46 protein-coding genes are annotated in these 44233 nt (G+C 69.2%); 8 read left to right on the top strand and 38 right to left on the bottom strand.

The features are described from left to right. The first annotated feature begins 135 nt into the window (after positions 1-135). Both nadA and mnmA read left to right on the top strand, forming a co-directional pair. A complete protein-coding gene (gene nadA, locus PLE19_13000) occupies positions 136-1047 on the top strand; it encodes a quinolinate synthase NadA (GenBank protein ID HPD15866.1) in 912 nt (303 codons plus the stop codon). Between the two features lie 89 nt (positions 1048-1136). Further along, the gene (mnmA, locus tag PLE19_12995; GenBank protein HPD15865.1) at positions 1137-2225 is read left to right on the top strand and encodes a tRNA 2-thiouridine(34) synthase MnmA; all 1089 of its coding nucleotides are present in this window, start codon (positions 1137-1139) and stop codon (positions 2223-2225) included. 145 nt (positions 2226-2370) lie between these two features. Here mnmA and PLE19_12990 read toward each other — a convergent pair whose 3' ends face one another. Continuing rightward, on the bottom strand, positions 2371-3618 hold the full coding sequence (locus tag PLE19_12990) for a putative sugar nucleotidyl transferase (protein ID HPD15864.1): 1248 nt from the start codon (positions 3616-3618) through the stop codon (positions 2371-2373). Between the two features lie 17 nt (positions 3619-3635). After that, the gene (locus tag PLE19_12985) at positions 3636-7202 is read right to left on the bottom strand and encodes a hypothetical protein (GenBank protein HPD15863.1); all 3567 of its coding nucleotides are present in this window, start codon (positions 7200-7202) and stop codon (positions 3636-3638) included. Between the two features lie 409 nt (positions 7203-7611). Here PLE19_12985 and PLE19_12980 point away from each other — a divergent pair, with 409 nt between their 5' ends. Continuing rightward, positions 7612-9684, top strand: coding sequence for an acetylxylan esterase (locus PLE19_12980; GenBank protein ID HPD15862.1), 2073 nt, complete (start codon positions 7612-7614; stop codon positions 9682-9684). A 226-nt stretch (positions 9685-9910) separates the two neighbouring features. Here PLE19_12980 and PLE19_12975 read toward each other — a convergent pair whose 3' ends face one another. The 7 genes from PLE19_12975 to PLE19_12945 form a co-directional block, all read right to left on the bottom strand. Next, entirely contained in the window at positions 9911-13525 is a 3615-nt protein-coding gene (locus PLE19_12975) for a hypothetical protein (GenBank protein HPD15861.1), read from the bottom strand. 13 nt (positions 13526-13538) lie between these two features. Continuing rightward, positions 13539-13961: a type II toxin-antitoxin system VapC family toxin gene (locus PLE19_12970; protein HPD15860.1), complete on the bottom strand. Its 423-nt coding sequence runs from the start codon at positions 13959-13961 to the stop codon at positions 13539-13541. Then, a complete protein-coding gene (locus PLE19_12965; protein HPD15859.1) occupies positions 13961-14191 on the bottom strand; it encodes a type II toxin-antitoxin system prevent-host-death family antitoxin in 231 nt (76 codons plus the stop codon). Before PLE19_12965 ends, PLE19_12970 begins: the two co-directional genes overlap by 1 nt. Positions 14192-14808: 617 nt before the next feature. Further along, positions 14809-15585: a DUF72 domain-containing protein gene (locus PLE19_12960; GenBank protein ID HPD15858.1), complete on the bottom strand. Its 777-nt coding sequence runs from the start codon at positions 15583-15585 to the stop codon at positions 14809-14811. Positions 15586-15664: 79 nt separating this feature from the next. Next, positions 15665-16555: an ABC transporter permease gene (locus PLE19_12955; protein ID HPD15857.1), complete on the bottom strand. Its 891-nt coding sequence runs from the start codon at positions 16553-16555 to the stop codon at positions 15665-15667. Continuing rightward, positions 16552-17469 (bottom strand): ABC transporter permease subunit, encoded by a 918-nt coding sequence (locus PLE19_12950; protein HPD15856.1) that lies wholly within the window; start codon positions 17467-17469, stop codon positions 16552-16554. The genes PLE19_12955 and PLE19_12950 overlap by 4 nt, the downstream gene beginning before the upstream one ends. A gap of 4 nt (positions 17470-17473) precedes the next feature. Beyond that, entirely contained in the window at positions 17474-19102 is a 1629-nt protein-coding gene (locus PLE19_12945; protein ID HPD15855.1) for a peptide ABC transporter substrate-binding protein, read from the bottom strand. Positions 19103-19243: 141 nt separating this feature from the next. On the opposite strand from PLE19_12945, the gene rpmH reads away from it, so the two are divergent. Together rpmH and PLE19_12935 are read left to right on the top strand one after the other, a co-directional pair. Next, positions 19244-19390, top strand: a complete 147-nt coding sequence (gene rpmH / locus PLE19_12940; GenBank protein ID HPD15854.1) for a 50S ribosomal protein L34 — start codon at positions 19244-19246, stop codon at positions 19388-19390. 3 nt (positions 19391-19393) lie between these two features. Continuing rightward, complete coding sequence (locus PLE19_12935) at positions 19394-20260, top strand: metallophosphoesterase (GenBank protein HPD15853.1); 867 nt, start codon at positions 19394-19396, stop codon at positions 20258-20260. Positions 20261-20297: 37 nt separating this feature from the next. On the opposite strand, the gene PLE19_12930 is transcribed toward PLE19_12935, so the two are convergent. Continuing rightward, on the bottom strand, positions 20298-21356 hold the full coding sequence (locus PLE19_12930; protein HPD15852.1) for a GYF domain-containing protein: 1059 nt from the start codon (positions 21354-21356) through the stop codon (positions 20298-20300). Positions 21357-21442: 86 nt separating this feature from the next. Next, on the bottom strand, positions 21443-24463 hold the full coding sequence (locus PLE19_12925; protein HPD15851.1) for a polysaccharide lyase family protein: 3021 nt from the start codon (positions 24461-24463) through the stop codon (positions 21443-21445). Positions 24464-24983: 520 nt separating this feature from the next. Between PLE19_12925 and fba the strand changes: the two genes are divergently transcribed. After that, positions 24984-26006 (top strand): fructose-bisphosphate aldolase class II, encoded by a 1023-nt coding sequence (fba, locus tag PLE19_12920; GenBank protein HPD15850.1) that lies wholly within the window; start codon positions 24984-24986, stop codon positions 26004-26006. 105 nt (positions 26007-26111) lie between these two features. Here the strand turns inward: fba and PLE19_12915 are convergent, their stop codons facing one another. From PLE19_12915 to PLE19_12800, 24 genes are all read right to left on the bottom strand, one after another. Continuing rightward, positions 26112-27125, bottom strand: coding sequence for an aldo/keto reductase (locus tag PLE19_12915; GenBank protein HPD15849.1), 1014 nt, complete (start codon positions 27123-27125; stop codon positions 26112-26114). Positions 27126-27259: 134 nt separating this feature from the next. Then, positions 27260-28381: a tyrosine-type recombinase/integrase gene (locus tag PLE19_12910; protein HPD15848.1), complete on the bottom strand. Its 1122-nt coding sequence runs from the start codon at positions 28379-28381 to the stop codon at positions 27260-27262. 2 nt (positions 28382-28383) lie between these two features. Beyond that, complete coding sequence (locus PLE19_12905; protein ID HPD15847.1) at positions 28384-28728, bottom strand: helix-turn-helix domain-containing protein; 345 nt, start codon at positions 28726-28728, stop codon at positions 28384-28386. A 12-nt stretch (positions 28729-28740) separates the two neighbouring features. Then, positions 28741-28971 carry a hypothetical protein gene (locus PLE19_12900; protein HPD15846.1) on the bottom strand — a complete coding sequence of 77 codons (231 nt, stop codon included), beginning with the start codon at positions 28969-28971 and terminating at the stop codon, positions 28741-28743. A gap of 5 nt (positions 28972-28976) precedes the next feature. Next, the gene (locus PLE19_12895) at positions 28977-29276 is read right to left on the bottom strand and encodes a hypothetical protein (GenBank protein ID HPD15845.1); all 300 of its coding nucleotides are present in this window, start codon (positions 29274-29276) and stop codon (positions 28977-28979) included. Further along, the gene (locus PLE19_12890; GenBank protein ID HPD15844.1) at positions 29276-29617 is read right to left on the bottom strand and encodes a hypothetical protein; all 342 of its coding nucleotides are present in this window, start codon (positions 29615-29617) and stop codon (positions 29276-29278) included. Before PLE19_12890 ends, PLE19_12895 begins: the two co-directional genes overlap by 1 nt. Beyond that, positions 29614-29985 (bottom strand): hypothetical protein, encoded by a 372-nt coding sequence (locus PLE19_12885; protein HPD15843.1) that lies wholly within the window; start codon positions 29983-29985, stop codon positions 29614-29616. The genes PLE19_12890 and PLE19_12885 overlap by 4 nt, the downstream gene beginning before the upstream one ends. Then, the gene (locus PLE19_12880) at positions 29982-30113 is read right to left on the bottom strand and encodes a hypothetical protein (protein HPD15842.1); all 132 of its coding nucleotides are present in this window, start codon (positions 30111-30113) and stop codon (positions 29982-29984) included. The genes PLE19_12885 and PLE19_12880 overlap by 4 nt, the downstream gene beginning before the upstream one ends. Continuing rightward, positions 30110-30331, bottom strand: coding sequence for a nicotinamide mononucleotide transporter (locus PLE19_12875; GenBank protein HPD15841.1), 222 nt, complete (start codon positions 30329-30331; stop codon positions 30110-30112). Before PLE19_12875 ends, PLE19_12880 begins: the two co-directional genes overlap by 4 nt. 103 nt (positions 30332-30434) lie before the next feature. Next, complete coding sequence (locus PLE19_12870; GenBank protein ID HPD15840.1) at positions 30435-30797, bottom strand: hypothetical protein; 363 nt, start codon at positions 30795-30797, stop codon at positions 30435-30437. Then, positions 30790-31137, bottom strand: coding sequence for a hypothetical protein (locus PLE19_12865; protein HPD15839.1), 348 nt, complete (start codon positions 31135-31137; stop codon positions 30790-30792). The genes PLE19_12870 and PLE19_12865 overlap by 8 nt, the downstream gene beginning before the upstream one ends. Position 31138: 1 nt before the next feature. Continuing rightward, entirely contained in the window at positions 31139-32035 is an 897-nt protein-coding gene (locus PLE19_12860) for a DUF5131 family protein (protein HPD15838.1), read from the bottom strand. Beyond that, entirely contained in the window at positions 32028-32498 is a 471-nt protein-coding gene (locus tag PLE19_12855; GenBank protein ID HPD15837.1) for a hypothetical protein, read from the bottom strand. Before PLE19_12855 ends, PLE19_12860 begins: the two co-directional genes overlap by 8 nt. Before the next feature lie 229 nt (positions 32499-32727). Beyond that, positions 32728-33483 carry a hypothetical protein gene (locus PLE19_12850; protein HPD15836.1) on the bottom strand — a complete coding sequence of 252 codons (756 nt, stop codon included), beginning with the start codon at positions 33481-33483 and terminating at the stop codon, positions 32728-32730. An 8-nt stretch (positions 33484-33491) separates the two neighbouring features. Then, positions 33492-33869 (bottom strand): hypothetical protein, encoded by a 378-nt coding sequence (locus PLE19_12845; GenBank protein ID HPD15835.1) that lies wholly within the window; start codon positions 33867-33869, stop codon positions 33492-33494. Next, positions 33866-34111, bottom strand: a complete 246-nt coding sequence (locus PLE19_12840) for a hypothetical protein (GenBank protein HPD15834.1) — start codon at positions 34109-34111, stop codon at positions 33866-33868. The genes PLE19_12845 and PLE19_12840 overlap by 4 nt, the downstream gene beginning before the upstream one ends. Before the next feature lies 1 nt (position 34112). Beyond that, the gene (locus PLE19_12835; protein HPD15833.1) at positions 34113-35897 is read right to left on the bottom strand and encodes a ParB/RepB/Spo0J family partition protein; all 1785 of its coding nucleotides are present in this window, start codon (positions 35895-35897) and stop codon (positions 34113-34115) included. Positions 35898-35941: 44 nt separating this feature from the next. Beyond that, complete coding sequence (locus tag PLE19_12830) at positions 35942-36397, bottom strand: hypothetical protein (GenBank protein HPD15832.1); 456 nt, start codon at positions 36395-36397, stop codon at positions 35942-35944. Positions 36398-36519: 122 nt separating this feature from the next. Continuing rightward, positions 36520-36774 (bottom strand): hypothetical protein, encoded by a 255-nt coding sequence (locus tag PLE19_12825; protein HPD15831.1) that lies wholly within the window; start codon positions 36772-36774, stop codon positions 36520-36522. Beyond that, complete coding sequence (locus PLE19_12820; protein ID HPD15830.1) at positions 36771-37250, bottom strand: putative metallopeptidase; 480 nt, start codon at positions 37248-37250, stop codon at positions 36771-36773. The genes PLE19_12825 and PLE19_12820 overlap by 4 nt, the downstream gene beginning before the upstream one ends. Continuing rightward, on the bottom strand, positions 37250-37678 hold the full coding sequence (locus PLE19_12815) for a VRR-NUC domain-containing protein (GenBank protein ID HPD15829.1): 429 nt from the start codon (positions 37676-37678) through the stop codon (positions 37250-37252). The genes PLE19_12820 and PLE19_12815 overlap by 1 nt, the downstream gene beginning before the upstream one ends. After that, a complete protein-coding gene (locus PLE19_12810; GenBank protein HPD15828.1) occupies positions 37675-38619 on the bottom strand; it encodes a ParB N-terminal domain-containing protein in 945 nt (314 codons plus the stop codon). Before PLE19_12810 ends, PLE19_12815 begins: the two co-directional genes overlap by 4 nt. 4 nt (positions 38620-38623) lie before the next feature. Beyond that, entirely contained in the window at positions 38624-38959 is a 336-nt protein-coding gene (locus PLE19_12805) for a hypothetical protein (protein ID HPD15827.1), read from the bottom strand. A gap of 534 nt (positions 38960-39493) precedes the next feature. Beyond that, complete coding sequence (locus PLE19_12800) at positions 39494-39688, bottom strand: hypothetical protein (GenBank protein ID HPD15826.1); 195 nt, start codon at positions 39686-39688, stop codon at positions 39494-39496. Between the two features lie 139 nt (positions 39689-39827). Here PLE19_12800 and PLE19_12795 point away from each other — a divergent pair, with 139 nt between their 5' ends. Together PLE19_12795 and PLE19_12790 are read left to right on the top strand one after the other, a co-directional pair. Next, positions 39828-40268 (top strand): helix-turn-helix transcriptional regulator, encoded by a 441-nt coding sequence (locus tag PLE19_12795; GenBank protein ID HPD15825.1) that lies wholly within the window; start codon positions 39828-39830, stop codon positions 40266-40268. Next, on the top strand, positions 40222-40494 hold the full coding sequence (locus PLE19_12790; GenBank protein HPD15824.1) for a hypothetical protein: 273 nt from the start codon (positions 40222-40224) through the stop codon (positions 40492-40494). Before PLE19_12795 ends, PLE19_12790 begins: the two co-directional genes overlap by 47 nt. A 5-nt stretch (positions 40495-40499) precedes the next feature. Here PLE19_12790 and PLE19_12785 read toward each other — a convergent pair whose 3' ends face one another. From PLE19_12785 to PLE19_12775, 3 genes are all read right to left on the bottom strand, one after another. Beyond that, positions 40500-41435: a hypothetical protein gene (locus PLE19_12785; protein ID HPD15823.1), complete on the bottom strand. Its 936-nt coding sequence runs from the start codon at positions 41433-41435 to the stop codon at positions 40500-40502. A gap of 3 nt (positions 41436-41438) precedes the next feature. Continuing rightward, positions 41439-43538: a hypothetical protein gene (locus PLE19_12780; protein HPD15822.1), complete on the bottom strand. Its 2100-nt coding sequence runs from the start codon at positions 43536-43538 to the stop codon at positions 41439-41441. Beyond that, positions 43538-44233, bottom strand: a 696-nt coding sequence (locus PLE19_12775) for a hypothetical protein (GenBank protein HPD15821.1), incomplete at its 5' end; no start/stop codon positions are given. The genes PLE19_12780 and PLE19_12775, both read right to left, overlap by 1 nt.

Below are 44233 nucleotides of genomic sequence, written 5' to 3'. Positions count from 1 at the left end.
ATTTCGCTCCTTCGGAGCTCCCGCAGCCACCCACGATTCCGGCCCACGCCCGCGGTGTCAGCAGCGGTTGGCCGGGGTGCCGAGCGTCTGGTATAATGCGCCCAGAGAGGGTTCACTCAGGCAAGGAGCGGCGAGATGGCCAACGACAGGCTCTTGGCGCGGCTGGAGGAGCTGAAGCGGCAGCGGAACGCCGTGATCCTGGCGCACAACTACCAGCGGCCCGAGGTGCAGGACGCGGCCGACTATACGGGCGACTCGCTGGGCCTCTCGCAGCAGGCGGCAGCGACATCGGCCGAGGTGATCCTGTTCTGCGGCGTGCACTTCATGGCCGAAACCGCCGCGATCCTCTGCCCCGAGAAGACCGTGCTCATCCCCGACCCCAACGCGGGCTGCCCGATGGCGAACATGGTGACGCCGCGCGAGCTGGCCGCGCTGAAGGCGCAACACCCCGAGGCCGTGGTGGTGACCTACGTGAACTCGTCGGCCGCCATCAAGGCGATGACGGACGTCTGCTGCACGTCGGCCAATGCCGTGAAGGTCGTGGCCTCGATCCCGCGCGAGCGCGAGGTGCTGTTCGTGCCCGACCAGAGCCTGGGCAGCTATGTGGCGAGCCAGCTCCGCCGCCCGATGATCCTGTGGCCGGGCTATTGCCCCACGCACCACCACATCCTGGCGAGGGACGTGCAGGCCCTCAGGGCGGAGCACCCTGACGCCGTCTTCGTCTGCCATCCCGAGTGCACGAGCGACGTGGTGGCCCTGGCCGACAAGGTGGCCAGCACGTCGGGCATGATCGAGTGGTGCAGGAGGACGCCGGCGAAGACGATCCTCGTGGGCACCGAGATCGGCCTCCTTCATCGCCTGCGCAAGGACAGCCCGGAGAAGACCTTCCTGCCCGTGTCGCCGCTGGCCGATTGCCCGAACATGAAGCTGAACACGCTGGAGAAGATGGTCTGGGCGCTCGAGGATATGGAGTACCGCGTCACGGTGGCGCCCGAGGTGGCCGGGCCGGCGAGAAGGGCGATTCAACGGATGTTGGAGATTGCGTGACGCGCGATGCGCGATGCGTGAGGAGAGGGCGGAGCGCACATTTCCCTGCCTCCTCACGCATCACGTATCACGCGTCGCGTCTGTCGCCCATGAAGATTGCGGTGGCGATGAGCGGGGGGGTGGATTCCAGCACCGTGGTCGCGCTGCTGAAGCAGGCGGGCCACGAGGTGATCGGCCTCCACATGCGGCTCGTGTGCGTCGCTCCGTCCGAGGCGGCGCGAGTGGCGGAGGCCCTGGGCGTCCGCCCCGAGGACCTGTGCTGCCCCCAGGGCCACGGCTGCTACGTGACCCACGTGGCGAAGTCGCTCGGCGTGCCGATCGAGATGGTGGACTTCGCCGCGGAGCGCGAGGCGCTCATCGCCTATCTGTGCTCAGAGTACGATGCCGGCCGCACGCCGAACCCGTGCGTGGTGTGCAACCGCTGGAACAAATTCGGCCGGCTCCTCCGCCGCGGCCTGGCGCTGGGCGCGGAGGCGTTCGCCACGGGCCACTACGTGCGCCTCGCCCGCCGCGACGGCCGCCTCGTGGTGCGGCGCGGCGCCGACCCTGCGAAGGAGCAGTCCTACGTGCTCTTCGGCCTCACGCAGGGGCAACTCGCCCGCTGCCTGTTCCCGCTGGGGGACCTCTGCAAGACCGAGGTGCGCCAGATGGCGGCCCAACTCGGCGTCCCCGCCGTGGAACGCGAGGAGAGCCAGGACATCTGCTTCATCCCCAGCCGCGACTACCGTCGGCTGCTGCGCGAGCGGCTGGGCGACCGCATCCAGCCCGGCCCGATCCTCGACACGGCGGGCTGCGTGCTGGGCCGACACCCCGGCTGCCAGCTCTTCACCATCGGCCAGCGGCAGGGCCTCGGCGTGGCGCTCGGCTCGCCCCGCTACGTGGTGCGCATTGACCGCCAGGCGAACGCCGTCGTCATCGGCACACGCGAGGAACTCCAACGCAACACGATGCGCGTGTCGCAGGTGAACTGGATGGCCTTCGCCGAGCCGCCGGCGCGGGTCGAGGGCACGGTGCAGATTCGCTACAACCACCAGCCCGCCCCTGCGACCATCGAGCCGACAGCGGACAGCGGGGCCCGTGTGACGTTTCACACGCCCGAGACCGGCGTGAGCCCGGGCCAGGCCGCCGTCTTCTACGAGGATGACATCGTGCTGGGCGGCGGCTGGATTGATGGATGACATTGCGAGGGAGGAGGCCCTTTCTCGCAGAAAGGGCCTCCTCCCCCGCGTCCCCCTCCTTCCCAAAGAGTCTCGCAGTGTAGAGAGGTCTCTGGAGAGGGGGGCGGGGAGAAGCCTTTCTTTCCAGAAAGGTTCTCCCCGTCTCCTATTGCTCCATGCCCTGGATGTCGCGTTCGGGCTGGGTGAGGTCGTAGAGCGTGTGGAGCAGGGCGGCGTCGGCCTCGGTGACCTGCTTCTTGCGGCGGGCGAGCACGCGGCGGGCCACCTCGACCGCCAGGGCCGGGGAGTAGGGCGAACAGCCCGAGTCGGTGAGCCACGAGAACGAGGCGAGGAACTTCGGCGGAAACCCGCTGGTGAGGACGTTGCAGCAGAAGCCGATGACGCTGCCCGTGAGGAACGTGGAGGCGATGGCCGACTTGGAGTGGTCGCCCATCGCGAGGCCGACGAACATCGAGCCGGTCTCGACCAGCTTGTGCGGCAGTTGCACGCGCACGGTGCCGTAGGTGTTCTTCAGGTCGCTGTTGATCGTGTCGGCGGCCAGGTTCACCCACTGGCCGATGTAGGCGTGGCCGAGAAAGCCGTCGTGCTGCTTGTTCGAGTAGCTGTGGACGATCGAGTTCTCGATCTCGCCGCCCACCTTGCACACCTCGCCGATGTTGGCGCCCTCGCGCAGGCGCGCGGCCATCTGGATGGTGGAGTGCGGGCCGATGTAGGCGGGCCCCTGGATGCACGAATTGGGCATCACCTTCACGCCCTCGGCGATGTAGACGGGGCCCTCCTCGGCGTCAATCACGCAGCAGGGCTTCACCACGGCCCCTTCGCCGATGAAGACGTTCTCCTTGCCGAGCACGTAAACGCCGTCGCAGACCCTGCCGCGAATCTCGCCCGCGGGGGCCAGGTCCCTGAAGTCCCGCTTCAGCTCGGGCTCATTGCGGTTGATGATCTCCCAGTAGTAGCGCAGCAGCGTGGCCCTGTGCTCGACGTGCCGTGTGGTGTGGGGCAGGGCCTTGGCCACGGCCCCGTCGAGGAAGTGACGCGGGGTGAGGGCGGCTGCGGTCCTGGCTCGGAGCCGCGCGTAAGCCAGGCTCCCCTCGCACAGGCCGAGCTCCTCGGGGCCGTCCACCGGGATGGCCTTCTCCATCAGCAGGCGGCCGTTGAGGAACAACACGTCCTGGTCGGCCGGCAAGTCGTTGACGGGCAGGGGCGAACGCTCGCGGAGCGTGGCGGCCAGGTAGTCGCGGACGAAGAGGGCGAACCTGTGCCCCGGATAGGCCCGCTGCATCTTCTCGAGCAGGCTGCTGATGCCGCAGCGCAGCTCGCAGGCGGGGCGGCAGTAGACGAGTGGGAGAAGATCGCTCCAGCGATCGTCCTCGAACACGCAGATCGCAGCCATTCCGCTCTCCTGTGGCGCTACTTGCCCGCGCGCTTGACCTCGAACGCCGCGCGGTTCGACTCGGCCTTGACCGGCTCGAGGACGCGGATCATGGCCCAGCCGGCCATCTCCTGCTCCACCTTCCAGTTGTCCGAAACGTCCTTGTCGTCCGCCTTGTTGAAGCGGATGGAGTACTCCTTCGACACCGTGCCGTCGCTCTGGACGAAGACGTAGGTGAGCCGGCACGGCCCGCTGACGCGGATGTTGCCCTTGAGCTTGATGGTGACCGGGAGCTTGCCGGCGTACTTGGCCGGCTCGGCCGTCAGAGTCGCCTGGACGTTGACCGCCTCGGGCTCCGGCTCGTCCTTGGCCTTGGGCGGCTCCTTGTCCTTTGGCTTCTCCTTCTCCTTCGGCTTGTCGGGCGCCTGGATGTCCACCGCGTAGTCGGCCCTCTTCGACTCTTCGCGCTCGGGCGCGAGCACGCGGAGCTGCACCCAGCCGCGGGCGTCCTGCGTGAATCGAAGGGGCAGCTCGACCGCCTTCTCGCCCGCCTCGTCGAAGCGCAGCATCCTGGGCGGCGTCTGGCCCCCGTCGCTGCGCACGAACGCGTACTGCACCACGCAAGGCTGGTCCACGCGGATCGTGCCCTTGAACTGCACGTCGGCCGGGCCCGGGCCCTGATACTTGGGCGGGTCGGCCTCGAGACTCACTGAGACCTTCACCTTCTCTTTCTCTTTCGGCTTCTCCTTCTCCTTGGGCTTCGGGAACTCGACCTGGAAGTCCGCGCGGTCGGACTCCACGGCCACCGGGGCGAGCACCTTGAGCGTGGCCCAGCCCGCTCCCTCCGTTGCGATGCGGAGGTCCAGAGCCACGTCCTCGGAGCCTGCCTTGTCGAACCGCAGCGTTCTGGGCAGCACGCGCTGGCCGTCGCTGCGCTCGAAGGTGTAGCGGACCTCGCAGGCCTGGTTCACGCGGATGGTGCCCTTGAGGCGGATGGCGGCGGGCGGGTCGCCCTTGTACTTTGTGGGATTCGCTTTGAGGTCGACCCGCACCTCGAGCGCCGGAAGCTCCACAATGCCCACCTCATAGTCGGCCCGGTCGCTCTCGGCCGCAACAGGGGCCAGGATGCGCAGCATCGCCCAGCCGCGCCCGCTGGCCGTGAACTGGCGGGTGTCCTCGACGTCCTGGTTGCCCTCCTTTGCGAAGCGGGCGACGCGGGGCGGGCTCTGCGTGCCGTCGCTGTAGACGAAGGTGTAGCGCACATCGCACGCCTGGTTCGCGTGGAGGGTGCCGAGGAAGCGCAGCTTCGCGGGGGCGAGGCCGCGGTACTTCGGGGGCTCCACCTTCACTTGGGCATGGAGCTTCATCTCATGCTTCACGTTGGCCTCGAACGGCGTCTGCGGCGACGCGACGGCGATCGGGGCCAGCACCTTCAGCACCGCCCAGCCCTTAGCGTCCACGAGGAACTGGCGGGTCTCCTCGACCTGCTGCTCGCCCGGCCGGGCGAAGCGCACCACGCGCGGCGCGCTCTGTGTGCCGTCGCTGTAGACGAAAACGTACCGCACGTCGCACGGCTGCGTCGCCCGGATCGTGCCCCGGAAGGCGATGACGCCGGGGATGGGGCCCTTGTACAAGGGCGGCACGGCTTGCAGCGTGGCCTCGATCGCCAGCGGCGGTGGGCCCTGCGGCTTCACCGCGAACGCGGCCTGTGGCGAGTCGGTCTGGACCGGCGCCAGGATGCGAAGGGCCGCCCAGCCCACATACTCGCGTTGAAGGGTCCAGGAATCCTCGACCTGTCGGGCGCCACGCTGAAGGAACCGGAGAGTCTGAACCGGGCTGGTCTGGCCGTCGCTGCGCACGAAGACGTACGACACATCGCACGGCTGGCCCGCCCAGATCGTGCCGCGGAAGCGCACCGTGGCCGGGAGCGGCCCCGGGTGCACCTCGGGGAAGGCGCTGAGGGTGGCCCGAACGTGGGGCTGCGCGGCCGGGCGCACCTCGAAGGCGGCCTGTTCGGACTCCACCGGCGCCGGCGCCACCACGCGCAACGTCATCCAGCCGGTTCCCTCGCGGCTCACCAGCCAGCGCGTGCTCACCTCGCGGGCGCCAGGCCGATCGAAGCGCAGCCGCTGGACCGGGCTGAACGAGCCGTCGCTGCGCGCGAAAAGATACTGCACCTCGCACGGGTGGCTGACGGCGATCATCCCGCGGAAGTCAATCGGGGCCGGCAGCGGGCCGCCATAGAGGGCGGGATCCGCTGTCAGGCTGACCTGGATGCGTCGGTGCCCGCCCGAGCGCACCTCGAAGGGCGCCACCTCCGAGGTGAAATCCACGGGCGACAGGATGCGGATGGCCGCCCAGCCGACATAGTCGTGGTGGAGCGCCCAGTCGTCGGTGACGTGCTGCACGCCGCGTTGCACGAAGCGGAGCGTCTGCACCGGCCCCATGGCGCCGTTGCTGCGCACGAAGGCGTACTGCACGTCGCAGGGCTGGCCGACGGCGATGCGCCCGAAGAAGCGCACGAGCGCAGGCAGGCGGCCGATGTACACGGGCGGCTGCGCGAGGAGCGACGCCTGCACCAGCGGGCGCGCCGGCGGACGCACCTCGAAGAAGGCCTGCTCCGACTGGGTGACGACCGGCGACAGGATGCGCAGCGCGAGCCAGCCCGTGCACTCCTGCGCCACGGGCAGTTCCGTCGTCACTTCGGCCACGCCCGCCTGCGGGAAGCGGAGCATGCGGGCCGGCCCCACCCCGCCGTCGCTGCGCACGAAGGCGTACTGCACGTCGCACGGCTGCGCGGCCGTGATCCAGCCCCGGAAGCCGATGGTCGCCGGCAACGGGCCCGAGTAACAGGGCGGCTCGGCCACGAGCCGCGCCTGCACGAACGGCAGCAGGGCGCCGGCTCCGCCGGCTCGGAAGTAGACCATCCGGGGCTGCGGCTGGCCGACGAAGCAGATGTGTGTGAAGCCCGAGTTGCGGACGACGGCCAGCGCCGCGCGGGCCTCCATCTCCGCGAGGCCGAAGTCCAGCAGCCACACGTTTCCCTGCACCAGCATCCAGCGGTCGTTCACCTGAGCCACATCGAGGCGGGCCGGGTCGAGGGGCAGCGCCATTTCGCCGGGCATCGGCCCCATCGGGGGCTGGCCGTTGACCAGGTAGTACTGGAGGAGAGGCATCGGCCGCCCGATCGAGCACTGCTGGTTCATCCGGTAGAAGCGGATGACATTGAGCGCCTGACGGGCGCTTGCCTCGTCGTTCTCGAAGGCCAGCAGCGTGACGTCGGGAGTCGCCAGGAACCAGCGCCCGCCTATAGCCTGAAGAGCCACCTGGTTCGGGTCGAAGCTGATGGTATCCACCCACACCGGGCCGGCCTCGGGGGGCTGGATCGGAGGCTGGTCCGCTACAGGGGGCGGAGGCGGCTGCACGACGACCGGCGGCTGGACGACCACCGGGGGCGGCGGCTGCACGACAACGGGCGGCGGAGGCGGCGGTGTAGCGGTCGGGGGCGGGGGCGGCGGCTGCGGCGGCGGCGGGAGGTAGCCCTGGAGCTCATCACAGGCGGTCAGAACGACCAGGGCCATCGGAAGAAGGGCCAGGAGAAGCAACCAATTCGTCCTGCCGCCACGTGTTGTCCTTCCCATCGAAATCTCCATTCCCAGGTGTGCGGCTCGACCTTCGCCAGGGGACACTTCACCCGAACGAAGGAGGGGTTCGCAGTGCGGCCTTCAGGCCGTATCCTGGACGCCAGATACGGGCTGAAGCCCGCACTACGAACCGCCCCGCCATTTGAGGTGCGTGCCTGAGTCCCCGGTTGATTGAGCAGAGGCGTTACTCCGACGACATTATACACTCAGTTGCGGCCAACCGCCAGCCGCCTACAGGCTCTGACGCTCGTGGGCGGGGCTTTGTTCAATGCTTGGGGCGAACCCTCCGCCGAAGTTGGGAGCGGGGGGCGGCTTCGGTATAATGGGAGGGCAGTCGGCCCCAGCCCGAGTCCCTTGGCAGGAACCAGCCGTGGCGGAACCCTCCAGCGTCCTTGGCAGCAGAGACCTCTCTGCGATGGTGTTCGAACACCTTCTGGCTCTTGGCGCGCCGCTCTTCGAGCAGATGCGCGCCCGCAAGCAGAAGGTGCAAACGCCCGACGAGGTGCTCGAGCACCAGCGCTACGTGCGCGACACGTTCACCCAACTGATCGGAGGCTTGCCCGAGCGGACGCCACTGAACCCGCGCCGCCTCGGGCGACTCCTCCGGCGCGGCTACACGATCGAGAAGGTGATCTTCGAGAGCCGCCCCTGCTTCTACGTCACGGCCAACCTTTACCTGCCCGAGCGCCGCCGCGATGCGGCGCCCGCCGTGCTCGTGCCCTGCGGCCACGCGCGGGAGGGCAAGGCGTACCCCGAGTACCAGAGACTCGCCCAGGCGCTCGCGGCCGGCGGCTTCGCGGTGCTCGTCTACGACCCCCTCGGCCAGGGCGAACGGAGCCAGTACTGGGACGCCCTCAAGGGCGACTCGCGCGTGGGCCTCTGCTGCCCCGAGCACGAGTACGCCGGCACCCAGAGCCTGCTGACGGGCGTCAATCTGGCCAGCTACCGCATCTGGGATGGGATCCGCGCCCTCGACTACCTGTGTCTTCGCGACGAGGTGGACGTGACCCGCCTCGGCTGCACCGGCTGCTCGGGCGGCGGCACGCTCACGGCCTACCTCTTCGCCCTGGACGACCGCCTCCGCGCCGCGATGCCCGTCTGCTACATCACCAGCCGCGAAGCCTGGCTCGCCACGGGCATGATCGCCGATGCCGAGCAGGTGCAGGACCACGCCATCGAGCGCGGCATTGACCACAGCGACCTGCTCATCGCAGGGGCGCCGCGCGCCGTGCGCATCGGCGCGGCCAGCCACGACTACTTCCCCATCGAGGGCACGCGGCGCGCCTTCGACGAGGTCAAGCGGATGTACGCCATTCTCGGGGCCGAGGGCATGGCCGACCTCGTCGTGGCCGAAGGCGAGCACGGCTTCAGCCAGCCCCTTCGTGAGGCGGCCTGCCAGTGGCTCCAGCTCTGGCTGGGCGACCCCGGCGCCGACACCCGCGAGCCCGACATGCCGCTCGAACGGGAGGAGGACCTCCGGTGCGCGCCCGACGGGCAGGTGCACAACCTCGGCAGCCGCACGGTGTTCTGCTTCACCCGCGACCGCGCCCTCACGCTGCCGCCCCCGCCGCCCGAGCTGGCGACCCGCGGCGAGGCCGAAGAGTGGCAGACCAGCCTCCGCTCGCGCCTGCGCGAGCTCCTCAACTGCCCCAGCGGCCCGGGGGCGCCGCCCTGCGACCAGGTGGGCGTCTTCTACCGCGGCAAGTGCGGCATCGAGCAGCTCACGTTCCGCAGCGAGCGCGGCATCACGGTTCCCGCGCTGCTCTTCGTGCCCGACAAAGACCCTGAGCGCAGGCCCGGCATCCTCTACGTCCACGAGCAGGGCAAGGACGCCGAAGCCGGCCCCGCCGGCGTCATCGAGATGCTGGCGAACGAGGGGAACGTCGTGCTCGCCATTGACGTGCGCGGCGTCGGCGAGACGCATTCCATCGGCGCTGTCCCGCGCGACTACGCGTTCATGGGCACCGACGGCTATCACTTCTACCAGTACGGCATGCTGGGCCACAGCCTGGTGGGCAGGCGGGTCCACGACGTATTGCGGTCCATCGCCGTGCTGGCCGAGCGGCCCGAGGTGGACCCCGCCCGCCTGAGCATCGTGGGGCAGGGGAGCGGCGCGCTGCTCGCGCTCTTCGCCGCCGCACTGGACGAGCGGATCACCACGACCGTCTGCTGCAATGGCCTTGTCAGCTACCGCGCCCTGGCGACGAACGAGTTCCATTCCTGGCGGCCGCCCGACTTCGTGAGCGGCATCCTGCCCGTGTGCGACCTGCCCGAGGTGGCCGCGTGCGTGGCCCCGCGACGACTGGTCCTGGCGGGTCCGGTGGACCACATGCGGCGCCGTCTGCCCCAGGCTGAAGCCGAGGCCGCCTATGCCTGGGCACAGCGCGTCTATCAGCTCTTCGAGGCCGAGGAGAATCTGGTCGTCTCGACAGTTGCGCTGTAGCTGCGGCGGATTCCGCGATAGCGGCTAGCATGACAACGCTACCTCCCCGGCGCAAGCCCTGTGAAGCGGTCATTCCGAGCGGAGCCTTGCGAAGTCGAGGAGTCTCTCCTGTCGGGCTCTCAGGCAGGAGAGATGCCTCCACACGCCGGGCATGACGCGGTGTTCACCATCGCGGCAGCTCTGCGCCTGACCTCCCGGAGGTATCCGAACCTGCGGGAGGTCAAGGTCAATCCACCGGCCCTGGTCGCACGATGCGCGGGGCGGTCTTGATGCGGGGGCGGATGGCCAGCCAGTCTACGCCCTGGAACTCGGGGTCGTCTATCGCCCGCACCTCCTCGTCGCCGAGGTAAGGGCACATGGCGTCCACCCACAGAATGAGGCGAAGGAGGTCGTCGGGCGGGAGTCTCACGTCGTTGTGCTTGCCGCTGGAGGCGGTGTCAATGAGGCGGCTCTTGTAGGAGAGGCGGGTCATGGGCGGGGGTGTTTCGTAGCCGCGCGGGTCGCGCTGGTCGTAGCCCTCGACCATGAGCATGTCGGCGATGCCGAAGCCGGGCGGCGGGTTCTTCGGGGGCGCGTAGGCCGCGCCCCAGGCGGGGCGGCCAGTGAAGAGCCAGTAGGTCTCGTCGAAGCCCAGGCCGCCGGGGCGAGGCGTCATGTCCACCTTCGCCTTGCCCTTGCCGTCGCCCGTGTGGCACTTCGCGCAATGCTTGTCGAGGATGGGGCGGACGTAGCGGTCCCAGCTCACCGTGTCGCTGCCCCAGGGCGGCGGGGTGATGCTGCTGGGCTGGCGCTGAATCGCGGCGGTCCTGGCATAGGGTTCGGGTGCGACGCTGTGGAGTTCGTGGCAGCCGAGGCAGCCGCGGCGCTCGCCGGGCATGACGTTCACGAAGCTGCGCATGGTCTGGAGCGCCCGCTGTCGCTCGTCGAGCAGTTGGAAGTGCAGCGGAATGCCGCTCGGGGCGTGGAAGCTCACCGAGCCGTCGGCCTCGATGGGCACGGTGCCGAGGACGCGCTTGACGCCTTCCGATTGCACGGCGGAGACGACCGGCCCGGTGGAGAGATAGGGGCGCTTGTGCCAGTAGGTGTAGGTCTTGTGGTCAATGCTCAGGATGCGGAGGAAGCGGGCCTTGCCGCGCAGTTCATCGGGAGCGCCGCTGTAGACGTTGCCGCTGTAGATCACGCCATCCTTCGGCGACAGGCGGTCCTCGCGGGTCGGCCACTCGACGCGATCTTCAATCACCGGGGGCCGGGGACGGGGTTTGAGGGGGATGGCATGGAACACGTTGTTCACGCCCTCGTAGATCAGTTCGCGGTTGCCATCGGTGTCCATCAGGTAGAGCACGAACTTCCCCCCTCGATTGGCCGAGACGAGGAAGTCTCGCTCGCTCAGAGGGTGGGGCGAGTAGTAGGCGCTGTAGGTGCCGCTGCGGTGGTAGTCGGGCGATTCGATGGGGTCAATCGGGCCGTTGCCCGATTCGGGCCAGGCGACGTCGGCGGTCACCTTGGTGAGGCCGGCGGGGAAGTTGAAGCCGTCGCCCGGCGTGATGATGCCCACCGAGCCGCTGAACCAGTTGTGGTGGGCGGAGCCGGTGAACATCACGCGGCGCGAGCCGGGGATGCTGCGGGCGTCCTTCAGCAGGTCGGGCCACACGCTCTGGTTGCCCCAGAGCGTGCTCACGTGGGTGCCGTCGGGGTTCACGGTCCAGAGGCCCTGGGCGCGCCAGAGGGGCTTGTCGGTGTACTCCCAGCGGGTGTAGACGAGGCGGCCGTCGTTCATCACGGAGGGCAGGTAGTCGGGCTCGTTGTTGGCCGAGATGAGGTAGATGTTCCGCCCGTCGCGGTCGCAGCGGGCCAGCACGTAGGCGTTGGTGGGCGGCATGCAACGGACGTAGGTGTGGCCTCGCGTGGTGGAGAAGACGATGTGCTCGCCATCGGGCAGGTAGATCGGGTCGAAGTCGTCGTAGGGGCCGTCCGTCAGTTGCCGCAGGCCCGAGCCGTCTACGCCGATCTCGTAGAGATGGAACGACTTCTCGTTGTGGGGCTTGAAGCAGAAGAGCACCCTCGTGGCATCCCAGGAGAGGTCGGGTCGCCAGAAGGAGCCGTGGAAGGGCGGCTGTGGCATCAGTTGTGTGAGCTTGCCTTCGGGTGAGAGGCCGTCGAGGATGAGCAGCCGGCCGCCGGGCACGGCCATGTAGCCGAGGCGGTGGCGCGTCTCGTGGGGCCATTCGGAGCCCTGCGGGAAGGGCATGTCTACGAAGAGCAGCCTGGTGAAGTCTACGACGGGGTTCTTGAAGGCAATGCGCCGCTTGATCTCGCGCACCTTGAAATAGGCGTCGCGGCTGGGCGCGGCGAGCTGCCTCTCGATTTTCTCAAGTTCACCCAGCTCCACGCTGAAGTCGGCTCGGGCATCTAGTCCCGCCTTCAGGCGGTCTTCTCTCTGTATTCTGTCGGCGAGCGCGCGAGTCCAGGCAATCTCGCTCTCGATGCGTTCGGGCGATGGGTTGTGGTCGGCCTGGTGAAGCCAGTCGCGCTCCAGTGCCTGGCGTGCCTCATCCGGAGTCGGGTTCCGTGTCTCCGGTGTGGAGGGCTTGACGTAGGGGGCGACGGCCTCCTGGACGTATGGGCGAAGCGTCACGCGCTTCGCCGCCTCCAGCATCACCTCGAGCCAGTCGGGCGCGAAGGCGGCGGCATCGCCTTGGGCCTTGAGGGCCTCGAAACGCTGCTCGATGGCCTCGGCCTCCTTCCAGCGGGCGAGATCGGCGGGCGACTGCCTTCTCCACTGGGCTTCGGTGAGGGGCTTGTACTCCACCATCATCTCGACGAGGCGGCCCGCCTCACGGAGGTTGAAGCTGTTGCCCCTGGCCACAACGTAGTCCACGGGACTGAGCCCCGTGGCGGCCACGAAGCGGTCGAAGTCGCCGGGGAAGGCAGCCTTGAGCCGCAGCCGCAGAGCCGCGAGGAGCCTGGGCGTGGCGGGGATGGCGCTGGCGGCGAAGCGGCGGCGCGAGGCGGCGAGCGTTTCGGCGAACGTCTTGCCCGCGGTGAAGAACGCCTGAAGGTCGGCTTCGGCGTCGCGATGGAACTTCTCCTGGGCCTTCAGGCCGTGGCGGTAGAGCGTCGCCACGTCGTCGGCGGTCAGCGCGTCTTTGTAGATGCGAAGGTCGTCCATCGCGCCCTGGTAACACTCGCCGCCGTTGGACGAACCGATGCAGCCGGGGGCCGAGCCGCCCGCGGCCAGGGCGCCCGAGCGTTCCAGCGCGCCGATCTCCTTGCCGTCGAGGTAGACCCGCATCGTCTTGCCGTCGAACGTCGCCGCGCAGTGATGCCACGAGCCGTCGAGCAGTTGGGCGGGGGTGATTGCCGCGTCGCACTCGGCGTAGCCGCCGGCGTTCAGCCCGAATGACAGCACCCGCCCGAACTCCTGGAACGAGAAGAGCACGCGCTGGTCGCCGTCCTCCTTGCGGAAGATCTCGCGGTAGCGTTCCTTGTCGAGGGTCACGGGCAGCACCCAGGCGCTCAGCGAGAGCTTCCGCACCGCCGCAAAGTCAGGCTTGGCGGGCACGCCGAGCATGTGGTGGCCGGAGAAGTTGACGGCAGAGCCATAGACCCCCTCCACACGCGGAAACCTGCCTTGGCCGCCCAGGGATGAAGCATCCTGGCCATTGCCGCTCGCGTCGCGAACGACCGCCTCCGAGTCCTCGTCAAACGTCCAATACGCCAGCAGCGGCCTGGCGATGGCCGGCGGGTCTGAGGATGGGGCCGCTGGGGTGGCCGCCTCAGCGGCTCGGACTGCCCCGAAAGCAGAGGCGGCGAGCACAAAGGCGGAGAGCACACTTGGCACGGGAACGCCCTCGTCAGGAGATGAGGCGGTGCTTGACGCCGAACTGCTGCGCGCAGCGGGCCAGGGGCTTGTCCGTGGTGAGGAGCGTCAGGTCGTTGGCGAAGGCGGCTGCCAGATGCAGCGCGTCGAGCGCGCGGAGCGGCACGGCGAAGCGCCCGATCCACTCGCGTGCCAGGTCATATTCGCGGGCTTCGATGGGTACGATTGCGTAGCGGTGGTCGGTAACGTGAAGCCGGAACAAGGACACAACCTTGTTGGCCGTCGCGCCATCGAACTCCCGCGTTCGCACCTTGAGTGCGACGGCGGAGCAGAACTCGATCTCGACGAGCGGGCTGATCGTTGGGCTCGCTGTCTCGAGGATGGCCTTCTGAACCGCCGTGCTCAGGGGCTCGGGGCAGTAGTAGGCCGCGAGCAGGCTTGTGTCGAGGTAGGCCATCAGTAGCGTTCCTCGTCGCGCAGGCCGACGACCGTGCGAGACAACGGTTGCCCCTTCCGCGCAATCGAGGCCCTGAAGGCTCGGAGGTCGGGCAACGGGGCGCCTCCTGCTTCTGCGGCGGGCGCGATGCGGGCCACGCTCTTGCCGCGACGGGTGAGCACCACCGTCTCACCACGTTCCGCGGCGCGGACAATGTCGCTGAACTGCTTGCGAGCTGCCTTGATGTTCATGGAGGCCACGGCCGCGCTCCTGAAGGTTACACTTTCAGTGTACACGCTCCCCTGGCGATGTCAAGGCGGGGGCTGCGGCGGGTGTGGGCCGGAATTGTAGGTGGCTGCGGGAGCCCCGAAGGAGCGAAATGGGATAGCCCAGGGCAGCGCCCTGGGAACAAGACCGCCCCGGTCGTAGCCCTGAAAGGGCGAAATAGAGAGCTTCCATCTCGCCCTTTCAAGGCTGGACCCGTGGATCCCACTCAACCCAGGGCGTTGCCCTGCTCTTCGCCCACATCTTCCGGGGGGCGGGGTCTAGCCCCCGAAGAGGGCGTTTGAGGGTAGCCCAGGGCGACCGAAGGGAGCCCTGGGGAGAGGCGGCCCCAGGGGGGAGCCCCCGAAGGGGGGCGATTCAAGGCGTGAAACGCCCCCTTCGGGGGCTTGGACGGGCGGGGACGTCCGTCCCAGGGCTCCCTTCGGTCGCCCTGGGCTACGGCCCGGTCGCCCGCGTTCGCGGGCTGCAAGGCCCTCACGTGTGGGAGAAGATGAGGGCGTTGCCCTGGGCTACCCTATGCGAGCCCTTCCGGCGCCAGAGAGAACCACCGTGCCCACAATTCCTGCCCACACCCGCTGCGGCATCACCTGATCACCCCCAGGTCAGCGAGGAGCTTCTTGAACTCTTCGGCGTTGACGGCAGCGTGCCCCGCGTGGCAGTTGTTGAAGAAGATGTAGACGTTCTCGGCTTCGGCGTCGAGCTGCTGGATCTTGGGCAGCCATTCCTCGAGTTCGTCGCGGCGATAGCGGTAGTTGTAGCGCTCCTTGCCGCCGCCCTCGTACCACTTGCTGGCATCGCGGCTGTGGAAGCGGACGTAGGCCGTCGGGGCCGTGGCGACGGCGATGCGCGGCATCAGGCCGGGGAGGGCCGGCTCGTCCACGCAGCAGAACCCCAGCCTGTGGGCCCGCAGGAAGCTGAAGACCGCCTGGTTCGCCCACTGGGCGTTGCGGAACTCCACGACCAGCGGGTCGTGGGGGAAGTCCTCGGCCAGCGCCGCGAGATAGGCGCGGTGGCGCTCGGTGTTGCGGAAGGAGTAGGGAAACTGGCACAGCACGCCCGCCAGGCGGCCCGCCTCGCGCGCCGGCGCCATCGCCTCGTTGAACGCCGCGGCCACGCTACGGTCCTGCTGGTGCGTGGTGGCCTCGTTGGCCTTCACCCAGAAGGTGAAACCGGGCGGCGTCTTCTTCACCATCGCCTCGATGGTGCGGAAGCTGGGCATGCGGTAGTACGTGAAGTTCAGCTCGACCGTGTTGAAATGCTCCGCATAGTACTCCAGCTCGCCGCCCCTCGGCACCGAGTCGGGGTAGAAGGGCCCCTTCCAGTCCGAGTACTGATATCCCGAGGTGCCGACGGCGATCACGGGAGGCATCCTCCAGGGGGAAGCGGGGGACGCGGGCGCCCCAGATTATAGCGCATTGCTCTGGGCGGCACACTCGGCGTCAGCGGCTTTGGGGGTCGAGCGCGTCGCGGAGGCCATCTCCGAGGAAGTTGAGGGCCAGCAGCGTGAGCGAGAAGGTGACGCCCGGAAAGACCATGAGCCAGGGGCAGACCTCCATCGAGCGGGCCCCCTCGGCCATCAGGGTGCCCCAACTGGGCATCGGGTGCTCCACGCCCAGGCCCAGGAAGCTCAGGAACGCCTCTTGGAGCATGACGGCGGGGACGTTCAGTGTGGCGTAAACAATGACGACGCCGAGGAGATTGGGCACGATGTGACGGAAGATCAGGCGGAGCGGTCCCGCGCCCAGCGCGCGGGCCGCCTCGACGAATTCGCGTTCCTTCAGCGACATCACCTGCCCCCGCACGATCCGCGCCGTGGTGAGCCACTGCACCGCGCCCAACGCGATGAAGAGGTTCAGAAGGCTCCGCCCCGCGATCATCACGATGAGAATGACAAGGAACATGAACGGCAGGCCGTACAGCACGTCCACGAACCGCATCATCAGGTTATCGGTGCGCCCGCCCACGTAGCCGGCGATGGCGCCATAGGAGACGCCGATGACCAGGCTGACCACGGTGGCCACAACGCCAACGGCCAGCGACACGCGGGCGCCGTAGAGGAGGCGCGAAAGGAGGTCGCGGCCAAGCGCATCGGTGCCCAGCCAATGGCCAGCCGACGGAGGCTTGAGGGCCTCGGGCAACTCCACGGCGTCGTAGGGGCGCGGCGCCAGCAGCGGCGCGCCGAGGGCGAGCAGCCCGAGCGCGACGAGGAAGAGCGCGCTGGCGGCGGCCAACCGATTGGCCAGCAGGCGCCGCAACGCCAGCCGGCCCGGGGACATCCCCTCGCAGGATGCCGAGCGTTCGTCGTCGTGTGGGGGCGTGCCGGTGCTCATTCGGGGCGGATCCTCGGGTCGAGCAGGGCCTGGACAACATCCACTACGAGGTTCAGGACGACCAGCAGCGTGCTGTAGACGAGCACGGTGCCGAGAGCGAGGGGATAGTCGCGGTCGGTTGCGGCGTTGATGAAGTGGGCGCCCATGCCCGGGATCGCGAAGATCTGCTCGATGACGAACGAGCCCGTGAGGATGCTGGCCGTCGCCGGCCCGAGATAGGAGACCAGCGGCGCAAGCCCCAGCCGCAGCGCGTGGCGGCGCACGACGGCCCCCTCCGAGAGCCCCTTGGCGCGGGCCGTGCGGATGAAGTCCTGCCGCAGCACCTCCAGCATGCCGCCGCGCGTGAGGCGCGCGATGCGGGCCGCGTAGGCGAGGCCGAGAGCCGTCGCGGGCAGCGCCAGGTGGCCGAGCGTGCCCCAGCCCGACGTGGGAAACCAGTGGAGCGTGAGCGCGAACAGGCTCACGAGCAGCGGGGCGAGGACCATGCTCGGAATGGAGACGCCGATCATCACCAGCCCCATGGCCGCGTGATCGCGCATCGTGTTGTGGTGGAGCGCCGCGTAAACGCCCGCCAGGCCGCCCACCAGAAGCGCGATGAGCAGCGCCGTGCCGCCCAGGAGCGCCGACTTCGGGAAGCCCGCGGCCAGAATGCCGTTCACCGAGGCATCGGGCCGCCGCAGCGACGGCCCCAAGTCCCCGCGAAGCAGCCTGCCCACATACCGCAGGCACTGCACTGCGATGGGGTCGTTGAGGCCGTAGCTGGCCTCGAGACGCTCGCGAATCCTGGGGTCGAGCGGCTTCTCCTGGTCGAACGGCCCGCCGGGCACGGCGCGCATCAGCGCGAACGACAGCACCACGATGGCCAGAAGCGTGACGGCGGAGGCAACCAGGCGTCGAAGCACGAAGGCGAGCATGGGGTCAATCCGCCGCAATATGGACGTATTGATAGGGGTGGAAGTTGCGCCAGTTGTCGTAGACGCCCCGCACCCTGGGATGGACGACATAGGCGTTGACGTAGAAGTAGAGAGGCAGGATGGGCATTTCGTCGCAGACCAGAATCCGCTCGGCCTCGCGGAGGATGGCCATCCTGCGGGCCGGGTCCGTCTCGCGCGCGGCGAGAGCCAGCCGCTCGTCGTAGCCCGCGTGGCTCCAGCCCGTGCGGTTGTTGCCGCTGCCCGTCGTGAAGCAGTCGAGGAAGCTGCTCGGGTCGGCATAGTCGGCAACCCAGGACGAGCGGGCGATGTCGTAGTCTCGATTCTGCATGGAGGCCTGGTAGACGCCCCACTCCTGATTGGTCAGGGCGATGCGGATGCCGAGTTCGGCCTTCCACATGTGCTGGATGGCCTCGGCGATCTGCTGGTGCGAGCCGCTGGAGTTGTAGAGGAGCGCGAGACGCGGGAAGCCGCGCCCGCCCGGAAAGCCCGCGTCGGCGAGCAGGCGACGGGCCTGTTCGGGGTCGTACGCGGGGCCTTCCGCCGGCGTGTAGCCCGGCAGGATGGGCGGCACGAAGCTGCGGGCGGGCCGCTGGCCGGCCCGCAGGAGGTAACGGGCGATGCTCTCTTTGTCCACCGCGAGATTAAGCGCCTGCCGCACGCGGCGGTCGTCGAGCGGCGGGCGGCCGACGTTGAAGCGGAAGAAGTACGTGTTCAGTTGCGGTGCGTAGCGGAAGCCGGGCAGGCGCGCGGCCGCGGCCACCTTCTCGCCGGGCAGCTCGCGAATCCAGTCGAGTTCATTGTTCAGGCACTTCTTGAGCGCCGTCTCGGCATCGCTGACGGCCAGCACGTCAATCTCCTCGAGCGCCACGCGGCCGACATCCCAGTAGTGCGGGTTCCGCCTGAGCAGGATGTGCTCGAATGGGCGCCATTCGGCGAGGATGAAGGGCCCATTGGACACGAGGGCGCCGGGACGCGTCCACCGCTCCTGGTGGGCCTCCACGGAACTCCGGGGCACGGGGGCGAAGGTGGCAAACGCCAGAAGCTCGAGGAAGTAGGGGATCGGCGCCTCCAGGCGCACCGCGAGGGTCCGCTCGTCGAGGGCGCGGAACCCGGGCGGCCCCGAGCCGGGGCGCGCGCCCTCCAGGCAGTAGAGGAGCGAGGCATACTTCGCCTGCGTGGCGGGGTCGAGCACCCGCTGCCACGACCAGACGAAGTCGGCCGCCGTCAGCGGCTCGCCATTGCTCCAGCGCGCCGGGCGAAGGCGGAAGACATAGCGGCGGCCGTCGGGCGAAACGTCCCAGCTCTCGGCCACGCCGGGCACGGGGCGGAGGGTCCTGGGATGGAGTGTCGTGAGGCCCTCGAAGAGCGCGAGGGCGATGTTCAGCTCGTGGAGCCCCGTCATCTTCGCGGGGTCGAGGGTGGCGGGCTCGGCGCTGTTGTTGAGCCGCAAGACCTGCCGAGCGGCGAGACGGCCCGGGGGCGGCGGCGGTAACGGCTCGTCGAGCGCAACCGTGGGCACCTCATACGGGGGCAGGGGAGGGGCGGCCTCGCGGCTCCGCGCCAGGAGCAGCGAGGCCCAGCCGCCCAGCAACGCCAGGACGGCGACGGCCATGAAGGTTCCCAGCGCGCGGTTGGGCGTCTGTCTCCGCAATGCCTCGGCCCCCGTGGTCTGTTTGACAGCGGCCTCGCAGGTTCGTATAATACAGCATCATTCGCGAAGGTCAAACGCTTATAACCAGCGCTAGGGACGTAGATGAAGATCAAGCAACGCGAGAGCACGCTGCACCGGGTCCGCCAGAAGGGCTTCCGCGCGCGCATGAAGACACGCGGCGGCCGCAAGGTCCTCAGCAGGCGTCGCCGCAAGGGCTGCAAGCGCCTGGCGCCGACGCGACGCGACTAGGCCGTGCGCGTTCTAGCCACCGCCGACCTGCACTACGAGTTTCCCGAGCACCGCGAGCGGGTGGACGCTCTGGCGGCGGAGATGTGCCGCGCCGGCGGCGATGTGTTGGCCCTGGCCGGCGACACGTTCGCCCACGACCTCGCGCTGCTCGAGCGTTGCCTGCGCCTGTTCGAGCCGTTCCACGGCGAGCGCCTGCTGGTCGCCGGCAACCACGATCTGTGGACCCGCCAGGGCGACTCCTTCGCCCTCTACGACCGCCTGATTCCGGAGGCGGCGCGCGCCTACGGCTTTCACGATCTCGACGCCGGGCCGAGGGTGCTCGGCGACGTGGCCTTTGTGGGCACCATCGGCTGGTACGACTACTCGTTCCGCGACGACAGGCTCGGGGTGCCGCTGCGCTTCTACGAACACAAGGTGGCTCCCGGCTACGCCCTGCACGATCCCGCCTTCGCCCGCCTGGTTGCGGACACGGCCGACATTGCCCCGGCCGGCCTGCGGGCCAACTCGCGCTGGATGGACGGCGCGATGATCCGCTGGGGCTTCACCGACCCCGCCTTCAATCAGCTCACGCTCGAACGGCTCGCGGCTCAGCTTGCAGCGGTCGAGGCCCAGGCGCGCACCGTCGTGGCCGTCACGCACCACATACCGTTCCCCGAGATGCTCCAGCGCAAGCACGACCCGACGTGGGCCTTCGGCAACGCGTTCATGGGCAGTGTGGGCCTCGGGCAGACGCTCGTGCGTTGCCCGAAGGTGCGCCACGCCGTGTGCGGGCACAGCCACTCGCTCGAGCGGCGCGAGGTGGGGGCCGTGCGCGCCGTCAACGTCGGCTGCACGTATCGCATGAAACGCTTCGAGGTTCTGGAGGTGTAGGCCGTGAGGTCGGCGGGGGCGGCGACGCGCCGGCGGCTCAGAACTCCATGCCCTTCTTCCGCACCTTCTCGACCTCATCCGCCAGGATCTTCTGCCACCGCGTGAGCCAGTCGTACTGGTTCAGTTCGAGGATCTCCGCCCGCTTCTTCTCGTCGAGGCCGTCGCCGAGGCCCCAGGCCACGGCTCGCTCCTTCAGCGTCACGTCGAGGCCGCTGGCCGCCTCGTTGAGGCGGCGAATCAGCGTCTCCATCTCGCTCTTGTAGGGGCCCCAGTCGCGGGCCGCGAGTTTCTCGGCGTGGCTCCGGCACTTCGTGATCAGGGCGAAGATCGGCTTGGCCATCGCCTTGGTGTGGCCCGCGATGGCGTCCTTGAAGCCCTTGTCGAGGTCGGCCACCAGGTTGGCCATGAGTTTCGCGTTGCTCAGTTCGGCCTTGACGGGGGCCTTGGTGGGCTCGAGCGGGCGCGGGCCGTGGATGACTTTGACCCCGGGCGTCGTCGAGGTGGTCGGGGCCGTGGGCTCGGGAGGCAGGGGTTGCTGGACCACCACAGGGCGGCGCGGGGGCGGCGGCTCCTCGCGCCGGTTGGCAACGATCAGGATGGCGACGAGAATGGCGAGGCCAAGCCCGCCTGCCACCCAGAACCCGATCGCCGTGTCTCGGCGTGTTCTGCCTGGGCGGTAGTGTGCGTGGGGCTCCTGCTCGGCGCCCTGGGCCCGCGGCTTGTGCGCGTGCGGCTTGCCGACGGGCGGCGGCGCGCTGAAGGCCCCCTGGAACTCGGGCATCTCGCCCAGGGGCTGCCAGTCTTTCATGCCCTCGCGCCACCCGAGCGTATGCGCGTCGAGGCGGCCCGTCTTGACCTGCTCGACCACGGTGTCGGCGGTGTGCGGCCCGTCGTTCCGCCCATCGACATGCACGTACCAGACGCGGTTGGGGGTGGTTGCAGGCGGCGGCCCTCCGGCGGGCGTTGGCGGCGTCGCCAGCGCTTTGGGCGCCAGGAAAGCCTTCTTGCAGGCGGGGCAGTCCACCCGTTTGCCGGCGGCTTGCTCGCTGACTTTCATGACCTGCCCGCAGTGCGGGCACTTGATCGAACGAGCCATGTGCTCACCCCGGTCCGCGCTCCCCACTCCCGGGGATTCTACCGACTGGCCGCGCGGATGTCAAGGTGAACTGGGAAGTTGCGTCGCTATTGCGGCTTCGCCTGAGTCGGGGGTGGGCGGTGCCAGAGCGACTTCCAGTAGGCCTGCTCGACCACGTAGGGGTCCAGCGGCGCTTCCGCGGGCAGGTCGTTGGGCAGGACGCCGTAGCGTTTCATCTCGCGCACCCAGGCTGGATGGGGGACGAAGCCGGGCATGTCGAACCGCTTGATTGTCTCGAGGTGGGCCTTGGCCTCGCGGATGGCTGTGAGGAGCTTCTGGTAGTCGGCGTCCTGGGCATTGGCAAACACGGCGAGCGCCGCGCCCGTCAACTCGTCGGCTTTCGCAGGGTCCTTGCAGAGGCCGTATCCGCCGGCGTTGGCGGCGAGAGGGGCGAGGAGGAGCAGCGATTTCTCCGGGCGGCTGAGGTTGTAGAGGATGTGGCGCGAGAAGCGCAGCTTCGGGCTGCCGTAGTGGATCTCCCAGGGCGGCATGCCCATGTTGTCGCTCGGGGAGGAGGGGAGGGCGAGGCTCCCCTGGTGACAGCCTGCGCAGCGCTGGGCGAGGACGGCGGCCGCGGCCTTCATGCTCGGCCAGCGGGTGTCGGAGCGGTCGAGGCTGTTCTGGGCATAGCCGCCGATCATGCCGGTGCCGAGCGCGGCGTAGGTGCCGGGGTAGGGTGCGCCCGTTTCGATCCACAGGCGCACGATCTTCTGCTCGTGGGGCGAAAGCTGTGCGCCGTGGTGCTTGGCGAGGATCTTCTTCATCAAGGGGCTGGCCGAGCTGCCGAGGGTGCGCGGCGGGTAGTTGCTCTGCGGGCGGTTGCGCCCGTCGGCGAACTGCTGGAGGGCGCTGAGGGTGAAGTAGCTGTGGGAGAACATGGGGCCGCGGTCGCCGGTGAGGATGACGCCGCCGGAGCGGGGGCCGCCCGCCTCGGTCCTCTCGTAGCCGTGACACTTCGTGCAATGCCTGTCGAGAATCGGCTGCACGTCGCGCGGGAAGTCCAGCACGTCGGGCACGCCGGCGATGGGCTCGATCGGGCTCGGCGGGCGCCGCAGAGCGAGGAGGTTGGCGGGCGGGGGGGCCTCGGTGCGGTTCTCGTGGCAGCCCACGCAGCTCGTCGTCTCGCCCGGCATCACGGTGAGGAAGCTCTGCATGCGCTTCACCGACAGGTCGTTGGCGTCGAGCGCGACGAAGAAGAGGCTGCGGAGCGCGGGCAGTTCCATGTAGGCCGAGCCGTCGGGCTCGACGGGCACGGTGCCGAGCACGCGCTCGAGGGTGAAGGTGCCGCCGTAGCTCAGCGGCTCCATGCCGCCCGTGAAGTTGATCGGCTTGGGCAGCGTCTCGAGGACGAGCAGCTTCTTGATCTCGCCGGGTTGCACGCCCGCCATGTTTCGGCCGAGGTTGACATTGACCAGCGCCAGCCGGCCCGTGAGGCGCTCGGGATGCGCCCTGGGCGCGATGACCCTCTCGCGGGGGCGGGGCGCCAGCGGGCGCGGCTCGTGGCATTCGAGGCCCGTCTTGCGGTCGGCCTCGGGCAGGGAGTAGACGGGGGCCGTCTGGCCCCGGCCGTTCATCAGCAGAATCTCGTGTCGGCTGGCGACGAGCAGGCAATCCTCGGTGAAGGCGTAGGGGTCGCGGAAGTGCGCGCCGCGGCTCACGGCGCGCGCGAAGGGCCGCGCGTCCGGCCCCGAGGCGGGGTCCACGATCGTCACCACGCCATCGTGCTCGTTCTGGCCGTGGCCGGGGGAGAACGACGCGACGATCTTCTGCGTGCCGGGGATGGGCTTGGCGTCTATCATCGTGGTGCCGCCGTGCTGGTTGCCGTAGTAGACCATCTGCCCCGTGCCGTCGGGGTTGGCGAACCACAGGTGGTGGTAGTGCACCTGGCTGCGGTCCACATACTCCCAGCGGGTGTAGAGGATGCGGCCGTCGGGGAGCACCCAGGGGGTGTTGTCGTGCTCGTTGTTGCTGGAGAGGGGCCGGATGTTGCCGCCGTCGGCGTCGCAGCGGTAGAGCACCGCGACATGCGAGAGCCAGCAGTTCACCCAGCGGTTGCAGCGGCTCGAGACGAACACGATGCCGCCGTCGGGCAGATAGGCGGGCTCGATGTCGTCGTAGGGGCCGGCGGTGAGCTGGCGCAGGCCGGTGCCGTCGGCCTGAATCTCGTGGAGCAGGTAGTAGGGTGTGCCGCCCTTGCGGTAGGAGAACAGGATGGTCCGGCCGTCGTAATGCACCTGCGGGTCGCGCACCCCGCCCTGCGGGTCGTCGAGCAGCACCTTGAGTTCGCCCGTGCGCAGGTTGAGGCGGCACAGCCTTCCGCCGGGGCCGTAGAGCACGTGCCGGTCGTTGGCGGCGTAGTAGCCGAAGTTGGCGTACCAGTGCCCGTCGCGGCCGCGCTGGCGGACGGCGAAGACGATCTCCTCGGCTCCCTTCATGGGCCCGGCCAGGGCATCGGCCAGGAGCGTGTCCGGCGCCTCCTCGAGCTTGGGCGGCGCGGCGTCGGGCGTGAGCATCACGTAGTCGTAGATGACCCAGCTTCCGCCCGAGAGACCGATGCTGATGGCGTTGCGGCCCTGGCGAACGGCGCCCTGCGGGACTGCGAGGGCGATTGTGGCAGGCTTGGCCCACGCGCGGGGGTCCTGCGCGGCCGCGCCCGTGCCGCAGGGGGCACGCTGCACGGGCAGGGCGATGTCATTCACCGTCACCGCCACCTGCGACGGCTCGGTGGGGTGCGCATCCGCGAGACCCAGCAGAAGGAACAGCGGCTGCGTGGGGGCCGCCTGGGCCTGGAACTGAATGGTGAAGACGTGTGGCCGCCCCCCCGCCCAACCGTCGTTGCTGCTGGGGTGGAGATAGGGCCAGTCCACCACGCGGCTCGTGCCGACGGTGTAGACGACGGGTCTGGGGAAGACCTTGAGGTAGTCGGGCCACAGCCGGTCGGCGAGGCCGAACTCAACCGCCAGACCATCGGGCGTGCCGATCGTGAAGAGAGCATCTGCCCTCTGCCCGCCCGCCGCTGCGCCACTGACCGCAAGAACCGCCGCCGCGAGCGTCATCGCACATCGCATGCAGGAATCCCATCATATCCGGCCCGCCGTTCCAGCCCCACTGCCCATTCTACTTGCGTGGGCGACGGGGTCAAGCCGACTCTCCCGCTTGCGGCTCTCTTCATCCGTTCGACAAGCGGGACGCTTGTCGCTACGGGAATCTGCAACAGAAGCTGCCTGCGGAAATCGCCCACGCCTCCCCCGCGGCCGCTGAACGCGGGCCTGTGGGGCTTGGGCAACGTGCGCTCATGCTATATCACCTGCGAGAGGGAGAAAGTGATACAGCATGGCAATAACGCCCACAGAAGGCCTCAAATCGCCAAAGCGCCATGCTGTATCACCTCGCGACGGCGGGTGGCGGTGATACACCATGGGGCCGAAGGCGGGACGTCCTGCCTCGTCAGACCTCTGCGAGGCGGGCGAGCCGCCCGCCGCGGCGGTGACCGGCGGTTGCATTCGCCGTCAGTTTGTGGCAGAATGTTTGCTCCGGGCGGAGGCCCGGGGAGCGGACGACTCGATTCCCTTCTGAAGGAGGCCGGACATGTCGCTCGTGCCGATGAGAACGCTGCTGGACCACGCTGCGGAGAACGGCTATGGGCTGGCGGCGTTCAATGTGAACAACATGGAGCAGATTCAGGCCATCATGATGGCGGCGCAGGAGACCGACTCGCCCGTCATCATCCAGGCATCGCGCGGGGCGCGCAAGTACACCAACGATGCCTACCTGCGCCACCTCATGCTCGCCGCGGCCGAGCTCTATCCGAAGATCCCCATCGCCATGCACCTCGACCACGGCAACTCGTTCGAGACCTGCATGAGCGCCATCGAGCAGAACTTCACGTCGGTGATGATTGACGGCTCGCTCAAGGAGGACGGCAAGACGCCGGCCGACTACGCCTACAACGTGGCCGTCACCAAGAAGGTGGTGGATGCTGCGCACGCCCGCGGCATCACGGTGGAGGGCGAGCTGGGCTGTCTCGGCGGCATCGAGGACGGCCACGGCGCCGGCCTCACGGGCGACGAGGCCCGCAAGCACCTCACCGACCCTGCTCAGGCGGGCGACTTCGTGGCGGCGACCGGTGTGGACGCACTGGCCGTGGCCATCGGCACGAGCCACGGCGCGTACAAGTTCACCAAGCCCCCGACCGGCGACGTGCTGCGGATGGACGTGATCCTCGAGATCCACAAGCGCCTGCCCAACTGCCACCTCGTCATGCACGGCTCGTCGTCGGTGCCGCAGGAACTGAAGGCCAAGATCAACCAGTACGGCGGCAAGCTCAAGCCGTCGTGGGGCGTGCCCGTCGAGGAAATCCAGCGCGGCATCAAGAACGGCGTGCGGAAGATCAACGTGGACACCGACAACCGCCTCGCCATGACCGCCGCCATCCGCGAGGTCTACGCCCTCACGCCGGAGAAGTTCGACCCCCGCGAGTACCTGGGGCCCGCCCGCGAGGCGATGAAGGCCGTGTGCGTGGATCGCATGGTCGCGTTCGGCCAGGCGGGCAACGCGGGCAAGATCAAGACCGTCACCTGCAAAGAGATGGTGGCCTTCTACGCCAGGTGAGGGCCGCGTGGGGCGCAGCCGCTCGGGGGCGCGTTCCCCTCGCTCTTCGATACGCAGGCCGTCGGGTGTCGCCCGGCGGCCTGTCTCGTTCTCGGCTGCTTGGGGTCAGGCCACGGGGCCATAGCGCGGGCCGATGTCGGCGGCAATCTGCTTGCCCAGGGCGAGGAGTTCCGCCCGCTCGGCCTCGGCCAGGGGCTTATACTGGCGGGCGAACGCGACGTTCTGGAGCGCCTGCTCCATGGTGTAGGGGCCGATGTTGGCCACGCTCACGCCCTCGAGGTCCAGCACATAGGCCATCGCCTGGGGCAGGAGCTCGGGCTTCGTGACGCAGCCGACCGAGCCCTTGCGGTGGTTGGGGAAGCCGCCTTTGATGCCCACGTAGACCTTCATGGCGACCACCCCGACACCCTGCTTGCGGCACTCGGGCAGCACCTTGTCTTCAAACCCGTAGATGTGGCGGTCCGCATAGTTCATCACGGGCATCACCACGTCTATCTGGCCGGTCTTGAGCACTTCGAGAAAGCGGGGCGGCCGCTCGTGGCCGGAGAGCCCGATGAAGCGCAGCTTGCCCGCCTCCTTCTGCTTCAGGAGGTACTCCAGAATGCCGTCCTTGGCGAGCACCTTGCCGGGGTCCTTGTTGCCCATGTTGTGGATGTGGACGAGGTCGAGGTAATCCACCTTCAGCGTTCGGAGCGACGTCTCGAAGAGCTTCTGCGCCTGGGCGCCGGAGTCGGTCCAGCACTTGGTCGCAAGAAAGAGCTGGTCGCGGCGCTGCGGCACCACCTGGGCCAGGGCCTCTTCGGCGTTCCCATAGCTGCGGGCCGTGTCCACGTAGGTCACGCCCTGGTCCAGCACGGCACCGAAGATTTTCGATGCTTCGGGGGTGTCCACCGGCCCCTCGCCGATGGGTGCGGTGCCGAGGCCGAGGATTGTGACCTTCGCCTTCGTGCGGCCCAGGACGCGCGTGGGGAGTGGCTCGACGGCTTCGGCCGAGCGCAAGGGGCGGGCGAACACGACCAGGCCCGCACCCGCCGAGGCCGACGAACGCAGGAACGCGCGCCGGCTGAGCCCGCGGCCCGGTGCCGGACGGTTCACCTGGACGGAAGAGCGAATGGCCATCGGTGTCTCCTTGCGGCTGGAAGGTGGTGGGCCCTGTCCGACTCGAACGGACGACCGACGGATTATGAGTCCGCCGTGCCCTGTCCTGACCAATGCTGTAAGATGCGACCGTTCCACCGGTTACAACTCCGTCCTCATGCGGTCTCTGCCGCTGCGCGCGCCCCGCGCGCGCTGGGTGTCTCAATGGCCATTCCCGCTAGGCCGTCGAGGGACGCCGCGGCCCGCCGGGAGTTGGCCTCCCAGGCGTGGGCGTAGACGTCCAGGGTAACGGTGGCGGAGCTGTGGCCGAGGTGGCTCTGCACGGTCTTGACGTCGGCCCCACTGGCGATCAAGTGCGTGGCGGCGGTGTGCCGCAGGCAGTGGAGGTCGAGGCCGTCGGGGAGTTTGGCCGCCTCGCGGCAGGCTCGGAACTTCCGCGAGAGGCGGTCGCCCCAGGCCGCTCCCCTCGGGCTGACGAAGACGAGCCGCCTGGCCGTTTCGGTGTCGGGCCGCTCGGCCAGGTGGAGCCGCTGCTTGGCGAGGATCGCGGCGACGGCGTCGCCGTAGTAGACCCAGCGGTCGCGGCGGCTCTTGCTGACCTCGGCTCGCACGCGGAGGCGATGGTTGTCAGCGTCCACGTCGTTCCACTCCAGGCTGGTTACCTCGCCGGCCCGCATTGCGGTCGCGACGAAGAATCGCCACACGTCGGCCAGTTCGGGCGGGCTGGCGTTGAGCAGTTGCTGGAACTCGAACGCCGTGAGTGCCCGTCTCACGGTGCGTTTGTCGCCCCGAGGCGGCTGCCAGGCGGCGAGGGGGTTGGAGGCGATGCGCCCCTCGCGTAGCGCCCAGCGAAGCATCTGCTTCAGGGCGCCGACCCGCATGGCGACGGTGCGAGGGGCGGCGCCGCCGGCGAGGGCCGCCGCCTTGAATGCCTCGATGTCGGCCAGGCGAAGGTCGCTGACCAGGTGCGGCCGCGTGCGCGGCTCGAGCCAGTCGAGCACTCGGGCGAGGCCCAGGGCGTAGCTCTCCCACGTGCGCTTGCGGGTGCGCCCCGCGTTGTGGCTCCGCCAGGCCGAGATGAGCGGCTCGATCTCCACGTGGTTGGTTGCGGCGCTCTGGAGGCCCGCGGCCTCGCGGCGGGCCTGCAACTGGCAGTCGAGCAGGAAGCTCTCGCGCTGCCGCCGAGTGCCGTCCACTCGCTTCCTCACGTTGCGCCGCTGGGCCGGGTGCCAGTACTCGGCATACCAGCGGCCACGGATCTGCACGATGCGTCCCATCGTCACGCGCTCCTCTCGCTGTTGGGACGCAACACGCCGTCTCCCAGTGTATCGCGTGGAGGGGCGTTGTCAAGGGCGCGGCCTACGATCTCGCGCCACGAGCGGCGCCCGCGGGCGCGTGGCGTTGGCTTCGACGCGGTCGGGAGGGGCAGCGCCGCGGGCTCGTGGCGGAAGCGGTCGGCCCACAGGTCGAGGTCGGCGCGGCGGAATCGGGGATGCGCGTGGTCGCCGCCGAATCGGTAGCAGGCGAGGGGATGCTCGGCGCGCAGTTCGCGGAATCGCCTGGGCGTGATCCCGAGCACGCGGGCGGCCTGAGCGGCGGTGAGGTAGTCGGGCTCGACGGCCACGGGGCGCCTCCGTCAACTGGTCGGCTGCCAGGGCAGCGCACCCTCGTAGAGTTCGGAGGCGCGGTCCACGGTGTTCTTGAAGTTCCGCAGCGCCAGGTTCTCGGCCTCGAGCTGCGCGAGCCATTCCGCGACGCACCCGCGCATCGCGCGCGTGTCCGTGTTCCCGTCGGGGTCCCTCAGCCAGTCGCGCAGGATCGCCTTGTGCTGGTCGAGTGTCTTGTCGTGAAGCCAGTCATTACCCATCGGCATCAGCCTTTGAGCAAGCACCAGGGGCAGACCACCTGTGTCAGGTCCACGACGCTCCACAGGTGAGAGGGCCAGTAGTTGCGGGGCTGGCCACACGCGACGCAGACGACCTGGCGGAGCGGCCGCCCCTTGAACTCGACGAGGGGCAGGGCTTCGATGGCCCGCTCGCGCTCCTCGATGATCCTGAGCGCCCTCCCCACGTCGCCCGTGCGGAGAGCGATCCAACGCTCAAACGCCTGCCGCGCGCGGGGGAGGCGGCGGCTCTCGCGGGCGATATGCCATGCCGAGCTCATCGTGGGCATCACACGAACTCCAGTGGCGGCAGTGGAATCTCGCGACGCTGCGGCCGCCAGAGATGCAGGCAGAACGGGTGCAGGTTCCGATACGTGCTGGCTGGGGGATGCAACTCCATCGCAGGTTCCTCGGGGAAGAAGAAGATGCCCTTGACAAAGGCCATCTCGTCCCAACTCGGGCACCTGCTTTCGAGGGACACGGACACGTGGTCCCATCCGCCGCCAGTCGAGGCGATCACCTGCAGAAGGTGGCCCTTCGGATGCAGGATCAGACACGCGAGGCCGTCTGGTCCTGAGCCGACAATCCTGTAGCATCCGGGGTGTTTGGCCACGGCCGACAGGGGCTTCACCAGGCACACTCCTCCTCACACGCGCACTCGCCGCAGACCCACGGGCCGTCGGTCTCACGGCGGGGCACCTCGGCGGCGCAGACCAGGCAGTGCGTGGCGAGGTACCGCTCGCCCAAGGCGGTGGGACGCCAGTTCCATTCGCCCTTTCCGTCGGCTCGCCGCGTGAGAGCTGTGCACACGAGGCCCTTGTCGACCAGCCGAGCGAGCACGGCCCCCGCAGGGCGCGCGTAGCTCTGGCGGTTCACCCTGCGGTCGTCAGGCCGCCGCAAGGTGGCCTCGCCGATCAGCGTGCAGGTGCAGCGGTCGAGCTGCGACCGCGAGACGTAGGCGAGGACACGCCTCTCGGCGTAGCTGGTGGTCGTGCTCATCGGCCGCCTCCTGGCAGGAGTGCCCACGCGAGGGCGTAGAGGGCGAGGAGGAGCGGGATGAGCCACGCGGCATCGCGCCAGTAGCCGCGGCCGCGGAGCGCCTCGATGATGCGGTGCAGTCGTGTCATGCCCTCTCCTTCCGTCCCCACACGATCCAGCCGTGCAGGCTGATGAGCGTGTAGGCGATCCACTGGGCGGCCTGCGGCCAGTCGGCGGCACTCGCCGCCTTGACCGCCCAAGCCGTGTTGGTGCACATCCACACGGCGAATCCAGCCCGCCGTTGTCGGGCGTTGAGCCACGCGCCCACGAGCGAGCCGACAGTGACGAGCCAGAAGGTCGTCGCCATCACATGGCCCTCCGTGTCGGGTGCAGGTCCACGCCGACCAGGTCGGCGTCGGTCAGCGGCTCACGCATGGGTTCGCTCCTGTCGCTTGCCGTAGCGGTGGGGGTCATTCGCGGGCCTTTCTGGCAGAGACACAGCGTTCGCATTCGCAGTTGTCAGGATAGGTTTGCGGCTCCTTCCAAGGGACTGGCGCAGCAGCCCCGCACTGCGGGCAAGAGTCAGCGGGCAGGTCGGCGCGTAACCTGTGCCCGCAGGCCGCGCAGCGCGTCATAAGGAAGCCGCAGACGCCCGCTTCAACGAACTCGCGCGCCTCGTCGCGCTCGCGCTCAAGCTCAGCCACGCGGGCGCGCAGGGCGTTCGCCTCGCGGGCCTGGGCTACCACGGGGGCCATCATGCCCACAGCGCCTTGGATGCTTCCGAGGCAACGGAGGCGCTTGTCCAGTTCCTCGTTCGTCAGCGGCTCACTCATGCTTCGAGTCCTTTCCCTGTAGTCGAGGGCCTGCTGCATCAGACGGATCGCCGTACGCGCACCACGGGGCGTGAAGGCTGATGCCATGCTCGCACACGCCCGCCCACAGCCGCCGCACGAACCGCGCCCAGCGGGTCGCAGTGCAGGTCCTATCCCAGCAGCCCCAGCCCGCGACCAACTGGCCGCCAGCGCGGTCGGATTGTGCGGCCAAAACGGCACGGATTTCCTCAGCGGCCATCAGTGCCTCTTCCTCCTTGTGCAGCGGGGGCGGGATCAAGTCATCCCCGATGCCAGCCACCAGATACAGGGCAATGGCCTCTCTGTCGGTCGGTTCCCGCATGCTAGGTCTCCGTCTCCATCAGCGGGAACGGTGTCTCGCGCCACTCGCGGCCGTCGAGAAGGTGGCCCGCTGCGGCGCTGCCCACGTGATGATACCCATCGCGGCCAGCGCTCGGCCGGCAGATGAATCGCGCCTGCGACTCATGCAGCCACTCGCCGTGCCCCTTGAACATGAACGGGATGCCCGCCGCCCTGGCCTGGTCACGGTCGGTGCGGGCCGCCTCGATTGGCATCACCCACCGTGGGTCGCCCGTGTGATTGCACCCGCCGCAGATGAGCCATTCGATGTGGCGGTCGCGGCAATCATAGTGCGGCCCGCATTCTTCGCATCGCTGGTCCGCGCACGGGTAGCAATCCCGACCAATCTGTAGCCACGGCGAGAAGTCCACCACGCCCAGGGCCGGTTCGTGGCTCACGCCGAGATGCCCAACGGGCACCTTGAGGAACTCAGGCAGAAGCTCGTCAGCGTCCGCCTGGTCCGCGATGGAGCAGAGGAACCAGATGTTGCCCCAAAAGGCCCCGTAGGGCTGGCGCGCTCGTTTGCCCTCCTTATGCAGGAGAGGCACGATCCGCTGTGGACGACTCGTTGGAATGACGAACGGTCCAACGCCGCGTGATACTGCCCGACACATCACGTCCCAGGCGTCATCCCGCCACGCATCCGCCGACTCGTGGAAGAAGTCGCTCAGCAGGCACACGGCAACGACGGTGCCCGGCGGGTAGCGCAGCGGGGCGCGGAACGTCGCACGGCTCGCCCGCACGACCTTTGACGGGTCATGCCCGTACCTGCTGAACCACGAGTCGGGCGCGCGGTTGTAGCAGGCCGCGCACTTGCGGCGGCAGGGGGTGCAGCCGCGCCAGGGGTTCCACACGCGGTCCCACCACTTCACGCTAGCCATTGGCCTTCTCCTCCAGCAGCCCCGCCTCGTGAGCAGCCAGGGCAAGGGCGACGATGGGGTGAAGGCTGGTGCCCCACCCTCTGCCGAACAGCGTTGCTGGATCGGGTTCGACCCACACTCGCCATTGGAGCGACGCAAACTTCTTCTCTATCTCAAGGTTCAACACTTTGGCCCAAACAGCCCTCATAACCCTCCACAGCAGGTCGCCGTCAACCAGGGCCTCGTTGCACGTGCCGTCTGCGTTGAGGCCGGCGAAGAAGTCGGGCACCGAAAGAAATTCGACGCGCGCCTGACTGTAGGTTACGGCGCACTGCGGGCACGGCCGATTCTTGCTCTCCCGAACCCAGTCATGCCCGCAGGCGTGGCAGTGCCAGTGTGCCCAATGGTTCATCCCGCACAGTCTCGCCAGCGCCTCGTTCCACTCGCAGCGGCTGTCCTCAGAGGCGGGGTCAAGGCGTTTCATTGCTTCTCCTTCAGCGGATTCTCCGGGTTGGTGCTGGTGCTCCCCCACGTTTCGCGGCGGCCAAGGCACACGTGGCAGCGGTCTACCCACGGGGCGTAGACACCGCCGCACACTGGGCACATCCAGCCGAGAAGCGGCTTGCTGCGGGCGCCTGGCTCGCGTTGGGCGCAGCCGTTCGGGCAGATGCCAGCTGCGTGGAGGGGACTACCGCAGCGCAGGCAACGTGTGTTCACGACATGGCCCTCCGTGTCGGGTGCAGGTCCACGCCGACCAGGTCGGCGTCGGTCTCGATGCGGCGCTCGTCGCCGCTGACGAGGTGGCGCAGGACGATGGCGCGGCGGTCGTTGGAGAGCAGGACGCGGTACTCGATGCCGGCGAGCCGAGCGTTGAAGGTCTCGCCGCGGAGAATGCGGCCGAGCACTGCCCCGAAAATCGAGGGTGCAGAACTTGCACCGTCGCTCATGGGTTTCTCTTGAGAGGGACCATGAGTCCCTCTTCCGGGGTTCTCCCGGTTCTCCCGGTTCTTCCGGTTCCATGATTTGGGTGCAGAACTTGCACCCTCGACTGCACCGTCACCTGCACTGTCGACTGCACCGTCACCTGCACTGTCGGAGCCGAGAGATCGGAGTGACCGTGCAATATCTGCACTGTCGATCCCGCGGAGTGTGCAGACGATGTGGGTAACTTCCTCGGCTTCGGCGCCCGTGGCGACGACGTAGAGGTTCGATCGGCCGAACTTGCCGATCCACCTGGTCGCCTCCTCGCTCACCTCGCGCCAGTCGATCTCCACGATCTCGCCCGCCTCGATCAGCCGAGCGATGCAGGCGTCCACCGTGCGCTTCGAGGTGCGGGCCAGACGGGCGAGTTCAACCTTGGACGGGAAACAGCAGGGATAGGCGCCAGGCCGCACGTGCTCGGCGAGGGCGAGGAGCACGAGGAGATCGGTGCCGCCGACACGGGCGTGCTCCCAGACGCGGGCGTACATCGATATGCTCATTCACACACCCCACACAGGTTGCCCGCGAGGCGCGGGCCGTGGACGTAGAGCCAGCGTCGCCAGGTGCCGACGCTCCATCGGCCGTTGCGGGTGCGCCACGCGGCCACGTCGGCCTGGTACTCGGGACGGTGCACGACGCGCTGGCGGCCTGGCTGGGTCTGGCAGTAGCGGTCGAGGAAATGGCCGTAGCACAGGAAGTGCGGCAGGTCGGCGAGTCGCACGTGGCGGGCGGCGATCCCGTGTTCGATGCCCCAGGCGATCAACTCGTCGGGCGAGGTGTCGCTGTAGACGCGGCACACGCGCGAGCCGCGCTCGACCAGGCGGCCTCCGAGCCGCACGGGCTTGCCGAGGGCGTGGTAGAAGCACTTGATCACGGCTCTCTCCGTTCTGGCGGCTCGTCGCGCACGTCCTGCGGGAAGATGTGCCTCTTGCACCTCGGGCACATCACCACGCTCTTCCGTCGCACGGGGTTGCGGCCGTCCTTGTAGGTGGGCCGCAGATAGACCCGCCAGCCGTTCGGCCTCCGCACGCTCAACGGCACCACGATCACCGGGTAGCCGCAGGCGTGAAAGGCCGGGTGCTCGCCCGTCTGGGGGTGCACCGGCACGTACAGCATCTCAGATGATCTCCAGCTCGGCCTTCAGCCGCTCGATGCGCGCGTCGAGCTTGGCGATCTTCTTCTTGTCGAGCGTGGTGTACCGAGCGTTGGTCAGTTCCTCGATGCCCTTCTCGATGCAGCCAGAGCACAGGTCGTGCTCGACCCACGCGCACGGCTCGCCGTCCTGGTCCTCGCACGGCGTGCTTTTGGTGCAGCCGCAGATGCGGCAGGCGCGCTCGCCCTTCTCGCCCTTCGCGGCCTTCTTGCCCTTCGCCTTCGGCTCCGCCGCGGCGTCGGGAATCTCGGCCACGGCCTCGGCGAGATACTGGCCGAGGGGCAGGCCAAAGTACGCGGCCAGGCCTTCAGCCTCGTCCCATTCGTCCACGTACAGAGCCTCCGCCGTGTTTGCGAGGACGAACTCGCGGAGGTCTGCAATCGGGTCGCGCTGCTTCGCAACGTAAGCCTTGAGGAGTGCGACGCCCCTCAGCTTCTCGTCGCTGCGCCAGCCTAACTCGTCGAAGAACCACATGGCGCTGAGCTGGAGCACGGCGGCCTCGGAGAGTTCGACGCCTGGAATGGCGGCCTGGAGTCGCTCGATGGCCCGGGCGCGGCGGCGGTGCTCGACCTCGGCCTGCTTCTCCTCGGCCGTCTTGGGCACGCGCGACGAGGGCGTGGAGGCGTGGCTCACTTTCTTGAGCCACTGCACCTGCGCCTTCTTGCCCTTGCCGTCCAGCACGACGGCGGGGAAGGCCCCCTTCTCGCCCTCCGTTGCCTTCTCGAAGGACGAACTCCACCCGATGCCCGACAGGTCCTTCCGCCCGAGCATCGCCTGCGCCTCGCGCTCCACGGCGCGGTAGTCGCCGCCGCCCCTGAGCACCTGGAGCTTGGGGTGTTCGGCCTTGAGTTCGGCGTAGCGGCGCGCGAGCATCGCATCGCCCTTCCGCTGCCAGCAGGCCGCGTCGAGGCAGCGGTCGAGCTTCTTCGCGTCCTTATCGGCCAGTTCGCCGTCGTGGAAGAGGTTCGTCTGGCACGACGATCGCTTCGGGCACTCGGTGCAGGCGCCGGCCGTGGGCTCCAGCGTCGCGTCGTCGAGCTTCCAGGCCGCCGACTTGAGCAGGTGCAGGTACTCGTCGTTGAGCCACTGGTCGAGCTGGCCAGGCCGCATCGCCGCCGCGGCGGCGAACCGCTCGCCGTTGTAGCGCGTGTCCCTGCTCAGAGTATCCAGCGCGCTGTCCTGCACCTCGCGGTCCAGTCGGGCGATCAGGGCGAGGTTGGACGCCCCCCATCGGGCGACGGCGTTTGCGGAGTCGCCAATCGCCTTCCGCCAGGCGGGCGAGAGCTGGCCGAGTCGCTCGCGCAACGCGACCCACTGGCGGGTTTTCCCGAGCTTGTCGGCCACGGCCGCGTGGTCGCCCTGGAACCTGTCGAGCAGGATACGCACGGCCTCGCCTTCCTCGAGCGGCGAGAGGTCCTGGCGCGCGAAGTTCTCGACGAACGTGATCTCGAATGCCTCGGCGTCCGAGCACGTGGCGTGGACCACGCACGGCATCGTCAGCCTGCCCGCGAGCACGGAGGCACGGTGCCGCCGCGCGCCGCACCGCAGGTCCCATTTGCCCTTGAGCGTCGGGTGCGGCCGCACGTGGCCCGGCACTAGCACGCCGCTCGCCTTCACGCTGTCGAGCAGACCGCGGAAGCTCTCGCAGCCCTCGTCAATCACTCGCGGGTTGTCGGGCGTGGGCACGATGTCGCCCACGGGGAGGTTGCGGACCTCCAACTCGGTTGCCGTCGCTGCCTTCTTCGCCATCGTCGCTGTCTCCTGTCTGCTGTGTCGCGGCTCCCCTGTTGTGTTCAGCGCGCCCGCCACCAGCCGCGGGCCATCGCCTCGAAGCCCTCGCCCGCCACGAGCGCGGCCTCGACCTCGGCGTGGGTCAGGCCGATCTGCTCGGCGATGGTGTTGATCCGCTGCGCCTTGCCGACCTTCTGGAGGTGGCCGAGCACCAGCGCCACGTGCGAGCTGGCGGCCTCCGGAGCCTCGATGCGCGTGGCCTGCACCTTGCCCGTCACGGTCATCGTGCCAAGGCCCTCGACCTCCTCCGTCTCGCGCTCGTCGGCCTGGCCGAGCACGCCGGCGAGAATCTGCCGCGTCTCGCTGATGCAGTCGCCCACCTTGCGCAGGGCGTCGGCCACGATGCCCGCCTGGCGGCGCAGCACCTCCACGTCGGCCTTCAGCCCTCGAATCTCGCCCATCAGGTCGCCCACGCTGCGGCCGACCTGCGGCCTCGTCTCCTGTGCTGCCGTCGCCATCGTCGTCGCCTCCTGCCGAGGGGTTGTCGGTCTCTCCGCCGCGGCTGCCTCTCGGCACGGCAGCCAGGCTGACGTTCCGTCGGGTCGCAGTACTTCGCGGACGAGCGTGCCCGAGATCGCCATCAGCGGCGCCCTCCCGTGGTCGGCCGCGGGCAGCCGCCCATGGCCCGCGTGGGACACGTGGTCGGGTCACACTCCGTCGCGTTGGGATTGTCGGGGCCGGGCGCTCGCAGGGTTGCAGACGCCTCCTTTCGTTGGATTTCCCGGCCCCGAGGTCTGATGCGCCGCACGAGCCTGGGCACGACGAGGAGCACGAGCAGCAGCCACAGGCACACGCTCGGCCATATCCACGGGAGGTTCACCATCACCCAGTTCATTCCGCGTCCGCCTCTCTCGCCGCGTTGGCAAACTCCAGTGTTCTCTGTTGGCACGCCTGCGCGTAGGCGACCTGTTCGCGCCATTGCAGGCCGTGCCGCTGCACAACCTCCACAAAGTCTTCGAGGTCATGCGGCCGCAGCAGGAAGCCGCCTTCACCGTCCAGGTCGAAGTGGCAGAGCTCGTGGTCCACGATTGCGCGGCGCTTGTCCACGGAGAGCGTGTCCCACAGGTCCTTCGCCAGCACCACGGCCAGGTCGAATCCGCCTCTGTCCCCCGCCGGCCCGAGCGTGAGCAGGGCATGCAAGGCACTCAGCTTCCGCGAGGTCCCCAGCACCGCCTTGCCCGCGTGCCGCGCGGCCTTCGAGCGGAACACCCACGCGATGCGCGCCCCGTCGAGGCGCTGGTGCCACTGGTTGCGCACCGCCTCGCAGAACACCACGACCTCGCCAGGGCAGAACTCGTATTCCACGGCCATCAGCGGGCATCCTTTCCTGCGGCTTGGTGCCGCAACCAGGCCAGGAACGCCTGCAACTCGCCCACGTCGTCGCGGCAGCCGAACACGAGGCCGCCGCGCTCGATGATGCGGGCGTGAAAGTCCCTCTGCTTCGCGGACACGCGCCCCGAGCCCGTCTTGACCTCGACGACGAGGAGCCTCCCGAGCGGAGGCAGCACGGCCAGGATGTCGCCGGCGCCCGCCGTGCCGTATCGTCGCCGCACGCGGCCGTCCGCGTCGCGCACGATCCCCGTGTCGTTCCGCCAGGCGAAGATGCGCTCGCCGCCGAGCCGCGTGACGTTGAGCACCGTGAGGCAGGCGTTGACCAGCTCCTCGTGCCGCTCGTCGCGGCGGCCGGCACGCGCCCGGCCGATGATGGCCTCGATGGGGACGATCTTGTGGCGGCTCATTCCCACGTCACCTCTCCGCCGAGGGCGAGCACGACCTGGCGGCACTTGGCCCGCGCGTCGGCGAGCACGCTCGGCTCGATGGCGCCGCCGCTGAGCGACCAGGCGTACTTCACGCTGTCGAGGACGCCGGCGAGCGTGGTCTCGACGCCTCGGAGCACGCCCTTGACCCGTGCGGCTCGCAGGTCGGGATGGCCGGCGGGAGGCGGCTCCGCGGTTGCCGGCTGTGGCGCGGGACCCGCCTCGCCGCTGGCCGTCCCAGGCTCGCCGTCGTTCGACGGCGCCTCGTGCTTGCGGTCGTGCGCCTGGAGGCGCTGGAACTCGCAGAAGGCGCGATGCACGCTCGTCTTGTCGGCCAGCTCGAGCAGGTGGCCGTAGGTGGCGGGGTCGCGTTTCGCCGCCTCGCGCATCGCCTCGATCTTGTCGAGCGTGCCGTGGCTCACGCCGACCGCGTCGGCCACTTGCCTCTGCACCCTGGGTTGCGGCGGCTTCGGTGGTACCAATTTGGTACTGCCGAAGGTCTTGGGTTTGCCGTCGCGGTCCTTGCCCGCCATCTGCGTCGCCTTTTGCCTCTGGACGGCCTCGGCTTCGAGCACGGGGCGCAGGCGGGCGCTGATGTCGGCTATCTCGCTGGGGCTGAACGGCTTGCGATGCAGGTTCTCGTCGAGGCGGGCCAGCAGCTTGCGGTCGGGATCGTCGAGGTCGGGTGCGATGAGCACGGGCACGTGCGTGAGGCCGGCCCGCTTGGCCGCGGCCAGGCGCCCGTGGCCCGCCACGACGCGGCAGCGCTGGCGGTCGCTGACGACGATGGGATGCAGCATCCCGATGCGGCGGAACGACGTGGCGAGGGCGTCGAGCTCGCTGTCGGTGTGCCGCAACGAGTCGGTCGGCTCGAGCAGGTTGACGGGCAGAATCACGGCCTCGCGGGCGGCTTTCTTGGCCATAGGGCTAGAGGCTCCTGCCTGTGAGGCTCGGGAGGTGCTCGGGCTGCTCGGCGGGCCGCGCCCAGATCGCAGGCGGGGCCTCGCGCAACGCCTTGTAGTACTCGGTGACGACGACCACGCCCTCGCGCATCACGGCGGGCGCGTACAGGCCGTCGGGACCTCCGCCCTCGACGACCATCAGCCGCTCGTGGCCGATCAGGTCGCACTCACTGCCCGAGATGGACGGGTAGATGGGCCAGCAGCAGTAAAGGCCCGTGGAGCCGACGGGCGGGATGAAGGTCGGCAACTGGCCGGCCTCCCACTTGAGCAGCACGAGGGTCTGGCGCGCGTCATCGCTCATCGCTCACCTCCGAGAGAAGGGGCGGCCTGGCCGGCCGGTGCGGGCGGGGGAAACGCTGGACCGGCCGGGCCAGGCCAGGGCGCGGCGTCGGCGAGGAACAGGGACCGCGCCCAAGTCGAGAAGAACGGCTCCGCCGCAGCCGGCAGACGATCCGGAACATCCCACGCGGTTGGCGGCTGACAGGCTCCCCGTGAGGACCTGCAGCGCGAGGGAGCGGCGAAGCCATATCGAGAGATGGCAGGGACGACGGGTCCTCGGGTGGGGAGGGGCCACCTGTGCGGACGCGCATCGCCCTTGCCAAGGGAAGACTGGCCGCGGCCCGGCGGGGAGGGCGGACGCCAGGCCGCGGCGGCTCGGGCGACACGCACGGGGGCGGCAGCCAGCCCGCTCGCATCGCCCTGGGCACCAGATCGGGGAACCATCGTCGGGGACGCTGCCGCCATCCCACACCCTCTCGCTCGCGTCCAGCACCTCCTGGCAGGTCTGCCGCACGTGGGGTGGGACGCGACAGTCCCCACGTGCGGCCTGAGGCGGCTACGGCGCCGGCCTCGTGGAATCCAGGCTGGCCCCGAACGCCCGCTCCACGGCCTCCACGTCGGCGGCCAGAATCGCCGCCTCGATGGCCATGGGCCGCGTCGCCCCAGGGTCCAGCTTGCGCAGCCGAATCTCGATCAGCTTCAGCTTCAAATCCGCCTCATCGCTCACCTGAGCGGTGATCCATCGAGCCATTCCACGCTCCTCAAAGATGCGACCGCGCAGGATTATAATGCGCATACGCAGGAAGTCAAGAGAATTTTCTGAAATTTCTTGCGTTGCCGCAGGAATCAGGTACAATTCCCTTGCGGCGGCACCCTGCAGGAGGCTCCCAATGGATGCGTTGGAGGGGTTCTTCGAGGCGGCCAGGGCGGCCATGGCCGACCAGCGCCTCAACTACGACAGCCTCGGCGAACTCGCCGGCTTGAATGGCAGCACGGTCAACCGCGTGCTCCGAGGCCTCCAGCGCCCGAGCGCCGACACCGTGCAGCGGCTCGCCCTCGCCCTGGGCCTCCTCTCCCCGTTCGGCACCAATGAGTCGGTGGGCGAGGCCGAGGCCGTCTACCGCACGCGCCTCGCCGCCGCCGTCGAGGCCGCCTGCGAGGTCCTCACGCCCTATCCCCAGCTCGTCGCCGTCCTCCGCCGCATCCTCGCCCTCAGCCCCCAGCAGCGCAGCGGCGTGTTCGCCTTCCTCGGCCTCGCCCAGCCACCCACGGGGAACCCGCCCGATGAGCGCCCCGCGCAGGCTGCCACCTCCCCCACCAGCCCCCCGTGATGCCGCGGGCCGTGACCAGGCCCTCGGCTGCCTCACCTGGGCGCTCGGCGTCCTCGCGCTCTGGCTCTTCCTCGTCGGAGGCCTCGGCGCGCTCTTCTGGCTCTCCCAGGGCGCCATGTCCACCGCCCTCGGCACCGCCTGCACGGCCATCTGTCTCACGGGAGTGGGGCTCGGCGCCGTCGCTCTCGCCGCAGGGATGCTCTGCGACGCCCTCCGCCGCCGCTAAGCCCCTCACACGGTCCAGTAGCGGCAACGCGGCGTCAACGACCCGTCGCTGTACACGCGGGCATACTCGAAAGCATCGGCCGCCGGCGAACCCCGCACCATCGAGCACGACAGCCGCACGCCGTAGTACACCGGTGTGGCAGGCGGAGTCGCGATCAGGAAATCGGGGCGCGTGTACGCCAGCGTCCCGTACAGATCCAGGTGATACCACTCCGCCGCCGAATGGCTGCGGGCATATGTCGTGCCGTCGCCTCGCCCCATCGTGATCGCCTCGTCCACGGCCGGCTGCGTGCCCCACGTCATCCCCGCCGTGAACTCCTCGGTCACCAGGTGGGCGTGAAGGTAGAACGCCACGTCCACGTTCGCCGCGGCATCGAGCTGCGACCGCAGCCTCAGCGCCACAGGGCCGCCCGCGGTGGTGTCGCCGCCCGCGAGATCCACGATCAGCCCCGCCAGGGCGCCCCGCGTGACAGGCTGCGGCCAGTGCAGGAAGGTCCGCCACTCGCCCACATACGCCAGCTCGCTGCCGTAGAAAATGCCCGGCACCCCGCCCTCGCCCAACGGGTCGCTCCCGTCGAGCACGCTCACGGCGAAGTCGCTCTCGAGCGCCGCCGCGCTACAGCGAAAAAAAAACCGCGCCGTCGGCGTCGCCTGCCGCGAGGTCATCCGCCGCACCGCCGCCAGCCGCACCGTGCCGTCGGTCGCATACACCCTGTGGCTGTGCCCCCAGTCCTCGGCCACCACCCAGCGGCCGCCCGGCCGAAACCAGGTCGGGCACCCGTCCGCCGTGCCCCCGCTCGTGGCGTTGCACCCCAGCTCGCGCACCCAGTACAGGTTGCCCCCAGGGTCCGGCTCGCCGCCCGGCCCCACGCTCCAGATCGCGGCGGGGAACTCCTCGCGCAGTCGCGCCGCAGGCGCCACCCTCGCGGTCCGCGTCGGCATGCTCTAGGCCTCCTCCTGGCTCCGGCTGAAGCCCGACACCACCCCGTCAATCACGCGGGCCAGCGCACGCCCGCCAGGCGTCCCAGGCTGATCGAAATCCGCCGCCGCAAAGTCCAGTTCCCAGAAATCCGTCTCCAGAGAGCTCGTGCCCGACTCGAAGTCCCAGCTCATCCGCGTGCACACGGTCGAGATCGGCTCCGTCCACCCCACGCTCTCCACGGCCTCGATGAAGGTCCCAGGCCGAGCGATCGGCCCCAACTCCCGCACGGCGTACCGCAACCGCTGACGCCGCCGGCCATACCAGGCCACCGCCATCGCGGCCACGAGTTGCAACCGGGCCTTGTCGTCCCGCACCGTCCCGCCCGCGTGCCGCGCCAGAGTCCCGTTCGAGTTCACCCCCGTGACGGTCTTCGGGCTCACATACCACAGGTGCGCGTCCCGCACCCGCACGGTCAGCACCCGCGCCGGGTCGCCGTCCGCCACCGTGGCCACCACCCTGCACCGCTCGTCCAGCTCGATCTGCAACGTGACGAGCAGCGTCTCGAAACTGAAGTGGTCGCCCGTGTCGCTCAGCCCCCCCACCTCGAGCGTCGGGCCGTGGGCCGCGGTCAGATACCCCCGGCCAAACAGATGGTTGTAGGGCGGGTTCAGCCGCACCCGCAGCTCGTGGTCGTGCACCAGCAGCCCCGCCGCCGGCACCCCGGGGATCGCGTGCTTGTGAGTCAGCACGAACCCGCCCGTCTCAGGGTCCTGCACGCAGGCGAACGGCCTCGCGTAGTGCACGCCCTCGTCGTCCGCGGCCTCCTGCCACGGCAGCAGGTTCAGCGGCGCCTTGTCCCCGCGCCACCAGCCGCCGTCCGCCCCCGTGTCCAGCGACCCGTCGTCATTGATCTTCGGCGCCACGCGCCCGCCCGCCACGCCCTCGCCGTTGTCGCCCACGAAATCCCACGTCGGCGACACGCGGAACCCGCAGAACACGTCCTCGAAGAGCGGCAACGCACGGTACTTGTCGTTCGCGTCCGGGTCGTCGCCCAGCCCCGTCGTGTAGAGCGCCATCGTGGCCGGCTGCCAGGCCCGCAGCAACTTCCCGCTCGCGTAGCTCAGCGTGAACGTCGAGCGCATCCGCTCGCCCACCACCTCGATGCGGCCGTAGTGCTGCACGTCCGCCTCGCTCACCCGCACCTCCGCCGTCAGGCAGTCGCCCGGCGACCCCGCCCCGTACAGCTCCAGCCGCGCCGTCTCGGGGTTCGGGTCGATCTTCGCGTCGCCCACCCGCACCGCCTGGTCATACACGCTCGACACGTGCACCACCACGGCGTCGCCAGGCTCGGCCCGCAGGCTCCACAAGAGGCCACGCCGCCGGTCTATCAGCGCGTTCAACGCCTGCCACACGGTGTACCCCTCCAGGTCGTACACCCCCGTCAACTGGTGCAACAGCGCGGTCTCGCCCTCGACCGTCCAGCTCAGCGTCGGAGCGAACAACGCCAGCACGTACCGCACGATGTCCAGGTTCGTCCACACCGCGCCCTGAGTCGAGAACGCGTGGCTCTGCACCGACCCGCAGGTGATGGCAGCCGTGGTGCGGTTCCCCAGCGGCGTCCCGCCCCTGGCATAGCGCTCGTTGAACACGGGGCACCTCCCCAGCCGCACCCCCACGCCGCCCACCTCCGCCCACGCACGGTCCAGCCGCGCCTGCTCGAGCAGATGCTCCAGCCCCCGGCACGAATACAGGCAATCCCCCTGCGGCGACGCCCCCACCGGCCCCTGCACCCCGTGCTCCACCCCCGTGACGATCCCCGCCCACGGCAGGCACACAGGCGTCCCCGTCTCCGCCTTCGGCACCGCGAACCGCACGTACTGCCCCACCAGGTCTGGCGGCCAGTACTCGCTGAAGCCCGTCCGGTCCGGCCGCTTGATCACGCCATAGTGGTACACGAAGCTCCCCGTCGAAATCCCAGGCGCCGCCCGCAGCTCCGCCGCCAGCGGCACGCAGTCCCGTTGCTCCGTCCACTCGCCCGTCCACGACGAAGCCGTGTAGACGATCCCAGGCTGCTTCCCCACCACGGGATTGTCGGGCTTCAGCCCGAGCTGCAACGTGGCCATCAGTCCTGCCCCTGCTTCCACACCGAGCCCAGGAACACCTCGCCCGCAGGCACGCTCGGCGTCGCCGTCGAGGCCGTCGCGCTCGACGGCGCCACGTTCGCCGAATCCAGGTTCGTCACGCCGCTCACCCGCCGCGTCCGCACCAGAGTCTTCACCGTCGCCCCGCCCGCGAACGCCCCGCTCGTCCAGTCCAGCCGCGCCACGGGGCCGGCGAACGCCATCGTCACCACGGTCGGCACGTCCACCGCAGGGTCGGGGTCGCTCCCGTCGTCCGTCTGATACACCAGCCACCGCGTGGCCGCCGCCGCCCCGTCCACCAGGGCGTTGTACCACGCCTGCACCCGAATGCAGCCCCCGCTCGACGCCGACGTCGCCACCGCATACGGCCCCGACGGCCTCGCGCCCACCGCCTCGCCGTCCGCGTCAATCTCGAAGCGCACCTCAGGCCCCGCGTTCTGCGACACCAGCCCCCAGGCGTTCCGCCGACGGCACACCAGCACATACGTGTCCGACGGCGCCAGCGTCCCCAGGACGTCCGGCAACGCCGCCGATACCGCCCACGGCGCCGCACTGAAATCGGGCGAAGCCCCGCCCGTCCCACGCCAGGTCAGCCAGCCCACGAGCGATAAGTCCTCGATGCGCCACTCCCCGCGCCCGCTCCCCGCTCGGGCAGCCCGCACCTGCCACTCCCCGCG

The sequence above is a fragment of the Planctomycetota bacterium genome, from assembly GCA_035384565.1.
GTDB lineage: Bacteria > Planctomycetota > PUPC01 > DSUN01 > DSUN01 > DAOOIT01.
Note: the sequence above shows the minus strand (reverse complement) of the source record. Positions and strands in the feature narration are given on the sequence as shown.

What these genes read in the sequence shown, in the direction of transcription:
- nadA (HPD15866.1), top strand. Translation starts at nt 136, where the DNA reads ATGGCCAACGACAGGCTCTTGGCGCGGCTGGAGGAGCTGAAGCGGCAG.
- mnmA (HPD15865.1), top strand. Translation starts at nt 1,137, where the DNA reads ATGAAGATTGCGGTGGCGATGAGCGGGGGGGTGGATTCCAGCACCGTG.
- PLE19_12990 (HPD15864.1), bottom strand. Translation starts at nt 3,618, where the DNA reads ATGGCTGCGATCTGCGTGTTCGAGGACGATCGCTGGAGCGATCTTCTC.
- PLE19_12970 (HPD15860.1), bottom strand. Translation starts at nt 13,961, where the DNA reads ATGGCCTACCTCGACACAAGCCTGCTCGCGGCCTACTACTGCCCCGAG.
- PLE19_12965 (HPD15859.1), bottom strand. Translation starts at nt 14,191, where the DNA reads ATGAACATCAAGGCAGCTCGCAAGCAGTTCAGCGACATTGTCCGCGCC.
- PLE19_12955 (HPD15857.1), bottom strand. Translation starts at nt 16,555, where the DNA reads ATGAGCACCGGCACGCCCCCACACGACGACGAACGCTCGGCATCCTGC.
- PLE19_12950 (HPD15856.1), bottom strand. Translation starts at nt 17,469, where the DNA reads ATGCTCGCCTTCGTGCTTCGACGCCTGGTTGCCTCCGCCGTCACGCTT.
- PLE19_12945 (HPD15855.1), bottom strand. Translation starts at nt 19,102, where the DNA reads ATGGCCGTCGCCGTCCTGGCGTTGCTGGGCGGCTGGGCCTCGCTGCTC.
- rpmH (HPD15854.1), top strand. Translation starts at nt 19,244, where the DNA reads ATGAAGATCAAGCAACGCGAGAGCACGCTGCACCGGGTCCGCCAGAAG.
- PLE19_12930 (HPD15852.1), bottom strand. Translation starts at nt 21,356, where the DNA reads ATGGCTCGTTCGATCAAGTGCCCGCACTGCGGGCAGGTCATGAAAGTC.
- PLE19_12925 (HPD15851.1), bottom strand. Translation starts at nt 24,463, where the DNA reads ATGCGATGTGCGATGACGCTCGCGGCGGCGGTTCTTGCGGTCAGTGGC.
- fba (HPD15850.1), top strand. Translation starts at nt 24,984, where the DNA reads ATGTCGCTCGTGCCGATGAGAACGCTGCTGGACCACGCTGCGGAGAAC.
- PLE19_12915 (HPD15849.1), bottom strand. Translation starts at nt 27,125, where the DNA reads ATGGCCATTCGCTCTTCCGTCCAGGTGAACCGTCCGGCACCGGGCCGC.
- PLE19_12910 (HPD15848.1), bottom strand. Translation starts at nt 28,381, where the DNA reads ATGGGACGCATCGTGCAGATCCGTGGCCGCTGGTATGCCGAGTACTGG.
- PLE19_12900 (HPD15846.1), bottom strand. Translation starts at nt 28,971, where the DNA reads ATGGGTAATGACTGGCTTCACGACAAGACACTCGACCAGCACAAGGCG.
- PLE19_12895 (HPD15845.1), bottom strand. Translation starts at nt 29,276, where the DNA reads ATGCCCACGATGAGCTCGGCATGGCATATCGCCCGCGAGAGCCGCCGC.
- PLE19_12885 (HPD15843.1), bottom strand. Translation starts at nt 29,985, where the DNA reads ATGAGCACGACCACCAGCTACGCCGAGAGGCGTGTCCTCGCCTACGTC.
- PLE19_12880 (HPD15842.1), bottom strand. Translation starts at nt 30,113, where the DNA reads ATGACACGACTGCACCGCATCATCGAGGCGCTCCGCGGCCGCGGCTAC.
- PLE19_12875 (HPD15841.1), bottom strand. Translation starts at nt 30,331, where the DNA reads ATGGCGACGACCTTCTGGCTCGTCACTGTCGGCTCGCTCGTGGGCGCG.
- PLE19_12870 (HPD15840.1), bottom strand. Translation starts at nt 30,797, where the DNA reads ATGAGTGAGCCGCTGACGAACGAGGAACTGGACAAGCGCCTCCGTTGC.
- PLE19_12865 (HPD15839.1), bottom strand. Translation starts at nt 31,137, where the DNA reads ATGCGGGAACCGACCGACAGAGAGGCCATTGCCCTGTATCTGGTGGCT.
- PLE19_12860 (HPD15838.1), bottom strand. Translation starts at nt 32,035, where the DNA reads ATGGCTAGCGTGAAGTGGTGGGACCGCGTGTGGAACCCCTGGCGCGGC.
- PLE19_12855 (HPD15837.1), bottom strand. Translation starts at nt 32,498, where the DNA reads ATGAAACGCCTTGACCCCGCCTCTGAGGACAGCCGCTGCGAGTGGAAC.
- PLE19_12850 (HPD15836.1), bottom strand. Translation starts at nt 33,483, where the DNA reads ATGTACGCCCGCGTCTGGGAGCACGCCCGTGTCGGCGGCACCGATCTC.
- PLE19_12840 (HPD15834.1), bottom strand. Translation starts at nt 34,111, where the DNA reads ATGCTGTACGTGCCGGTGCACCCCCAGACGGGCGAGCACCCGGCCTTT.
- PLE19_12835 (HPD15833.1), bottom strand. Translation starts at nt 35,897, where the DNA reads ATGGCGAAGAAGGCAGCGACGGCAACCGAGTTGGAGGTCCGCAACCTC.
- PLE19_12830 (HPD15832.1), bottom strand. Translation starts at nt 36,397, where the DNA reads ATGGCGACGGCAGCACAGGAGACGAGGCCGCAGGTCGGCCGCAGCGTG.
- PLE19_12825 (HPD15831.1), bottom strand. Translation starts at nt 36,774, where the DNA reads ATGAACTGGGTGATGGTGAACCTCCCGTGGATATGGCCGAGCGTGTGC.
- PLE19_12820 (HPD15830.1), bottom strand. Translation starts at nt 37,250, where the DNA reads ATGGCCGTGGAATACGAGTTCTGCCCTGGCGAGGTCGTGGTGTTCTGC.
- PLE19_12815 (HPD15829.1), bottom strand. Translation starts at nt 37,678, where the DNA reads ATGAGCCGCCACAAGATCGTCCCCATCGAGGCCATCATCGGCCGGGCG.
- PLE19_12810 (HPD15828.1), bottom strand. Translation starts at nt 38,619, where the DNA reads ATGGCCAAGAAAGCCGCCCGCGAGGCCGTGATTCTGCCCGTCAACCTG.
- PLE19_12805 (HPD15827.1), bottom strand. Translation starts at nt 38,959, where the DNA reads ATGAGCGATGACGCGCGCCAGACCCTCGTGCTGCTCAAGTGGGAGGCC.
- PLE19_12800 (HPD15826.1), bottom strand. Translation starts at nt 39,688, where the DNA reads ATGGCTCGATGGATCACCGCTCAGGTGAGCGATGAGGCGGATTTGAAG.
- PLE19_12795 (HPD15825.1), top strand. Translation starts at nt 39,828, where the DNA reads ATGGATGCGTTGGAGGGGTTCTTCGAGGCGGCCAGGGCGGCCATGGCC.
- PLE19_12790 (HPD15824.1), top strand. Translation starts at nt 40,222, where the DNA reads ATGAGCGCCCCGCGCAGGCTGCCACCTCCCCCACCAGCCCCCCGTGAT.
- PLE19_12785 (HPD15823.1), bottom strand. Translation starts at nt 41,435, where the DNA reads ATGCCGACGCGGACCGCGAGGGTGGCGCCTGCGGCGCGACTGCGCGAG.
- PLE19_12780 (HPD15822.1), bottom strand. Translation starts at nt 43,538, where the DNA reads ATGGCCACGTTGCAGCTCGGGCTGAAGCCCGACAATCCCGTGGTGGGG.